Origin of the sequence: Microbulbifer epialgicus (assembly GCF_041447265.1) — a bacterium.
Taxonomy (GTDB): Bacteria; Pseudomonadota; Gammaproteobacteria; order Pseudomonadales; family Cellvibrionaceae; genus Microbulbifer; species Microbulbifer epialgicus.
In genome coordinates this window covers 1-54,603 of record NZ_JBGMEK010000031.1, presented here as the reverse complement: position 1 = coordinate 54,603, position 54,603 = coordinate 1, and the positions used below count along the sequence as shown (strand labels likewise).

At 48.4% G+C, this 54,603-nt stretch carries 57 protein-coding genes and 3 tRNA genes; 13 read left to right on the top strand and 47 right to left on the bottom strand.

The annotated features are described in order from the left end of the window. Positions 1-337: 337 nt before the first annotated feature. From ACCI49_RS14130 to ACCI49_RS14120, 3 genes are read right to left on the bottom strand one after another with little or no spacing between them, the layout of a single operon-like run. Positions 338-1,657, bottom strand: coding sequence for a B12-binding domain-containing radical SAM protein (locus ACCI49_RS14130; protein WP_371839668.1), 1,320 nt, complete (start codon positions 1,655-1,657; stop codon positions 338-340). Continuing rightward, positions 1,654-2,310, bottom strand: coding sequence for a class I SAM-dependent methyltransferase (locus tag ACCI49_RS14125; protein ID WP_371839667.1), 657 nt, complete (start codon positions 2,308-2,310; stop codon positions 1,654-1,656). Before ACCI49_RS14125 ends, ACCI49_RS14130 begins: the two co-directional genes overlap by 4 nt. Next, positions 2,307-3,029 (bottom strand): class I SAM-dependent methyltransferase, encoded by a 723-nt coding sequence (locus ACCI49_RS14120; protein WP_371839666.1) that lies wholly within the window; start codon positions 3,027-3,029, stop codon positions 2,307-2,309. The genes ACCI49_RS14125 and ACCI49_RS14120 overlap by 4 nt, the downstream gene beginning before the upstream one ends. Before the next feature lie 1,437 nt (positions 3,030-4,466). On the opposite strand from ACCI49_RS14120, the gene ACCI49_RS14115 reads away from it, so the two are divergent. Both ACCI49_RS14115 and ACCI49_RS14110 read left to right on the top strand, forming a co-directional pair. Beyond that, complete coding sequence (locus ACCI49_RS14115) at positions 4,467-4,697, top strand: PALP domain-containing protein (protein WP_371839665.1); 231 nt, start codon at positions 4,467-4,469, stop codon at positions 4,695-4,697. A gap of 83 nt (positions 4,698-4,780) precedes the next feature. Beyond that, entirely contained in the window at positions 4,781-5,344 is a 564-nt protein-coding gene (locus ACCI49_RS14110) for a hypothetical protein (protein WP_371839664.1), read from the top strand. Position 5,345: 1 nt separating this feature from the next. On the opposite strand, the gene ACCI49_RS14105 is transcribed toward ACCI49_RS14110, so the two are convergent. Then, a complete protein-coding gene (locus ACCI49_RS14105) occupies positions 5,346-5,480 on the bottom strand; it encodes a hypothetical protein (protein ID WP_371839663.1) in 135 nt (44 codons plus the stop codon). Positions 5,481-5,495: 15 nt separating this feature from the next. On the opposite strand from ACCI49_RS14105, the gene ACCI49_RS14100 reads away from it, so the two are divergent. Next, a complete protein-coding gene (locus ACCI49_RS14100) occupies positions 5,496-5,972 on the top strand; it encodes a hypothetical protein (RefSeq protein ID WP_371839662.1) in 477 nt (158 codons plus the stop codon). A 74-nt stretch (positions 5,973-6,046) separates the two neighbouring features. Here the strand turns inward: ACCI49_RS14100 and ACCI49_RS14095 are convergent, their stop codons facing one another. The 16 genes from ACCI49_RS14095 to ACCI49_RS14020 form a co-directional block, all read right to left on the bottom strand. Further along, on the bottom strand, positions 6,047-8,257 hold the full coding sequence (locus tag ACCI49_RS14095; protein WP_371839661.1) for a hybrid sensor histidine kinase/response regulator: 2,211 nt from the start codon (positions 8,255-8,257) through the stop codon (positions 6,047-6,049). A gap of 45 nt (positions 8,258-8,302) precedes the next feature. Continuing rightward, positions 8,303-8,506: a DUF2788 domain-containing protein gene (locus ACCI49_RS14090; RefSeq protein WP_371839660.1), complete on the bottom strand. Its 204-nt coding sequence runs from the start codon at positions 8,504-8,506 to the stop codon at positions 8,303-8,305. Positions 8,507-8,615: 109 nt separating this feature from the next. Next, positions 8,616-8,888 carry a hypothetical protein gene (locus ACCI49_RS14085; protein ID WP_020412888.1) on the bottom strand — a complete coding sequence of 91 codons (273 nt, stop codon included), beginning with the start codon at positions 8,886-8,888 and terminating at the stop codon, positions 8,616-8,618. A 221-nt stretch (positions 8,889-9,109) separates the two neighbouring features. Continuing rightward, the gene (locus ACCI49_RS14080; protein WP_371839659.1) at positions 9,110-9,595 is read right to left on the bottom strand and encodes a type II secretion system protein M; all 486 of its coding nucleotides are present in this window, start codon (positions 9,593-9,595) and stop codon (positions 9,110-9,112) included. Positions 9,596-9,640: 45 nt separating this feature from the next. Beyond that, a complete protein-coding gene (gene gspL, locus ACCI49_RS14075; RefSeq protein ID WP_371839658.1) occupies positions 9,641-10,975 on the bottom strand; it encodes a type II secretion system protein GspL in 1,335 nt (444 codons plus the stop codon). Positions 10,976-10,988: 13 nt separating this feature from the next. After that, entirely contained in the window at positions 10,989-11,987 is a 999-nt protein-coding gene (gene gspK, locus ACCI49_RS14070) for a type II secretion system minor pseudopilin GspK (protein ID WP_371839657.1), read from the bottom strand. A 3-nt stretch (positions 11,988-11,990) separates the two neighbouring features. Further along, positions 11,991-12,743, bottom strand: a complete 753-nt coding sequence (gspJ, locus tag ACCI49_RS14065; RefSeq protein ID WP_371839655.1) for a type II secretion system minor pseudopilin GspJ — start codon at positions 12,741-12,743, stop codon at positions 11,991-11,993. A gap of 5 nt (positions 12,744-12,748) precedes the next feature. Continuing rightward, positions 12,749-13,132, bottom strand: coding sequence for a type II secretion system minor pseudopilin GspI (gene gspI, locus ACCI49_RS14060; protein ID WP_371839654.1), 384 nt, complete (start codon positions 13,130-13,132; stop codon positions 12,749-12,751). Next, a complete protein-coding gene (gene gspH, locus ACCI49_RS14055; RefSeq protein WP_371839653.1) occupies positions 13,122-13,712 on the bottom strand; it encodes a type II secretion system minor pseudopilin GspH in 591 nt (196 codons plus the stop codon). Before gspH ends, gspI begins: the two co-directional genes overlap by 11 nt. A gap of 18 nt (positions 13,713-13,730) precedes the next feature. Next, positions 13,731-14,159, bottom strand: coding sequence for a type II secretion system major pseudopilin GspG (gspG, locus tag ACCI49_RS14050; protein ID WP_371839652.1), 429 nt, complete (start codon positions 14,157-14,159; stop codon positions 13,731-13,733). A gap of 40 nt (positions 14,160-14,199) precedes the next feature. Further along, positions 14,200-15,417 (bottom strand): type II secretion system inner membrane protein GspF, encoded by a 1,218-nt coding sequence (gene gspF, locus ACCI49_RS14045; protein WP_371839651.1) that lies wholly within the window; start codon positions 15,415-15,417, stop codon positions 14,200-14,202. Positions 15,418-15,419: 2 nt separating this feature from the next. Continuing rightward, positions 15,420-16,916 (bottom strand): type II secretion system ATPase GspE, encoded by a 1,497-nt coding sequence (gene gspE, locus ACCI49_RS14040; RefSeq protein ID WP_371839650.1) that lies wholly within the window; start codon positions 16,914-16,916, stop codon positions 15,420-15,422. Next, complete coding sequence (gene gspD / locus ACCI49_RS14035; protein ID WP_371839649.1) at positions 16,913-18,958, bottom strand: type II secretion system secretin GspD; 2,046 nt, start codon at positions 18,956-18,958, stop codon at positions 16,913-16,915. Before gspD ends, gspE begins: the two co-directional genes overlap by 4 nt. Before the next feature lie 56 nt (positions 18,959-19,014). Beyond that, a complete protein-coding gene (locus ACCI49_RS14030) occupies positions 19,015-19,704 on the bottom strand; it encodes a type II secretion system protein N (protein ID WP_371839648.1) in 690 nt (229 codons plus the stop codon). A gap of 211 nt (positions 19,705-19,915) precedes the next feature. Then, a complete protein-coding gene (locus ACCI49_RS14025; RefSeq protein ID WP_371839647.1) occupies positions 19,916-20,845 on the bottom strand; it encodes an electron transfer flavoprotein subunit alpha/FixB family protein in 930 nt (309 codons plus the stop codon). Further along, positions 20,845-21,594 carry an electron transfer flavoprotein subunit beta/FixA family protein gene (locus tag ACCI49_RS14020; protein ID WP_371839646.1) on the bottom strand — a complete coding sequence of 250 codons (750 nt, stop codon included), beginning with the start codon at positions 21,592-21,594 and terminating at the stop codon, positions 20,845-20,847. The genes ACCI49_RS14025 and ACCI49_RS14020 overlap by 1 nt, the downstream gene beginning before the upstream one ends. A gap of 368 nt (positions 21,595-21,962) precedes the next feature. Here ACCI49_RS14020 and ACCI49_RS14015 point away from each other — a divergent pair, with 368 nt between their 5' ends. Next, positions 21,963-23,585: an electron transfer flavoprotein-ubiquinone oxidoreductase gene (locus ACCI49_RS14015; protein WP_371839671.1), complete on the top strand. Its 1,623-nt coding sequence runs from the start codon at positions 21,963-21,965 to the stop codon at positions 23,583-23,585. A gap of 238 nt (positions 23,586-23,823) precedes the next feature. Here ACCI49_RS14015 and ACCI49_RS14010 read toward each other — a convergent pair whose 3' ends face one another. The 8 genes from ACCI49_RS14010 to ACCI49_RS13975 form a co-directional block, all read right to left on the bottom strand. Then, entirely contained in the window at positions 23,824-24,018 is a 195-nt protein-coding gene (locus tag ACCI49_RS14010; RefSeq protein WP_371839645.1) for a hypothetical protein, read from the bottom strand. Beyond that, positions 23,996-25,162: a TonB-dependent receptor plug domain-containing protein gene (locus ACCI49_RS14005; protein ID WP_371839644.1), complete on the bottom strand. Its 1,167-nt coding sequence runs from the start codon at positions 25,160-25,162 to the stop codon at positions 23,996-23,998. Before ACCI49_RS14005 ends, ACCI49_RS14010 begins: the two co-directional genes overlap by 23 nt. After that, positions 25,159-25,296 carry a hypothetical protein gene (locus ACCI49_RS14000; RefSeq protein ID WP_371839643.1) on the bottom strand — a complete coding sequence of 46 codons (138 nt, stop codon included), beginning with the start codon at positions 25,294-25,296 and terminating at the stop codon, positions 25,159-25,161. Before ACCI49_RS14000 ends, ACCI49_RS14005 begins: the two co-directional genes overlap by 4 nt. 212 nt (positions 25,297-25,508) lie before the next feature. Then, positions 25,509-25,670 (bottom strand): hypothetical protein, encoded by a 162-nt coding sequence (locus tag ACCI49_RS13995; RefSeq protein WP_371839642.1) that lies wholly within the window; start codon positions 25,668-25,670, stop codon positions 25,509-25,511. Positions 25,671-25,785: 115 nt separating this feature from the next. Continuing rightward, positions 25,786-26,718 (bottom strand): beta-helix domain-containing protein, encoded by a 933-nt coding sequence (locus tag ACCI49_RS13990; protein ID WP_371839641.1) that lies wholly within the window; start codon positions 26,716-26,718, stop codon positions 25,786-25,788. Further along, positions 26,709-27,158 (bottom strand): hypothetical protein, encoded by a 450-nt coding sequence (locus tag ACCI49_RS13985; RefSeq protein ID WP_371839640.1) that lies wholly within the window; start codon positions 27,156-27,158, stop codon positions 26,709-26,711. Before ACCI49_RS13985 ends, ACCI49_RS13990 begins: the two co-directional genes overlap by 10 nt. A gap of 460 nt (positions 27,159-27,618) precedes the next feature. Continuing rightward, positions 27,619-28,182, bottom strand: coding sequence for a DUF1285 domain-containing protein (locus ACCI49_RS13980; RefSeq protein WP_371839639.1), 564 nt, complete (start codon positions 28,180-28,182; stop codon positions 27,619-27,621). Next, complete coding sequence (locus ACCI49_RS13975) at positions 28,175-28,855, bottom strand: TetR/AcrR family transcriptional regulator (RefSeq protein ID WP_371839638.1); 681 nt, start codon at positions 28,853-28,855, stop codon at positions 28,175-28,177. Before ACCI49_RS13975 ends, ACCI49_RS13980 begins: the two co-directional genes overlap by 8 nt. A 657-nt stretch (positions 28,856-29,512) precedes the next feature. Between ACCI49_RS13975 and ACCI49_RS13970 the strand changes: the two genes are divergently transcribed. The 6 genes from ACCI49_RS13970 to ACCI49_RS13945 all read left to right on the top strand — a co-directional run bounded on the left by ACCI49_RS13970 (position 29,513) and on the right by ACCI49_RS13945 (position 33,861). Then, positions 29,513-30,361 carry an acyl-CoA thioesterase gene (locus ACCI49_RS13970; protein WP_371839637.1) on the top strand — a complete coding sequence of 283 codons (849 nt, stop codon included), beginning with the start codon at positions 29,513-29,515 and terminating at the stop codon, positions 30,359-30,361. Positions 30,362-30,433: 72 nt separating this feature from the next. Then, positions 30,434-30,510 (top strand) — tRNA-Pro (locus ACCI49_RS13965). 458 nt (positions 30,511-30,968) lie between these two features. After that, complete coding sequence (locus ACCI49_RS13960; RefSeq protein WP_371839636.1) at positions 30,969-31,418, top strand: phosphate-starvation-inducible PsiE family protein; 450 nt, start codon at positions 30,969-30,971, stop codon at positions 31,416-31,418. Between the two features lie 353 nt (positions 31,419-31,771). Then, positions 31,772-32,998, top strand: coding sequence for a hypothetical protein (locus ACCI49_RS13955; RefSeq protein WP_371839635.1), 1,227 nt, complete (start codon positions 31,772-31,774; stop codon positions 32,996-32,998). Between the two features lie 483 nt (positions 32,999-33,481). Then, a tRNA-Cys gene (locus ACCI49_RS13950) sits at positions 33,482-33,555 on the top strand. A 219-nt stretch (positions 33,556-33,774) separates the two neighbouring features. Next, a tRNA-Leu gene (locus tag ACCI49_RS13945) sits at positions 33,775-33,861 on the top strand. On the opposite strand, the gene ACCI49_RS13940 is transcribed toward ACCI49_RS13945, so the two are convergent. The 3 genes from ACCI49_RS13940 to ACCI49_RS13930 form a co-directional block, all read right to left on the bottom strand. Continuing rightward, positions 33,824-34,981 (bottom strand): tyrosine-type recombinase/integrase, encoded by a 1,158-nt coding sequence (locus ACCI49_RS13940; protein WP_371839634.1) that lies wholly within the window; start codon positions 34,979-34,981, stop codon positions 33,824-33,826. The genes ACCI49_RS13945 and ACCI49_RS13940 overlap by 38 nt on opposite strands. Before the next feature lie 72 nt (positions 34,982-35,053). Next, entirely contained in the window at positions 35,054-35,410 is a 357-nt protein-coding gene (locus ACCI49_RS13935) for a hypothetical protein (protein ID WP_371839633.1), read from the bottom strand. Positions 35,411-35,519: 109 nt separating this feature from the next. Further along, the gene (locus ACCI49_RS13930) at positions 35,520-35,810 is read right to left on the bottom strand and encodes a hypothetical protein (RefSeq protein WP_371839632.1); all 291 of its coding nucleotides are present in this window, start codon (positions 35,808-35,810) and stop codon (positions 35,520-35,522) included. A 150-nt stretch (positions 35,811-35,960) separates the two neighbouring features. Here ACCI49_RS13930 and ACCI49_RS13925 point away from each other — a divergent pair, with 150 nt between their 5' ends. Next, positions 35,961-36,431: a helix-turn-helix transcriptional regulator gene (locus tag ACCI49_RS13925; protein ID WP_371839630.1), complete on the top strand. Its 471-nt coding sequence runs from the start codon at positions 35,961-35,963 to the stop codon at positions 36,429-36,431. Here the strand turns inward: ACCI49_RS13925 and ACCI49_RS13920 are convergent. Further along, complete coding sequence (locus ACCI49_RS13920) at positions 36,400-37,278, bottom strand: hypothetical protein (RefSeq protein ID WP_371839629.1); 879 nt, start codon at positions 37,276-37,278, stop codon at positions 36,400-36,402. The two genes, ACCI49_RS13925 and ACCI49_RS13920, sit on opposite strands and share 32 nt — an antisense overlap. A 343-nt stretch (positions 37,279-37,621) precedes the next feature. Continuing rightward, on the bottom strand, positions 37,622-38,173 hold the full coding sequence (locus tag ACCI49_RS13915) for an antirestriction protein ArdA (RefSeq protein WP_371839627.1): 552 nt from the start codon (positions 38,171-38,173) through the stop codon (positions 37,622-37,624). A gap of 245 nt (positions 38,174-38,418) precedes the next feature. Here ACCI49_RS13915 and ACCI49_RS13910 point away from each other — a divergent pair, with 245 nt between their 5' ends. Then, positions 38,419-38,745 carry a hypothetical protein gene (locus ACCI49_RS13910; RefSeq protein ID WP_371839626.1) on the top strand — a complete coding sequence of 109 codons (327 nt, stop codon included), beginning with the start codon at positions 38,419-38,421 and terminating at the stop codon, positions 38,743-38,745. 370 nt (positions 38,746-39,115) lie between these two features. On the opposite strand, the gene ACCI49_RS13905 is transcribed toward ACCI49_RS13910, so the two are convergent. The 5 genes from ACCI49_RS13905 to ACCI49_RS13885 all read right to left on the bottom strand — a co-directional run bounded on the left by ACCI49_RS13905 (position 39,116) and on the right by ACCI49_RS13885 (position 41,996). Beyond that, positions 39,116-39,547, bottom strand: a complete 432-nt coding sequence (locus ACCI49_RS13905) for a hypothetical protein (RefSeq protein ID WP_371839624.1) — start codon at positions 39,545-39,547, stop codon at positions 39,116-39,118. 16 nt (positions 39,548-39,563) lie between these two features. Next, positions 39,564-39,752, bottom strand: a complete 189-nt coding sequence (locus ACCI49_RS13900) for a hypothetical protein (protein ID WP_371839623.1) — start codon at positions 39,750-39,752, stop codon at positions 39,564-39,566. 2 nt (positions 39,753-39,754) lie between these two features. Further along, complete coding sequence (locus tag ACCI49_RS13895) at positions 39,755-40,309, bottom strand: hypothetical protein (RefSeq protein ID WP_371839622.1); 555 nt, start codon at positions 40,307-40,309, stop codon at positions 39,755-39,757. 274 nt (positions 40,310-40,583) lie between these two features. After that, positions 40,584-41,357: a hypothetical protein gene (locus ACCI49_RS13890; RefSeq protein WP_371839621.1), complete on the bottom strand. Its 774-nt coding sequence runs from the start codon at positions 41,355-41,357 to the stop codon at positions 40,584-40,586. A 498-nt stretch (positions 41,358-41,855) separates the two neighbouring features. Further along, positions 41,856-41,996, bottom strand: coding sequence for a hypothetical protein (locus ACCI49_RS13885; protein WP_371839620.1), 141 nt, complete (start codon positions 41,994-41,996; stop codon positions 41,856-41,858). A gap of 408 nt (positions 41,997-42,404) precedes the next feature. Here ACCI49_RS13885 and ACCI49_RS13880 point away from each other — a divergent pair, with 408 nt between their 5' ends. Continuing rightward, complete coding sequence (locus ACCI49_RS13880) at positions 42,405-43,844, top strand: KAP family P-loop NTPase fold protein (RefSeq protein WP_371839619.1); 1,440 nt, start codon at positions 42,405-42,407, stop codon at positions 43,842-43,844. Positions 43,845-43,925: 81 nt separating this feature from the next. Here ACCI49_RS13880 and terL read toward each other — a convergent pair whose 3' ends face one another. The 9 genes from terL to ACCI49_RS13835 all read right to left on the bottom strand — a co-directional run bounded on the left by terL (position 43,926) and on the right by ACCI49_RS13835 (position 54,469). Further along, the gene (gene terL / locus ACCI49_RS13875) at positions 43,926-45,641 is read right to left on the bottom strand and encodes a phage terminase large subunit (RefSeq protein ID WP_371839617.1); all 1,716 of its coding nucleotides are present in this window, start codon (positions 45,639-45,641) and stop codon (positions 43,926-43,928) included. A gap of 7 nt (positions 45,642-45,648) precedes the next feature. Then, positions 45,649-45,867, bottom strand: a complete 219-nt coding sequence (locus tag ACCI49_RS13870) for a DNA packaging protein (RefSeq protein WP_371839616.1) — start codon at positions 45,865-45,867, stop codon at positions 45,649-45,651. After that, positions 45,864-45,995 carry an HNH endonuclease gene (locus ACCI49_RS13865; RefSeq protein WP_371839669.1) on the bottom strand — a complete coding sequence of 44 codons (132 nt, stop codon included), beginning with the start codon at positions 45,993-45,995 and terminating at the stop codon, positions 45,864-45,866. Before ACCI49_RS13865 ends, ACCI49_RS13870 begins: the two co-directional genes overlap by 4 nt. Positions 45,996-46,077: 82 nt before the next feature. Continuing rightward, positions 46,078-46,242, bottom strand: a complete 165-nt coding sequence (locus ACCI49_RS13860) for a hypothetical protein (RefSeq protein WP_371839615.1) — start codon at positions 46,240-46,242, stop codon at positions 46,078-46,080. Next, positions 46,226-46,456 (bottom strand): hypothetical protein, encoded by a 231-nt coding sequence (locus ACCI49_RS13855; protein WP_371839614.1) that lies wholly within the window; start codon positions 46,454-46,456, stop codon positions 46,226-46,228. The genes ACCI49_RS13860 and ACCI49_RS13855 overlap by 17 nt, the downstream gene beginning before the upstream one ends. Before the next feature lie 7 nt (positions 46,457-46,463). Next, positions 46,464-47,528 (bottom strand): hypothetical protein, encoded by a 1,065-nt coding sequence (locus tag ACCI49_RS13850; RefSeq protein ID WP_371839613.1) that lies wholly within the window; start codon positions 47,526-47,528, stop codon positions 46,464-46,466. Beyond that, a complete protein-coding gene (locus tag ACCI49_RS13845) occupies positions 47,525-50,050 on the bottom strand; it encodes a phage tail fiber domain-containing protein (RefSeq protein ID WP_371839612.1) in 2,526 nt (841 codons plus the stop codon). The genes ACCI49_RS13850 and ACCI49_RS13845 overlap by 4 nt, the downstream gene beginning before the upstream one ends. 11 nt (positions 50,051-50,061) lie before the next feature. Beyond that, entirely contained in the window at positions 50,062-53,304 is a 3,243-nt protein-coding gene (locus ACCI49_RS13840) for a hypothetical protein (RefSeq protein ID WP_371839611.1), read from the bottom strand. 1 nt (position 53,305) lies between these two features. After that, the gene (locus tag ACCI49_RS13835; protein ID WP_371839610.1) at positions 53,306-54,469 is read right to left on the bottom strand and encodes a hypothetical protein; all 1,164 of its coding nucleotides are present in this window, start codon (positions 54,467-54,469) and stop codon (positions 53,306-53,308) included. Between the last annotated feature and the right edge of the window lie 134 nt (positions 54,470-54,603).

The following is a 54,603-nucleotide window of genomic DNA, read 5'->3' as shown; positions in this document are numbered from 1 at the left end:
CTTGTGTTTGATGATGCGATCATTAGTATGGATCATGGGGTTTATCCTTGGTTTTGCTTTTAGATTTAGGCACCTTCATCAAAACTGGTAAACCCCTCTTTTTCAAGAGGATGTGTCAGATTTGGTCTGAACTAATCCATCTAAGAAGACTGGCTCAATAGCCCCCTTTTAGGGGGCCGAGGGCAATTCCGCATTCTAAGAATGCGGATTTTTACTAACCGTCAAACCTTAACGCTTTGCCTGTCACAACCCGCTTATCCGGCAGTAACTTGCAGGACGGATGTCACAGAACCATCTAAACCCCCGCAAATTTTACTGAACATCTTTGATGTTTCTTCTAATTAGCGGGCATCCATAAAACCTCTCTTTCTGTTGGTATCTCTTGATCTTCAACTTGGTGCGCAGAGGATAATACGTAATCCCAGTCTCTAAGAATCGCTCGGTAAAACAGGTCTTTAGATATATGTCTTGCTGATTTTTCATCATAAAAGGTTCTTTTATCCCAGCGTCTTAAGTCCAAGGACTCTAATTCGGTGACAGACAAATTCCTAAGGCGGTAAAATGGAGTAAATCCTGTTGGGCGAATCACAACATTATAATCCCTCAATAAAGAAATCATATAGCGAATATCCTTATCTTTCTGACCTGGATACCCAATCATCAGAAAAGCTTCAGGGATAATTTTATTATCCAACATTGCCTTCAGACAACGAATTAAATGCGACTGTTCTCCTTTTGGTCCTAGCTTTCGATTTAATGACATCGTCTCTAAACCAAAGCCTATCATCCAACATCCAGAACCTTTAATGGAATCAATTAAATCTGTAGTCAAGTTGTTTAAAATTGCAATGGATCGCCACTGTGGTGCAGATTTCATTGAGGCGATAGCTTCAGAGAAATCTGACATCCAGCCTGGATCACCCGCAATATCAGGTGTATGCAACTTAACCATACCCGCAAAGTGCTTAGTGCGCTCAATCCAGCTAATTACCTGATCTATACTTCTTCGGCGATCTTTCACCCCTTCTTTCTTAGGCACGGGGCAATAGGTGCAGTTGGTACCACAACCCCTTGATACGGTAAATGATGTCTCGAAGGGTTTATCCTTTTTCTTCTCAGTGTAATATTTTAAATATGCGTCAATAGGTAATTGACTTAGGGCAGGCCATCCCCAATTGTCTGCAGAGACATTTAGCCCGGAAGATTTAGGCGGTTTTCCGAAGGCCATCAATCCCGGATATTGCAACACCTCCTTCCTATGCAACTTAAGTACCCCGTCGACTGCCGATTCGGGGTCTCCCGAAAGATGAACATACTCAATCTCAGACCTAACAAAGAATTGAGGGATAAAAAATGTCGCATCTCCATAAACAAAGACCTCTGTTTTCGGAGAAATAGATTTTAACACACCCGCCAGATAAACTACTTCAGGAGCGTCAGATACCCTGGTATAGAAAATTACCAAGTCCACTTTTTCGCAAAACTTCCCAATAATCTCGAAATTTGTCGCCCCTTCTAAGACAGCATCAAAGTACTCGACTTCAATACCTTCCATACTAGAGAGGTAACCTACCAGCTCCCCAATTTCTGTAAAACGCCGGAAAAGGTTCAACTTGAATTCAGGAGCCCCAGATGGAGATAAAAACAGGATTTTCACTTGATACACCTAAAGTATAAATTGGCCGTTGGTTTGTTTGGATCTCTTTCAGTAATAACGGTCACGTTGCTCCCACCGTATTTTTTCCATATTGCACCCAGAGCACCCTCACTAGCCCCCCTAAACTTACCAGAAATAAGCTTGTCGGCAGTTTCAACATGGAAACTTCTTCCGGCCTTACCTCTTATTTGTTCAAGTATTTTCTTATCCACATCCGATGATAATGCTCGACCTACAAATGATCCTCCTGGTTTTAGTAAAAGCACAACTGTTGCCATCAAGCCTTCAAACTGCTCAATATTGGAAAAAGCATGAAGAGAATTATTCATATAAACGATATCAGAAGAATTCGGTGAGCCTTTCACCCTGTTGACATCTCCCAATATCATATGATCATTTGGATCGCTGAAAAATTTTGACAGGCGACCGTACGCTTTACAAAAGTGCTCAGGATCTTTTTCAACAAAATACAGATTTTTTGGGAAAACAATTCCTTTATCTAGCAAATACCATAAATCGTTACCAACGCCTCCACATAACTCCCAAAAAGTCATCGAAGGGTGAATTTCAGAAATATTAAATACATCTGACGGGTAGCTATCAATGTAAACTCTTGAGCCAAGGTTTGAAAAATATCTTGGTGTTGATTTCACTTCTCTATTACCATCTGCAAACTATCGCGCGACTTACCATTTCTTTTCAAAATAGTCTTCTTGATTCTAATCACTCTGGAGAACCCCGCTTTAATAACTTGCTCTTGTAACTCACCAATCGTAAAATATTTTCTTATTTGCCCTTTGTACTTTGGATCTGTCAAGGTCATTGAGTGCCCCTTAATAACAGAATCAGGTTTACATTCTGCAAGATAGCGCATCTCATTAAGGTTCATGGTTTCACATTCCCTCTGGGCATTACGGTAGACGCAAGGCTCTCTAACTATCCCTTTAACATGCATATTACAACCAAAAGCCCGAGTGGTAATCAAAGCTCGTGACCTTGCTTTAAGTGCGCTATGAATCCCCCTCAAGACATTAAATGCGCCATTTGACTTCATTTGCTGAATCAAACCAAGGCAAACCGCAGCTTTAAACGACTGCGCTCTAATCGGCAAAAGTGTAGCATCGGCTACAATTAATTTAGACGTCGGCTTAATTACCGCCAATGCCCTTAAAACCCCTATTTTTGATAAGTCAACCCCGACTACGCGATATCCATAGTTTTCTATTGTCTTGGCGGAGGCACCATTTCCGCAGCCGACATCTAAAACCATTTCATCTTCATGCAAATAGGAGCACTCGTCCAAGAACTCAATTAACTCTTCTTTAACGGGTACTTTACGGCTACTCCAAATCGAGTCCCAATTTCCCAACATCCCCTCACATCTCCTATCTCTTGACGGGTAAACCTTTCTAACTAAATTCCATTAGCATTAAGTCTATATTGTTTTGCAAATACTCAACGATCAAATTTGTGTCAAATACATGCCTGTAAGAAACTAAAGAAGATCAATAACAAGACCAAGATGATAAAGTGCTCTTCAGCCACCTTATTGACTCTTAAAGGAATAGATCGCGATTCACAACAAGGTACTAAAAATAGGGAAGGGAAGGAAAGAACACACTGCGTTCTGGACCGTATGAGGCATGGATACCGATTTCGAGCTTACAGAGATGTATTCACAGCAAGTCTCGAGTGCAGTGTATTCTTTCCTTCTGAGCCAGTAGTACAGCTCTAGAAGAGCATCAAACAGAAAACACATGTAGACAATGATAAAACGAGACTAAACTTTCAAGCTTTCCGGCTTCACTGAACTGGATGACGCCTACCTTGGTAGTGAGCATACCGAATCTGATCCGGGATACAGATTTTCACTAAATAAATGCTTGCTAGCTTGGCTCGTCTTTCTGAAATCTTGATTTTCGCCGTTGGTAATGAAGGGTAGCCACTACCAGCAACAATAAAAGATTAATCGCGATCATTAGCCAAGGCCTGGAGGCTATGGGAAATATGCGCAGAACGAATGGTATTAAGGGGATAGAGAAACCAACGGTGGCGACTACCGTAAAGAAATAAAAAATAACAAACCCCCACACCCGATATGTCAGCAAGCCAATGGCGCTGAGGGCAGCCAAAACTAACAGTAGAAATGCCAAAGCCGCGGCAACTGGGGATGATTGAACACTGACTACTAGTGAAAAGATTTGCCAATGCTCAATAGAAGTCAGAATAACAAGTCCACCAATAATTCGAGCTATGTCTGCTGGCTGGACTACCATTAAATTCATTTGCCTTTGATATTTGGTTCGGGGGTGCTATTGAATCACAATTATAAGATAAAATTTCAACCTTTGAAACCCTAAGCTAATCCTCAAAAACTCAAGCTGCTCAATATATTATATGTAAACTCAGCATCAATTATTAACCTCGTTAATAACTTCAGGACCCAATGCCCTATTCAGCACCGCAGCTAACCCCAACCCCGCCCTGTTGCAAGTACAACTCCACTGAGCCCCTGCTATACAGAAAGCACTTTTCTCCCAACTGGGTTTCTTTGGTATAAGCCAACTGGTGGGATTCCTGGACCCAATGCTCCTCCCTGGTGGATTGCCACAACAGCCAACCAGCCTCAGCGCCGTGCTGGGAGCAGATTTTATTTTTACCGAAACAGATGGCAGCTACTAAAAAGCGGGAAGGAAAGAACACACTGCGCTAGGGACCGTATGAGGCATGGATGCCGATTACGAGCTTACAGGGATGTATTCACAGCGCGTTTCGAGTGCAGTGTTCTTTCCTTCTGACCCAGTAGTATGTGGGAGAAAGTTACGGGGTTGTTGAAGAGAAGGAAGTTGAAGCGATCAAACTCACCGCACAGCTTGAAAGTATTTTGCTCGATCCGGTCTATACCGGCAGAGGGATGGCAGTCCTTATCGATATGATTTGTAAGGGTGTTATAACGGCCGAGGATACTGCGCTGCTTTGGCACACAGGCGGCACTCCTTCCCTGTTTGTTCATGCGGATGATTTGGCAGATACAGGTTAGTAAAAAAACACATTAGCTAAGTTGAATATATCAAAACCTCTTCTAAGCTCATTTCAACAAAAATAAAATCCCAGGAGTGGTCTATGTTTCAATATCGGTATGCAGTGCGGACAATTTTTTTTCTGTTATTCAATCTCATGTTGGCAGGCTCAGCCCATGCATCCATAAGTCTTGTATGGGTTGCAAGGAGCGAGCCGGAAACCAATGATTTTCCGGTGGATGATCTTCCCAAGGAGTGGCAAGCCTGGTGTGGCAGTCAAGAGTGTGATGCCGTCGCCAAGCTGCAGCTTAGAAGTGCCGTGACTGAGCGTGTTATTGGTGAAGTGTATTCCTGGAGCAAGTCTCTACGAATCGGTACTCAATCGCTTTGTTTTGATGAGTTTCTGATCTTCCGTTTTTCCTTGGGTGATCTTTATACGGTAAGCAATGAACAAGGCGCTTGCGGCGGGTTTATGGATGCGGATTTATACCCGCCACTTAACGATAACGGTCTAGTTCTTGGTGGTGGTTCAGATGGCAGCATTGTCGGTGGGACCGGCTTTTTCGGATTGGCAGAAGGGAATTACACCTCACGACTTTTCCTGGAATATATCGAACAGGACCCGGCATTCTACAACGAACTCCTGTTCCGCGTTTCCATTTACTGATCTAATAAAAGATGTAGTGCATAAGGGCAGACCAATTGTACTGTTCATCAGAGCGGATACGGTCCGCCCAGACTGTAGACTCAGCCAAGTGAGGTTCCCCTACTTTTTTTAGCAGGGTTTCTACCTCGGTGGCCACTTGTGGATTTAGGTAGTGCCAAGCGATTTCTCCGGCTACATTTTTGGGGATGGTAGCAGGGGGCGAGGTCTCCTCTATGTGCCTGCAGGCCTAGACGATGCAAATGTCGTTTTCAGTGATGACTTCGATACCGACACCCTCTTCGCCTGGGTGGATTCCGAAGACCTGGATAGCGGCACCATGGAGCGTAACGCTCTCGCCAGTGATTGGTGGACCAAGTTTGATTTGCGCATAGATCAGGAACTACCCGGCTGGAGGGCAGAAGACAAGGTCAACGCCTACTTAGTTATCGAAAACCTGGGCAATCTGCTAAATGACGATTGGGGCGTAATGTACGAAGGCGCCTTCCCTCGCTATCAGGCTGCAGTGGATGCAAGCATCGATGATCAAGGCCGCTATGTCTTTAACGAATTTAACGACCCGCCTGGTCAAACTCGAGTTAGCGACGCTTCCCGGTGGAGTCCACGTATGGGTATCCGTTACGAATTCTAACCATCAAAAAAGCCGCGGCAAATGCTGCGGCTTCTCTATACCCTTCTCAGCTATACCAACACTGAAATTGAGATTTATGAACTACCGAGCCAACGGGCCAAGGTCTCACGGAGCAGATCCTTGCTTAAAGGTTTGGTCAGATAATCATCCATCCCTGCCGCCAAGCAACGCCCCTCAAACTGCTCTTCAGTAGTACTGGTGAGCGCAACGATAGGCAGGCGATCATCAGGTAGATGCTCCGTCTCCCAGCGACGCAATCTCTCAATAATCTCAGCACTGTGATCCGTATTTTGCTGGCAATCCACCAGAACCAGATCGTAGTGTCCCTCGGAGAGACGCAATAGCGCCTCATCTCCATTACCGGCGATATCTACCTTGTAGCCAAGTGCCTGTAGCATTTCCTCGGTTACCCACTGGTGCGGTCGGGACTCCTCCACTAGCAGTAAGGTGTACTGACGTGGTTGGTCCGCACCACCGGTAATAACACGGCGAGTGCTCTTTTTGGCTCCCCCAAAGAGTCGTTCCACTATGACATCATGCAACTCCTTGCGCGTTACCGGACGGCCCAAATATAGAGCGGAAGGAACTGCATTGTGCAATTGGGTAAATTGGGACTTCTGACCAAATCCGCCCAAACAAATCACGGGGCACTCCCTGCCTTCAGTATGAGCCTTATACAAATAAGGAGATATGGAATTAAAAAGGGTTTCATCCCCCATAGCAGGCACCAGGATCACCAACTGGTTGCGTTCTAACGCCTGTTTTAGCAGCTTCTGGACTTCACATTCGCAGCCTTCGCACCAGCGCAGGGATTTAACATCCATGCCAAATGAGCGCAGCACCTGGACCAGCCCGGAGATAAACAAACCTTTTTGGTGAATCATTAGGACTTCACTGTCCTGCAGGCGCCGATCGGGGGAGAGATAAGTACGCTGGTTAGGCTCCATACTGAACTTGATCACCACCTGATAGCGATTGCCATCGGGAGTGGAGTGCAACTGCAGATAGCCACCCATTGCTTCCGCCAAGCCTTTGGCGATAGAGAGTCCAAGACCGGTTGTTACTTGAGTGGTATCCATCCGCGAGAAAGCGCCGAACAGCTCGCTCTCATCAGGGAGAATCTCGCCACGCCCATCATCCATCAGGGTAATATTCAGCTGTCCTTCCACTGAGGTGATTGGCGTAAAACCCACCTCCCCCCAAAGTTCACCGCGTTGGGCAATACCCGTTGCTGAATCCACTAAGTTACGGATAAGCTGAGCGACTTTGCGGTTGTCCCCAGTAACCATCACCGGCAGGGTGTCATCAATCTGAAAATTAAATTCAAGGTCCTGGCCGTGGGCCGCACGTGCGGCAAATTTAAAGGACTTTTCAATAGTTTTAACCAGGTTAAATGGCCCCTGACGTAAACGAATGTCCTTGCGTGCCACACGGGTAAACAGTCCTACATTGTCTACCAGCTTGAGTTGTTGGCTGCCAGCAGTCTTGGCCAATTCCACCCACTCACGCTGGCGCTCGCTTAAAGGCTCCGCCTCCAGGAGAGAGAGCGCGCCAAGGGCATCAGACAGCTGGCTGCGAAATTCCTGGCCAATATTGACGATAAACTCATTAGTCAATTCAACGGCAGCTTCAGAATGCTTACGTGCCGCTGCAAGGCTGCTGGCGCGCTGTTGCAACTCTTGCATTGCCGACAATCGCTCCCAGTAATTTTCCGATTCACGCCGCCCCTGGTGTGCAGTCAACCAGATAAATGCCAAAGTCAGGGTGCCGTAAATTGTACCGAGGATCATTCCTGAAAAGAGTGCCATTAACGCCGCGGGCAACAGAGAGGTAGCAGTAAACCAAGTGAGGAAGCGATGATATGGGGAAAATACTGTGGTGACGCTGGAACAAAAAATCACCGAGTAAATCCACAGAAAATGCGTCTCCGGTGCAAACCCCATCAGATAGACAAAGTAGAATAGGGTCACGCCCCACCAGATAGAGCCAAGAATGGAGACGAAGAAATAATGATCTCGCCAGCGGTTCGGTCCTGCACTATAGAGCGAGTCAAAGCGGAATACGTAGTACCCTCTAAGCAGGGTAAGCACTACCAATCCACCCCCCAGAATCAGTAGCAAGCGCGGTGCCTCAAGACGCATATCGCCAATCGTGGCGGCAATCAAAAAAGCACACAGGGAGAGCAGCATGCCGCGCCGACTGTACTTGGCGATACGCATATCGGTGGCGCGACAGATACGTCTGTCTTTCTGCACCTTCAGTTCAGGGCGATCAAATAGTGGCATTTCGATCTTCCCTGGAACACTGAGTATTCGGTGACATAAAGCCCCCTAGCCTATCCCAAGTACTTCAACGAGTACCGTTTTTATAATAAATCCGAGCAACCCCAGGCCCAGAGCAAGAAACAGGATAAAGGTCCCGAACCTCCCCGCCTTAGACTCCTTAGCCAGATTCCAAACAATAAACACCATAAACAGGATAAGTGCGCCAATGCCCAACCATAGGGAGTACTCTTCAAACTGCTCGAACGTCATGCGGCTCTTCGCTCAAAAATTTGGCGCGCATTGTACAGTGCTTATGGGCCGTAGGTAAGGCTTGGCAAAATACAGTCGAACAGCGTACCATTTGCGTATGACTGCCCATTCATGCCCCCTGATAGTAGTCTCCATCCTCTTGGGCATGAGTGCCGCAACGCAGGCGGCGCACCTCTTTCTCCCGGTAGCGACTATCATGCCAGCACCGTGGGAGTGGCTCACCGGACAGGAAGCAAAGATCTGTTTTGTCAAAAACTTCAGGATCCTGGATCTCTTCACCCCACAGATAGCGGCCAACCACTGTTAACTCATAAGGATTGGAAAGCGTAACAACATCGGCCACTTCGACCAAATGCTTGGTGGTTACGTCTTTAAAAAGCATAGTGGCACCCTTTTCCTCTTTCTGATTTTAGTATAGGGCTTTTGGCGGCATTTCCTACGGAATCTGTGAATAGACGCGGTGATACCCAAGGGCATCTCATATTGGAGGACGGGGTCGATGTGTACTGTTTCACCCTTGGCAAGCTGTGTAGAGCAGGTTAAAGGGAAGCTGCGCCCCTAGGAGCCGTTGGCAACCGGCTATTTTTAGGGGCGGCTATAGGATCAACCTTCAATTGTCAGGCGTGCGGAGACCATACCCTGCTCTGGCAGAGCATCCAGGTTAATAGTGCGCACACCAAGCTGCTCTTTTATCAGTTGGTTTAGCCAAGGTTGCAGATCCTGGTAGCGAACTTCCTCAATCCAGAGGCGAATTCGGTTATCCCCCTCGGGTTCAAAGCGTTTAATGGCGATCTGGTTACTCTTTGCCGCAGTGGTCACCCTTTGCAAGAGAGTTCCGGATGCCTTGCCAGGTCCACTGTTGGGCTTGATACGCGCCAATACCGGACGCTGGGACTCCATCCACTGAACCAGCTCACTTGCCTCCTCAGCGCGAATACGGGACTCATCAAAGAACCCCTTTGCCGGGCTATACAAGCCATAGACTATGAATAGCCCGCCGACAAACAAACCCAGGAGTAAAAGCGCACGCTGGTCACTAGAAGACAGCGCTTGCCACTTTTGCTTCCACTGTTCGATTTGCTCTTTCATGCTTCAATAACTTCCAAACTTTTTATACTTTTAAGCATGTCGCCATCAGCGCACACGAACCCGCCCCGATACACCTTTTTTTAACTCATTTGCACCGAGCAAATCTGCACGCAAACCATTACCGGATAATTTACTCACAAAGGTATCCAGTTCGGACAGGTTGGAAGCCTGCAGCTGCAGGACCATTTCGCCACGCTGCCCATCAAAGCGCAGGGATTGTAACTTGAGCTCCTTACCTCTCTGCTCTGTCCAGACCTTACTCAATTGCTGCATCTGCGTAGTAAAAGCACCGCCTTGATTACCCGCATTTTTAAGAAAACCATCGAGCTGTCGGCGCAACTGCGCCGAGGGGCGGGTATTGGGGAACAATTCCGTAAACATAATACGAGCCTGTTCTTCGGCCTGCTCCGCCTGCCATTGGAAATAGGCCCCAGCGCCGACAAAGAACAGCAGTTGAGCGGCAAAGCAAAATGCAGCGACTTTTGCCGGTTTCAGCCACCAGACACCCTCTCCTTCTCCACCGGAGAGTTGGTAATCGCCACTCAGTAAATTACTCAGCTTGCCCGGCTTGTAGCGCTCCAGGAACACCTCTTCCGGAGCCCGCTGGTTGCGCTGCAAGTGCTCGCCGAATAGCGTCTCGAGTTCACCGACGATCAACCCATCATTTTCACCTGCACCTAGCAGCAGAAGTTCTTTTTCCTCAGGTTCTTCGCCATCCCCTTCCGACTCCTCCACCGGCTCACTGCCACCCATTAATGAACTGAGCATTGACTGGAGGTATTCACGGCGAACAGAGAGCCCCTGCCCGCTCTCCTGCCAGATATGGGCCTGCTGCCCATCTAGCCAAAGGGATAAGTCGCTCTCAAACATCCCCAGCAACTGGTATTCCGCAACAGCGGCAACCAACGGCCAATTTAATCGTTCTACCTGGCTATGCAGGGCCGACATTTTCTCCCTGGCAATCGCATAAACACTACAGAGGTCACCTTCCTTCGGAGTACAGATAAAGTGCAGGTCCTCAACGTCTTCCGCCAGGTGCTCTTCCACCATGTAACCGATGGCGTTAGTCTGGCGTCGTGCCGCCTTAGGAATGGCTTCGACCCCACTCCAAACCCAGTTACCCGGCAATAGAAGCAGGGCCTTAGCGTCTTCGGCAAAAGTTAGGACCGGAGCTTCACCAGAGGTAGCTGTTGTTTCATGTTTGGGGTTGAAGGCTGAAATAAACTCATCATCCAGCGCCACCAGCTGCCATAAACCGTCCAGCCACTGGTGTAGAGTCAGCGCTTTATCAGCACTCTCTGTGAGTCTAAGTAGCACCAGCGAGGGCTTTGGTGGAGCCGCAGGCATGCCGATTTCATTCAGGCTTTTCTTTTTAAACATACGATCTTATTGACTACCTACTATCTTCACTTTCTTCTGCGGTGCCGTCATAGTCGAGTAGCTCCTGCATCATTGCACCGGAGAAAGTACGGCGCTGGCGCTGTACCACTTTCACTGCTCCATCACCACTTTCGTCGAGCCACAGTGAAGTTTCCCAGTACTGGCGATAGTCGAGGCCATCCCCCAATTGGACAGCAATGCGCGCCAAAAAGTGCTGGCTATGGAAATCAAAGTGGGTTGTCTTGGTGATGTTGTACGACGATAGATCTCCTGAATCGCTCAGGATACCTCCGGATTCACGGAACTGCTCCAGCTTGGCGACACTCGCCGAAGGGTCTACTGCCTCAATTAGCTCCTGAGAAGCGAAATTGATGTTAATTTTCGTATCACTTTCTGGCAATGCGCAGAGGAAAGGGGCAAGTTTCTGCCAATCCTCTACTTCGATTCCCTGCACTGAAGACAGTTCGGAAATATCAGTAATCAGGGTATCGGGGGTACGGTGAGCAACCTCTCCGCCCAGATAACCGTCATCCTCTGTTGCCGAAGAGCGCGGAGTATCGTTGTCATCAACCCAATCGGCGATAGTCACCGCCAAGTCTGATTTTCCGGTGACATTACCCACCAGCCTACGAAATATTTCCAACTGATCATTAGCAGAGCTATCAACGAGATTATTCACATTAAAACATGAATGTAAGTCTTTGATATTTATTCGGATTTTTCCATTATCCGGATTGAACTGCAGTGCCGGCGAGGCCCAGGCTTCCAGCATGTGGTCCGCTGGCTCTGTCGCCTCCTTATCTTCCTCATAATCTTTGAGTAGAGCCAACCTGCTCCAGGCCTCAGCACCCTCGACAAACTCAGCCAACTGAGTGTTGGCTAGTAGTGCGCCACTGCGATTAATTGCAATTTGATCCCGCGTAATGGCATGGGAGACCAGGGCAATGGCTATTACCATTACCAACAATACCGTAATCAGTGCGACACCCTGTTGATGGCCAAGAGTTTTCACGGCTTATCTCCGCTCATCATCTTCGTCATCGGGGCTGCCGCCAGGGTCGTTCGGCCCACCTGGGGTGCTTGGGGTAGAAGTGAATTCAGCCGTGGGGAATGGGAATACTCTACGGATTTCACCATACTGCCGAGTGAGCAGTATGAACTCAATGGCCTTCGGTAGCCGGTTATCGGCACTATTGGATGATGCTGTAGTACCGACTGGAGGCCACTGGATAACCCAGGCTTCGGTTTCCGGGTCGAAGTAGCGCAGAGAGAGGCTCTCGACCCCCGTCATCAAAGGCTCAACAGTGGGCTCCGAGTCGGGCCCACGATCCAGGACCTGCCAGCGACTACGCAGAAGCAACGCACCTGAGTCCTCTTCCTGAGCGAAAGAGTCACGCTCATCTGTTTCCGGGTAGCCGATGCTATATCCGAGCCGTTGCAGTTCACCTCGAGGCTCATTGGTTAAATTGGCGGCACCCAGACGAGTAAATTCAAATTCATCCTCATCACCGCGCAACGCCGCTTCATAACCGCTATAGGCATTTTTGATGGGCCTCGCCGTCAGCTGGCGCAGGTCATCTTCCAAGCGGTATAGGGCCATTGAGAAACGGCGCAATTCCTCAGCGCGCTGCTCCACGGCATGGTCAGTGCCCCTAAAAACATCCAGCAGGGAAAAAGAGCCAACACTGATAATGGCTACCAGCACCAGCACAACCAGTACTTCGACAAGAGTAAAGCCAGACTGGCGATCTAATTGGTGGGTCGTCATTCCAGTTACTCCTGCGCCGCCCAAGCATCCAATGTCAGGGTCGGATTTTCAGCTTCGGGATAGCCCACCTCGATAACAATATGCCGCAGGCGCTCTTCACTGGTCGCTTCCACTCGAGCGGTTACTTCCCACTCCCGTTGAGCAAAACTGACCTCTTCCTTTTTCTCACCCAGCGGAGGCCAGGGAGTCTGCAGGCGCACTTGGGATAGTATTTGCTGTGCCACCCAGTTGGCGGCGAGTCGCTCTTCCATAATCCGCTGCTGGCGGACACTGCGCTGCATGGCCTGCAATACACTAGCGGCAATGACCCCAAAGATCACCAGCGCAACCAGCACCTCCACCAAGGTGAATCCACCCTGGGAAGTGAAGCGCTTGTGATTAAAATTCATCGGCCTGCCACTCTAGTTGCAGGCCGTATAGGCTGTTATAGGAAATCGTAGCGCCCCGAGCAAAATCGCCATCCTCAACCAGATAAACAGCTAACTCCACCGGAAGGACTTCCCCACTGGAAAGCGCGACAAATTGAGGTTTGGCGCTCTCTTCAATTGAGTTCTCCTCTTCAGCAAACTCAGTGGATTCCGTCGAGGGCAGTTCCGCTTCGGCAATAACTTCAAGGCGCACATTGGGCGGAAACTCGTGGGCCGCAAAACGCTGGCCGCGATTACCGACTGCTGCAGCATCAGGCTCCTGCCAAGTCAAAGTGGTAGGATCGAAACGCACTACGGTATAAGACTCTGGCTCCAGCACCACTCCGTAGTGAGCCTTATCAATCAGAGCGCGATCGGCGACCAGTTGCAATAGTGCGGAAAGGCGCTGTACCTCCCCTTCCCAAACTCGCGCACCGGAACTGCCCAGGGACATAATGGCCATCCCGGCGAGCGTGGCAATAATCACAATCACCACCAGGATCTCAACCAGGGTGAAACCGCGATTGCGCGTGAGTCTCTTTTGCGTAAGTCGCCTGTACATCAGGTGCTTTTACCGGGGTTACAGATCAGCAGCAAAAATATCTGCGGCTTCACCTTCGCCACCGGGCTTGCCATCGGAGCCCAGGGAGAAGAGGTCAAAGGCACCGGTGCTACCGGGGCTGATGTACTGGTATTCATTGCCCCAAGGGTCCTTCGGCGCTTTCTTCAGGTAGGGCTCGGTCCAGTTCTTAGCTTCAGGGAAGCCCGAGGGGCGGCTCACCAATGCAGTCAAACCCTGGTCTGAACTCGGGTAAACGAAGTTATCCATACGATACATATCAAGTGCAGTCTCGATCGCACGCAGGTCTACTTGAGCCGCCTTCATGCGCGCCTCACCGGTTCTACCTAGTACATTGGGTACCACCAGGGCACCGAGTACACCGAGAATCACGATCACCACCATGATTTCGATCAGCGTAAAACCACCGCTTCTACGTAAACTTTTCATTTTCATCTCCTCTTTACCCGAGTTGAGAGTTTTTTAATATTTACACGACCAGTTCATTCATGCTCAGGATCGGCATCATAATGGCCATTACGATAAATAGTACGATAGCGGCCATGACCAGCAACATAAGTGGTTCGAACAAGCTCACAAAAGCGGTAACCGCACCCTGCAAATCCTGCTCCTGGGATTCCGCCGCCCTTTGCAACATCTCATCCAGAGTCCCGGAAGACTCACCACTGGCAATCATGTAGATCATCATTGGTGGGAAATAGCCAACATCCTCTAGCGCCTTGTGCAGGCTACCACCTTCACGCACTGACTTCTGTGCAGCTTCCAGGCGATCCTTAAGGAAGTCATTGGTCATTACCCCGCCGGCAATCCCCATGGCCTGCACCAAAGGCACACTACTGCCAGTAAGAATCGCCAGGGTACCCACATAGCGGGCACTCTGAGCACCACGCACCATCCAGCCGATGATTGGCAGCTCCAACAGGCGGTGATGAAAGCGAAAACGCACAGCCGGACGTCGCAGCATAAAGATAACGCCCGCAATAATCGCACCTAAGGCGGGCGGTACCAGCCAACCCCAAGCGGAAATGAAGTCACTTAACGAGACCAGGATCCGGGTGGCAAGCGGCAATACTTGGCCAGTGCCAGTGAATACTTCGATCACATCGGGTACCACGTACACCATCAATCCTGTGACCACCAGAATACAGATAAATACCAACACTACCGGGTAGATCAAAGCCAACTGTACTTTCTGTCGAAATTGCTGCTGGCCTTCTGTGTAGTCTCCAAGGCGCTCCAATACTGAATCCAGGTGGCCGGAGTGCTCACCTGCCTCCACTGTAGCGCGGTAGAGCTTCGGAAAAGCACGAGGAAAGCTGCCCAGGGCCAGTGCGAAACTGTGCCCCTCCAGAATTTTACCCCGTACAGCCAGCACTACCCGACGAATTTTCTGATTGCGGGTCTGGTTGGCGATAGCCCCCAGAGTTTCCTCCAGAGGGATACCGGCGCGCAACAGGGTCGCAATCTGCCGTGTCAGCAGGGCCAGGTTTTTAATGCTGAGGCCGGGACTGCCGGACATAATTCCGCCAGCACTCTTTTCAGTCTGTTCAGCGGCGGGAGCCACGTCCAGGGGCACCATACCTTTTGCACGTAATTGTTGGCGCGCGGAGCGAGCGCTGTCGGCCTCCAGGGTCCCCTTACTCTTTCGACCGGATGCCGCCAGAGCCGTATATTCAAATGCTGCCACGATCAGGACTCCTGGGTAACTCGCATCACTTCCTCAAGGGAAGTCCTGCCTGCCAAAATCTTGGCAATACCATCATCGCGGATACTCGGGCCCAGCTTGCGCGCTTCCGCTACAAGTTTGTTTTCAGACGCGCGGTCGTGGATCAATTGCCGTATAACCTCATTCAACGGAACCAATTCGTAGATACCGATCCGCCCCACATAACCACTGTGGTTACATTCCTCACAGCCATTAGGGCGGTAGATAATAGTTTCCGCTTCGGGATCAACGCCGAGCACTTCCCTCTCGCCCTGATCGGCGACATGCGGTTGCTTACAGGCAGGACAGAGAACTCGCACCAAGCGCTGGGCCAGCACGCCAATCAAACTCGACGACAGCAGGAAGGGTTCGATACCCATATCGACCAGTCGAGTTACCGCACCCAAAGCGGTATTTGTGTGCAGCGTGGAGAGAACCAAATGCCCCGTCAAACTCGCCTGAATGGCGATCTGCATGGTTTCCAAGTCCCGGATTTCGCCCACCATCACCACATCCGGGTCCTGACGCAAAATAGCGCGCAGGCCGCGGGCAAAGGTCATATCTGCCTTGGTATTAACCTGGGTCTGGCCCACGCCTTCCAGGTTGTATTCCACCGGGTCTTCTACGGTAAGGATATTTTTCTCACGGCTGTTGATACTGCCAAGGCCCGCATACAAGGTGGTGGTTTTACCGGAACCCGTCGGGCCAGTGACCAAAATAATACCGTGCGGATGGCCAAGCAGGTCTGTCATAACACGGAGGTCACGCTCCGCCATGCCCAACTTACCCAGATCCATATTGCCCGCCTGCTTGTCGAGCAAGCGCATTACCACCCGCTCCCCGGCCGAGGACGGCATGGTGGAAACTCGGACATCCACTTCGCGCCCAGCCATGAGCAGAGAAATACGGCCATCTTGGGGAACGCGCTTTTCCGCGATATCCAGTTTGGCCATTACCTTGATCCTCGAAACCAGCAGCGGTGCCAGAGCACGGCGTGGCTGTAATACCTCACGCAAAACACCATCAACCCTGAAGCGTACAACCAAGCGCTTCTCAAAGGTCTCAATATGAATATCCGACGCACCTTGTTTAAGTGATTCTGCAAAAATTGCATTGATCAGCTTAACGATGGGTGCATCATCTTCCTGCTCCAATAGATCTTCGGTTTCCGGTAGTGAATCTGCAACCGCAGCGAGATCCAGATCTTCACCAAGCCCCTCCACCTCCGAAAGGTTGCCGCCCTCACGGTTTTCGTACAGGCGCTGCAATGCTATCTGAAAAGCCCCTTCCTCAACGGCTTCCAGGCTTACTGTACTACCATTAATCCGCTGCACCTCGGCAATGGCCGAGGGGCTCAACGGAGCAACATACTGACATATCGGCTGACCTTCCTGCTCCACCAACAGGACTCTATGACGCTTGGCGAAAGCGTACGGAAGGCGGCGAATAGTTGGAGTCCCTGTTCCTAGTTCGGCCGTCATTTAGCTTCTTCAACCTCCAGCACCTCAACTTCCACCTCACCGGGCACCCCTTCCTCAACTGGCATCCCTTCCAGTGCCTCTTCCAGGTTATCAACGGCATTGATAGAGCCATCTACCGGGGCGGGGCTTTCGTTATAGGTACCAGTGGGCGGCATCATGTCAGGCAGAGCATCGCCACGGTGCCAATCCCAAAGGAGGCTGGTTCTGTCTTTGATATATATTTGCTTCTGTTGAAGATCCATATAGCGCTTGCGAGTTTCCTCATAACCGGCTACCTGAGTGCTCAGGATCTTAGGCTTCAGGAACACCATTAGATTTGTTTTTGTAACTTTCTTTGTATTATTCCTGAACAGACGACCTATTCCAGGGATATCTCCCAGAAGGGGCACCTTTTGCACAGAGTCTGTAACATTATCCTCAATCAACCCACCCAGTACCAAAATGGCGCCGTCGTCGATCAACACCTTGGTGCGAATCTCACGTTTACTGGTAATGATATCCGAGGCCCCAGCGGCCTCTTCGACTGCCGCCGAAACAAGGTTTTCTACCTTCTGCTCAATTTCCAGAGTTACGGAATTGTTGTTATTTACCCTAGGAGTCACCTTGAGGGTAGTACCGATATCTTCACGCTGAATAGTGGTAAACGGGTCGTTATTACTACCGGACAACAACTGTTCACCCGTAACAAATGGCACGTTCTGGCCAACCAGGATCTCAGCTTCTTCATTATCCAGAGCCATAATCGTCGGGGTTGACAAGATATTCGTGTTGCCAGCCGTAGCGAGCGCACTGACCGCAACTCGCAGGTCAGTGCCGCTTAGATACCCGAGGTGCAGCGCGTTGGCCCCAGTAATATCCTTAATTGGCAGTGAGAATGGATTAATTTCACCTTCGGTAACAGGATCCAGGGTGTTATTCCACCCCGCAACAACATTATCATCTGCCCCAGCGATCCAGCTAATACCTAGCTCATTATTGGTTTTCTCATTAACCTCAACGATAATTGCCTCAATCAGCACCTGCGCCCGACGCACATCCAATCGCGCGATAACGCCTTTCATAGTTTCCAGCAGAGCCGGCGGCGCAGTCAGCACCAGTGCATTAAGGGATTCATTGACCTGAATACTGACTTCAACATCTGCAGCCTGTTGGTCTTTTTCCGTATTTTGAATACTGCCACTCATGCCTTCGAGAATCGGCTTTAAATCTGCAGCATTGGCATATTGCACATACACCACCGCAGTATTACCTTCCCCATCGAGCGGCTGATCGAGGCGACTGATCACCGTCTTAATCTGCTGGCGGGTCACAGGATCGCCGGTCAGGAGAATACTGTTAGAGCGCTCATCCACAGAAATACGCAGCGGCTGCACCTCTTTGCCTGCCCCCTTACCACCACCAGACTGCAGTAAGTCAGTCAGAACCTGCTTAACCTCTTTCGCGGAGGCAAACATCAAAGGCACTACCTCAATATCAATAGCGCCAGCGCGATCCAACTGTTTTACCAAGCGCACGATCTGATCAATATTTGCCGCACGATCGGCGATAATCAGAGTATTGGTATCGGCGTAAGCAGCGAGGTGACCAGTTTGTGGAATGAGCGGGCGCAGCATAGCAATCAGCTGGGATGCTGAAATATTTTCAACCCGCACTGTGCGCACAACCAGAGATTCAGCTGGTGCACGGGTATTTTCGTCAGCCACCGGAATCGCCTGTTGTTTAGCGAGCGCGTCGGGCACCACTTTCCAGGTGTCCCCCTGCTCCACTAAACTAAAGCCATTCACCTGCAGCACCGACATAAACACATCAAAAGCTTCCTGGTGTGTCATGGGATCACCGGCTACGACGGTGACTTTTCCCTTGACATTGGGATGGACAATAATATTTTTCCCAGTGAAATCCGCAGCCCAGTTAATCAGGTCACGAACATCGGCATTGTCGAGTGATATGGTAACTGTCTCGGGGCTTTGAGCCAGCGTTGCAGTAGACACAAAAAAACTAAATCCGACCGCAATCAGCCGTCGATAAAACATCTTCATCATTATTTATCTGGCTCTAGTAAATGTTTAAAAACTCAAAACAATCTAGGTAAACAGTTTTATTGGGGTTGACGCTGAGCACGGCGCTCACGGGCCATTTCACGAAGCTTTTCCATTCGCTCCCGGATGCTCTGCTGATTTTCTCCACGCTGGCCCGCACTTCTCGTGCTAATTTGGCTGGCCTTGCGGGCAAGGCTGGAGTAATTCTTAAGCGGAACATTCGGGCGACCATCCACTTCCGGGTAGGTCAATTTTTCCATCTTGCCATTACGACGAAGAACTACATGGTCTACCTCAACAGAATAGAGTTCCGCGCCACCCGGCAGAGAGTCACCTACGTACAAACGCTTCGCAGGTTTTCCTTTTTCGGCCACAAGTGCACTGGCTTTACTCTTGTCACTACTGTCTAACACACCAGACAAGACAATATTCAGCTGGGTAATAGGGAGATTGGAGAGATCAACTTCGGGGATATCTTCTTTTTTCTTGGCATCCGCATAGCCAAAGAAAGGCGTATTCGGTATTGAGGCGGCTTGTGGCGCGCTCACCCTTTGGTCATTGCGCTCAGCCAGCAAGGTCTCTTCTGGCGCACTGGGAACCAGCAGGGAGCCATAGGCAAACAGGTTGCCAGAGACCCATAGCAGACCCACTGCGGATGCCGCCATAGTGCCTCGGGATAGAACTCTACCCGACTCACCCTGGCCAAAACCGGTGCCAACTGAGCCAACTGCTCGTTTTAATGGGGACATGAATATACCCACATACACGTTCAACTTTTTTGAGGTTATTGGTTTTTGACGCCTATTTTGTTGTCTCAGCTCGAGAAAGGCAATGTTCCTGCCCAGTTAAACACTACAAACATACATTTCGTCCCCTGAATTGCTCACTAGTTCCGCCACAAAAATAGAAAAGGCGGCTTATTGCCGCCTTTTCAACACTGGTCAGTATAGTAATCAGGAATTACAGTTTTGCTTCAAACTCAGGAACCGCTTCAAACAAGTCTGCAACCAAGCCGTAGTCAGCAACAGAGAAGATAGGCGCTTCTTCATCCTTGTTGATGGCCACAATAACCTTTGAATCCTTCATACCCGCCAGATGCTGGATGGCGCCGGAAATACCAACGGCGATATACAAATCGGGAGCGACAATCTTACCGGTCTGGCCAACCTGCATATCATTGGGGACAAAACCAGCATCGACTGCGGCGCGTGAGGCACCAACCGCTGCACCCAGCTTGTCAGCCAACTTGTACAGCATTTCGAAGTTGTCGCCATTTTGCATTCCGCGTCCACCAGAGATGACCACGCTTGCGGCAGTAAGTTCCGGACGATCGGATTTGGCGAGTTCTTCGCCGACAAAAGAGGAAACACCAGCGTCATCAGCAATATCGATTGACTCAACTGCCGCACTCCCACCCTCAGCAGCAACTGCATCAAAAGCGGTGGTACGCACAGAGATTACCTTGATGGCATCTGAACTCTGAACAGTTGCGATTACATTACCGGCGTAAATCGGTCGCTTGAACGTATCAACGCTCTCTACTGCGACAATGTCGGAAATAGGCTGGACATCCAGCAGCGCTGCCGCGCGCGGCAGCATGTTTTTACCTGTGGTAGTTGCTGGCGCAAGGATATGACCGTAGTCCTTACCCAGATCTGCAACCAGCTTGGCAACATTTTCGGCCAGCTGATGCTCGTAAGCTGTGTTATCAGCCAGAAGTACCTTGTTCACGCCATCAACTTTTGCAGCAGCTTCTGCAACAGCAGCACAGCCTGAGCCGGCAACCAGGACGTCAATATTGCCACCAATTGCCTTGGCAGCAGCGACAGTGTTGAGCGTAGCGCCCTTCAGCTCGGCGTTGTCGTGTTCAGCAATAACCAGGATGCTCATCAGATTACCTTCGCCTCGTTTTTCAGTTTTTCTACCAATTCCGCAACGTCGGCAACTTTGACGCCTGCCTGACGCTCAGCCGGCGGCTCAACTTTCAGGGTCTTAGTGCGAGGAGCGATATCTATGCCCAGCTCATCTGGGGTGGTGGTATCGAGAGGCTTCTTCTTGGCCTTCATGATATTCGGCAGCGAAGCGTAGCGAGGCTCATTCAAGCGCAGATCAGTGGTAATAATGGCCGGCAGCTTGAGTTCAACGGTTTGCAGGCCACCGTCGATCTCACGGGTAACTTTAACGGTACCGCCTTCCACAGATACTTCAGAGGCAAAAGTGCCCTGCCCCATTCCCGTCAACGCGCCCAGCATCTGGCCAGTCTGGTTATTATCGCCATCAATGGACTGTTTACCCAGAATCACCATTTGCGGCTCTTCTTTTTCAACAATCGCTTTCAGGCACTTGGCTACGGCCAAAGGCTGCAGCTCGGCATCGGTCTCCACCAGGATACCGCGGTCAGCGCCCAGAGCCAGAGCGGTGCGGATTTGCTCCTGGCACTGCTTGGACCCCATGGAAACGGCGACTATCTCGCTGACAACGCCTTTTTCCTTCAAGCGCACCGCTTCTTCAACTGCAATTTCGCAGAAGGGGTTGATAGACATTTTGACGTTGGCTGTATCAACGTCAGTGCCGTCCGCCTTGGGGCGAACTTTGACGTTGTAGTCAACAACGCGTTTCACAGCTACAAGAACTTTCATGGAAATCCCGTCTCAAATATGCTTTTTAACAGCCGCAACTGACGATTCACATCGCGAGCGGATACGGTGTTCTGGTCAAACAAGTGTTTGAACGGCGTGTATGGTGGCGGTTCTATACAGCAAAATCAATAGCCAAATAGAGGTCATCACCGCCACTCACTATATCTATTTCCAACCATAGTGGCGGCCTATCCCTTCTTCCTAAGCTGTTGAAATACAGCACATTTGCCATAGCAAATGATTAGTCATGCAATTGGTAGGGTTGATTAAACGCCTATATAATCGGCCACCAATATAAATGATAAGGCCAGATTGGCCGCATAAAGTTGAATACAACTGCTGAGGAGAGTGCCGTGGAACGCGAATCAATGGAATACGATGTAGTGATCGTGGGTGCCGGTCCCGCCGGATTGGCAGCGGCCTGCCGTATTCGCCAGCTCAATGAAGACATCTCAGTATGTGTCGTGGAGAAGGGCTCTGAGGTCGGCGCCCACATCCTGTCAGGCGCAGTCTTTGAACCTACCGCCTTGAATGAACTTTTTCCCGACTGGAAAGAGCGCGGCGCCCCGCTGAATACCGAAGTAAAGGGAGATGACATCTACGTCCTGCGTAGCGATGAAAACTCCATCAAGGTACCCAACTTATTTGTGCCCAGTACCATGCACAACGAGGGTAACTACATCATCAGCCTCGGTAACCTGTGCCGCTGGTTGGCAGAACAAGCGGAAAACCTGGGGGTGGAAATCTTCCCAGGCTTCGCTGCAGCCGAAGTGCTCTACAACGAGGACGGCACTGTAAAAGGTATCGCCACTGGCGATATGGGCGTTGGCATGAATGGCGAGCAAAAAGACTCCTATATGCCAGGCATGGAGCTGCACGCAAAATATACCCTGTTTGCCGAAGGTTGCCGCGGCCACTTGGGCAAGCAATTGATCGAGCGCTTCAAGCTGGATGCGGACACCGATCCACAGCACTACGGTATTGGCGTCAAAGAAATCTGGAAGGTACCCACAGACAAGCACCAGCAGGGCCTGGTGGTGCATACGGCCGGCTGGCCCCTGGACCAGAGTGGCACCCATGGTGGCGGCTTTCTCTACCACCTGGAAGACAATCAGGTTGTGGTTGGCCTGATTACTGACCTCGCTTACAGTAACCCGCACGTGAGCCCATTCGACGAATTCCAACGCTACAAGCATCACCCGGTGATCAAACAGTACTTGGAAGGCGGGGAGCGTGTTGCCTACGGTGCTCGCGCCATTGTTAAGGGCGGCCTGCAGTCCCAGCCGAAGATGACCTTCCCCGGTGGCCTGCTGATCGGCGACAACGCCGGCACCCTGAACTTTGCCAAGATCAAGGGCAACCACACCGCAATGAAGTCAGGCATGATTGCCGCGGAATCAGTGGTGGAAGCCCTTGCTGCTGATCGCAGCAATGAAGAGCTGACCGACTACACCACCAAGTACCGCGATAGCTGGGCCTGGAAAGAATTACACCTGCAGCGCAACTTCGGCCCGGCTCAGCACAAGTGGGGCAACATCTTTGGCTCTGCCTATGCATTTGTGGATATCAACCTTTTTAAAGGCAAGCTGCCCTGGACCCTGCGCGACACCAAAGCAGATCACGCCCAGCTCAAGCCGGCAGCAGATTGCGCAAAGATCGACTACCCAAAACCCGATGGCGTTCTCAGCTTTGACAAGTTATCTTCCGTATTTATTTCCAACACAAACCACGAGGAAGACCAGCCCTGTCACCTGGTCCTGAAAGATCCTGAGATCCCACTGAACCACAACCTGCCGATCTACGACGAGCCCGCACAGCTTTACTGCCCTGCTGGGGTCTATGAAGTGGTTGAAGATGCCAACGGTAAGCGCTTCCAAATTAACGCGCAGAACTGTGTGCACTGCAAGACTTGTGACATTAAAGACCCCACCCAGAATATTGTTTGGGTAACACCGGAAGGTGGCGGCGGCCCCAACTACCCGAACATGTAAGTTTGTCGATTTCAATGGCGCCTTCGGGCGCCATTTTTGTTTTTTAATTTTATTACTCAAGCTTCTCTAGGAGATGCATAACCGGAGCAAATTCCTGCTGCCGAAAGTTAGCAGCAGGAATTAGAGAGATTAAAAATTAAAACTTGTATTGAGCACTCAACGCAAAGGTCTGTCCCGGCTTCTCCTCAAAGACGAGAACACCATCACGCCCTATCTCAATAGATTCATCCAAAAGATTTTACATCTTGGCTTTTATTGTTACCTCCTCAGTGGGGCACCAAGAATAAGTTAGGTCCAGCAAGTGGAAAGGTTGTTCGTAAGCGTCAGGATCTAAATTGCGGCCAGCCACATACAAGCGCTCACCAAATACGTTATACCCCAATGTTGCAGTGTGGTCGCCATCTGGACTATCAAAGCCCAGCAGCATGTTCACAACATATTCGGATGCTCCCATCATCCTGATTCGGGATATCAGTGGTCGCGGTTGCATCAGAAAAGAACCAATCGAAAACCAACTCTTCCGGTACCCAGTTGAAAAATTCAAGAGGGAGAAGTGTTCTGGTTTCAGGACCCAGGGAGTGACTGCCCTGCACTTGATTCAGAGCTAATTCCCGCTCCTCATACTTCAGCAAATACTCGCGGTAGCCAGAACCATCTGATACCTGTCTATTTTCGTTAAAGTAATCTGTGATAGAGGTTTCATCATCGGTATTGCACAAGAACAGGCTCGTACTTTCAATGGCATGTTCATCGGCAAAACGCAATCCCAAATTAAAGTTGCCGCTGATATCCACTGAATATGTAGACTTCCTGCGGTAATTCACTTGCTCGTCGGGGGCGCCAAAGTTTCGCTGTGTTCTCTCCGCCTCTCTCCACTGACTCTTATAAGAAGCCCCAGCCAAAAAACCCAACTCCCAATTCTCATCAAGGTAAAAACGGTTACCCACACTCGCTTTTACATCGCCATCGGGATCCGTTGAGCCCTCTTCTATGGAAATATTACGATTGAGATTTAAAGCCAGTTTACGATTTAATGCCTGGGCGCCAACATCAGCCTCCTGCTCACTAGCATACTGATTCCCTTCCTCAATAAGAACTTTTCTGATATCTGAAGTACTCAAGCCACCCCTGAAGCGCTTTAGAGCAGCAGATATTTCATCTGGGAGCGCCCTAGTACCTTCATCGGTTCCAAAGACGCCATCATCCCCACCCTGGTAACTAAGAGCCTCACTATCGGTTTCTGTATAAGTCCCTGTACCCAATTCGACTGAATATGTCAGGTCATCAGGAATTCCCTTTGTTCGAATATCCACATTACCCCCACCAAAGCTCGCGGCCTGATCAGCAGAGTAACTCTTTTGCACTGCCAGGGAATCCACGATAGAGGTAGGAAATAGATCAAGAGGGATCACGTTTCGTGTCAGATCCGGTGATGGCACGGTGGCGCCATTCAGCGTAGTACTGGAATAACGCTCTCCTAACCCCCGCACATAGACGAACTTGCTGCTCACTAGAGACAATCCAGATACCCGCCTTAGTGCCGCTGCAACAGTTGAATCCCCTACCCGACCAATCATCTCGGCACCGAGGATATCGGTAACAACCTCTTCTTCCAGGCGCTCACTACCAGGGCTTCCGCCGAATCCCTCAAGCGCCCGTGAGCCATCACCTCTTCTATGCCCTGCGCCGCATCAGCTTGCGCTTCAAGCAATTCTGCATCTTGGGCAAATACGCCACAGAGACTGCAGTAACAGCTATTACCAGCGGCGCTCTTTGAAACTTTTCATATTTAGCCATTACACAGGCCTCTGTTATTTACTTCCCACTATTTGGGTGTCAAAACCAAACAGGGCGCCGCCTCCATCAGCGAAGGCGGCGCCCTGCAAGTTCAGGAGAACTTATCCTAACCGCTTCCCAAGCTAACTATTCAAACCAGAGAGGCTGTGCACGGCTGCCCTGATGCAACCCATAAGTCCAACCTTGAGTCCAGTCAGTGCCGTTTATATCGAGGGCGCACAGGTATGCGCGATTAAATGCAGTAACGGTGGGTTCGAAACCATCAATACGTTGCTGGTCAGCGGGCACAGTAAATATTGCAGGGTACCATCCAATAAAATGAAATTGGTATCGATACTAATCGTTGGGCTGGCTGCGCCGGAAATTGGGGCAAACTGATTGCCACTATCTACTGCCCAGCTCTCTAGATCGAAGGTATCCTCATCAGTTTTGTGCGATCTTCACAAGCGAAAATATTGGAAGTCAGCACTGCCTCAGTACCCGAGGTGGCTTCGCTGCGGGTTTGCGCACTCTCCATACGCAGGCAATAGTTGTTACCGTCATCTGCAGTTTCATCAGCTGCAAATGACGCAATGATGATGGAATTAGTAATCATCGGGTAGATACCTTCGCGCAAGCGCCAGCCAGCACCAGGATCATGGGTACTCCCCTCTTGAGCAGAGACGATACAAGTTAAACCATCTATCATTGGGCGGCTGTTGAGCCCCTGGCTGATTAAAGCAGTGTAATCAATCGTATCTTTATAAGAGCCAATACCGTCCGCTTCAATACAGTGGTTCCCATCATTTTTACTCTGGATTACTAGAGCATTGTTGATGCTTCCTCGATACCCTTCATCGATATCAATTGAATCATCACGCACATACAATGCAACATAGTTGTTAATATCTACCGCACCGCCAAAAAATTCGATTCCATCATCGAAGGTGGAGTAAATTTGTAGGTTATTTACCACAGTGCCATTACCAACTGCATCAAATGAAATGCCATTCAGCTCGTCGCCACTAGCGACTAACGCTCCGGTATGCTTAACAACTACATAGGAAAGCTCACCTGAGCTATCCGCACTATTGTCTCCCCCATAATGTGAGGTGTTATCGCCTGTGGAGCCCTCGGCTGCAACATGACATTCACCTTTTAAAGCAAAATTATCATCCCCTATTGAGCCTTCATATTGACACTTGTTGGTCACACCAAAGCCATTGATTACCATACCTCCCCATTGGGAAACGACATCAGCAGCTACCGTACCGCGCGCATCAGTTTCAGAGGTAAAAGTGATTGGAGCAGACTCAGTTCCGCGGACAAAAATTTGCGAACCGCGATTCACAACCATAAAGCTGAATTATCTTTGAAAGCAATGGTCGCACCAGCTTGGATTTCCAGCTTCACACTATCGCCACCTTTTGCGATACCTGCAGCCTGTAAATTGACGTCGCTGGAATGATTTTCACCAACAAAAAGAATTCCTTCAAAAATATGAGCACCACCTTCTACAAGCGTAGGAAGGTACAAGTCTTCGGTTAAAGGGTTAGACGCGGAAACAAAGTCGGCTCCATATCGGCAGTCTCCACTTTCATAGACACCCTGCACCCCAGTCCTTTCAATAGTTGCACATGGATTCTCACCTGTTGATCCACCGTCGGGGTTATCGACAGAGTTGTCGACCGAATTATCTACGATCTTTGACTCAACACTTACACCACCACCATCACAACCGGCCAAAAGTGCTGTAATAGCAGCTGCCAGTAAAAGTCTTTTCTGTACGCGCTTCATATTTCCCCCTACAGGAATCTTGTCCCTAAATTTGGACAGCTAATAAGCACAGAGAGGACTGAAAGACACAGCCATCAAATCAAACAATGTACTTTTTGGTTGTCCGAAAATTGTAATTAATTTATTCGCGTAGCGATTTTGACGCGGAGGAGTGTAGAAACGCCGTATTGCGAAATTGTTAATTTTTTAGTAATTTTTGTAATAAAACGTCAGCTTTACAAATTTATTGATTTTTTATTGCTTTCAAGTTTCATCGGGCTTTCAGAAAAATGATTGCTTTATGGGCATCTAGCAAATTAGTTGCGATTGAGGAGTACCTGCGCCCATATCGTAAAAAAAATTGAATGAAAGGTGGAAATCAAGTTCGACGTTTTTCTACCATATGGCGAACAAGATAAAGAATTGATAAAAAGTCAAAGCCAGCAGAATGCTGGCATAATTATATGAACTGCGCAGAATATCAATTATAAGTACCTAACAGAAAGCCCTTGCCAGCGCTTCGTATGAATAGTTTTCCCGTGGCACTGGAACCGCCTTCATGGTCCTCAGCCCAATCTATTAGTTGGTAGAACACATCCCGGGAAACCCTCGTTTGAAGGCCACCCCGAATTTCCAGGTAAGGGATTGGTTGCGGAGGGGTACCGAACTCCTGTAAGCGCCAATCACAATCCTCATCCAGTGGGATAACGTCACCCACATTGGTGGTGAATAGCAACGTTTGCGTATCATCTTTCGGGTTGCGCGCCACCTGTGTCGCCACAAAAGGCACGTCCTCTACCTGTATGCGCAATTTCTCTACAGGCGTTACCAAGAAGTACTCATCGCCTTCCCGCTTGAGAATACTGGCAAACAACTTAACCAGCGTATGGCGCTTGATCTCGGTGCCTTCGTGAATCCAGCGACCATCGCGCTTAATCACCATATCCATGTCACCACAGAAATCCGGGTTCCACTTCTCAACCGGAGGATATCCATGGAACTCTGACTGCAATTTCTGCAATTGCTGGAAAAGTGGCTCAGCCAAAGGAAGGCCCCGCAGTATGGCCGGTGGAGTGACTGCTCTCAGGCGGCTTACGGGAAGATATATCACCGATATGGACTCCCACATCCATAATAAACTCCATCAGCCCCTCTCTATCTTCGATCACATCGGCGAATGATTTGGAGTGATAGAGTTCGACTGCGCCTTGCACCAGCGCCCAGTAAGTTGAGTAGTAGTAGTAGGCAGGCACCTTTTTCAGCATGCCTTGCTCCATCCTCCGTTCAAACACCCGATTTAGGGCGGAAGCATTGGAGTTGCGGATGGCGTGCAGCTCAGAAATCATTTCCGGAGCCAAATTCAGGGCGATGATCTTCTCTTCGAGGCGCTGAAAGAGCCTATCCTTGCCAGGATCTGCCATACGGGACTCAAAGTAAGCGCGGGCCGGTGCAGTGATATCGCCCTTCTCAGCATTCTCTACAGCACCCTTAAGGCGCTCAGCGAGGGACCTCTCATAGTCCATCAGCAAACGCATGTAGATTTCTGTTTTTGAAATGAAGTGCTTGTAGATGGTGCCTTTGCCGATATCTACACGCTCGGCAATCTGCTCGACTGTGACCTTTTCTTCACCGTGCTCCAGCAGAAGCTCCAGAGCTGCATCCAGGATGCGCTGCTCTCGTGCGCGAAACCTCTGAACCTTCTCTTTTGCCTTATCCATACTTCCGACCTTCTCTGCCCGTAAAAATGGGGACTGAAATTGACTATTCATTCATGAATGATAGGCAATTCAACTCGGTTGGAAAAGTGAATCGAGGAATTAGACACCCGAATATTGAAAATATTAGTCTATTTTGCTCGTTTTTTATGCTAAAAGCCCCTGCGCAACAAGTTGAGCCCAACGCCAACCCCCAAAATTTGATAGTAACCGAGTCCCAAATCAGCATTGAAAGAAGTTGGGAGAGTAAATGGCAGTGCAGCAATCCAACCATAGGCATAGCGCATAACTTCTCAATTGAGCCCAAATTATGTACAGCCAGGCAAGCCCGACCGCCGGGAAAAGTCTCTGCTTAATTGAATTCCAGCAATGGGGCAGCGACATTATTGTCCTGAGTGCAAATTCGCAGCATCCTTTTCCCTATAGTGCTAGACGACAATCGCATTTTTCAGCCCAGAGTCATGCGGTTTAAGCCGTTTCCTAACCGAAGCTATGGAGTAATAGGCAACTACAGTCTCAAACGTGACCAATACCATTTGTTCATTCAAAATGTCCGTGGAGATAGCGACTTGGGCTGTTATTATCGTCCACCTGGCCAGTGCCTAGATGCCCGTCCAGACAATTCCGACTATCACTAATAGGTAACAGGTAGAGTCGTCCATGTTGGAAAAGCTGAGCAAACTACTCGACGTCGAAGAGCTGGATCGCAATCTCTTTCGCAGTCGCCATCACGTCGAAAATTATCGCAAAGTTCTCTTTGGGGGGCAGGTACTTGGGCAAGCTCTAATGGCCGCCACCCGTACTGTCGAAGACCGTTTGCCGCACTCTCTGCACTCTTATTTCCTCCGCCCTGGTTCCAGTGAGCTACCGGTAATTTATGAGGTAGACCCCATTCGCGATGGCGGTAGCTTCACCACCCGTCGCGTAGTCGCCAAACAGCGCGGTCGAGCCATCTTTAATATGTCCGCATCATTCCAGATCAAGGAACCGGGCTTTGACCATCAGGTGGATATGCCCTGCGAAGAAATTCCGGCCCCTGAGAATCTGAAAAACACCCAGCAGCTCGCCTTGGAAGCAGGTTTTGTCAGTCCGCAGTACGACCAGCGCCGCTACATGATCGACTTTCGCCCAGTAGATCCGAAGAGCTATTTTGGTGCCGAGACCAGTGAGCCCAAGTGCATGTTCTGGCTAAGAGCCACGGGCGAGATGTCTGACGATCCCATGGAGCACCGCGCTGCTCTCTGCTATGCATCAGACATGGGCCTGCTTGGCACATCACTTCAGCCCCACGATATCTCCCTGTTCGACCCTCACTTGATGCCTGCGAGTGTCGATCATGCCATGTGGTTTCATCGGGACTTCCGCCTGGATCAGTGGCTCCTTTATGTTACCGATAGCCCCTCTGCCACAGGCGCGCGCGGCTTCGCCCGCGGCCAGATTTTCACCCGCAATGGCGTACTGATCGCCTCCACCGCTCAAGAGGGGCTCATTCGACAAATTAAAAGTTAAATCAATAGTTTACAGTGAAAATATCGCTGTTATAATGCCGCCCAATTCGCTGATGGAGCGAAACTAATAAGTCGGTGAGTAGCGCAGCCTGGTAGCGCACTTCGTTCGGGACGAAGGGGTCGGAGGTTCGAATCCTCTCTCACCGACCAAATTCAAAAACCCGCTTTTAGCGGGTTTTTTGTGTCTGTATTTCATCCAGTTTTGCATCGTGCAGGCTATTTAATGTCTTTCTTCCAACAAAAAACCTTCCATTATTAGCCCCCAGTGTAGCCTCGGCCCTTCTTATCATTGAAGTGGGTTAGCTTTCATAGCTGACTCAGTGGTTTTCGCATATATTCAAGCTAAGGTGCCTGTGAATAATTCCATATATCTCTGCGGAATTTAAAGGCTACAGATACTGGGCACAGTTCGTAGCGAATGGCCTTGGCCCTTTGCAAGAGTTGCAACACAACGGCTGTAATCCGCAATTCCCGCTGGGCGGGGCTTGCGGGCATTTCACACAAAGCCGCGCCTTGATTGTGTATCGCCCTGAAAACCAGAAAACATTACGGAATTACTCAGAGGCCCCCTAAAGCGGTATCAGGCCATCATGGAAGGAACCAGGCCCATGAAATACGAAGAAATTCATGAGGATCACGCTGATCCCTTGATTAACCAGTTACATCGCGCCATCAAAGCCGCAGTAAGGTTTCTTGCAATTCTTATGGTATTGGTGATTTTTTGGACCATTGCCGATGTCGTGTATGTACTCTACGAAAAGCTCAGCTCTCCACCGTTTCTATTATTGGATATGGAGGACATTCTGGAGACCTTTGGCGCCTTTCTTGCAGTTCTGATCGCCATCGAAATTTTCACTAATATCCGCTTGTATTTAGGCACCAATGTCATTCCTGTCCAACTGGTGCTGGCTACCGCCCTGATGGCTGTAGCACGTAAGGTGATCGTTCTCGATCTCGGGGTAGTGAGCTCCGAGCAAATTATTGGTATAGCCCTGGTTACCATTGCATTGGGGATCTCCTATTGGTTAGTACAGGAAAAAACCAAGCAACTTAGATGAATACCACCCGATCCACCCGTTGCCTGATGCACTACCTCAGATTTGCAGCTTCCCTTCAAGCAGATCTGTGCCTGTATCGCAAACCCCTAACATCAACGGCATTACTGGGTATACAGAAGACCTGTTCTAGTGAACCGATTTAGGGGATTTTTCTAGAAGTTCAGTTAGGGCTTCATTGATAACGACCTTATAAGTGTATTCTTTTTTCCTTGATCTTATAATGGAGTTTGCATCTGCAAATAGTGAGCGATGCCGACTACCACCTATCACTAATTTGCTTGAAGGCGACACTCGGGCACCTGTAGGCTTGGGGGCTGTCCAAACTGCAACTTGTTGGATTTCCTGCCTAAAAGATGATGTTTATAAGATTACTCACCCTCTTTGTACTCTTCGCCGCCTTTGTTCCAGCCACTTGGGCCTATGAGCTCTTGTATACTGCGGAGATCGACCCAGACGCCAAGCTCGCACGGGTGGAAATGTCACTAAGTGGGAAGGATATTCCCAGCAAGCTCACGATCAATTTAAGTTCGGGGCGGTATAAAGATCTGAAAAGTAAGGACCCTCTGGAGATTAAGGGCGCAAAGGCCATTTGGCACCCCAAGGGCCGCAAGGCAAAGCTCAGCTATAGCTTTGTGATAGATAACCAAAGGAGTAATGGCGGTTATGATTCCAGAATTACGCAAGACTGGGCCATCCTCCGTAGCGACAAGTTAATAGCCCCAATCTCTGCGACCAGCCGTGGGCGCTCTAATGCACGCTTGAAGCTGGACATGCCCGAAGGCTGGTCTTCCGCCCTGCCCTACCCGAAGATTGAAAACAATTTCTATCAGCTATCCGACCCCAAGCGCCGCTTTGTAAGGCCCAAGGGCTGGATGATTGTGGGTAAAATCGGCAGCCGCCAAGATTTGATTGCAGGCACGGAAACCAGGATTTCTGGGCCCAAGGATCAGAATATTCGCCGCCAGGATGTCCTCGCCTTCCTCAACTGGAACTTGCCAGAGCTGAAGAAAATTTTTCCACTTTTTCCCGACCATTTATTGATCGTTACAGCGGATGACCCAATGTGGCGTGGCGGCTTATCTGGCACCCGCTCACTATTTATGCATGCCGACCGACCACTGATCAGTGGAAACCGTACCAGTAGTATGATTCATGAACTAGTACATGTCGGCACAGGTATCCATGGTGACGATGAGAGCGATTGGATTGTTGAAGGCCTGGCTGAATTTTACTCGCTTGAAATCCTACGTCGCACTGGCGGAATTAGTGAAATCCGTTATCAAGAGGCAATGGAAAAACTTGCACAATGGGGTGAGAAAGCCCCTTCCCTTTTAGTGAAACGCTCTTCAGGCCCAATCACTGCCCGTGCTACCGGGGTCATGCTGGAACTGGATAAAGAAATCCGCAATGCCAGTGGCGGAAAAGCCAGTATTGATGATGTAGCGCGGGAGCTGGCAAGCACCCGTGGCGAGGTAACTTTGAAACATTTCCGGGCGCTGTCTGAAAAAGCTGCAGGCCGACCTGTAAAAGCCCTGGCCACTGAAAATCTTACCGAAAAGGATACTCAGAGCGCCAAATAGCAGGCAAAAAAAAAGCCCTGACGACGGGGGGGGAGAGCGTCAGGGCCAAGACCATTAGGAGTGAAACTTGGAGGATTTCATCCTTGCTACACAGCAGGCAAGTACCGTTTCGGTGTGCCCTACCGGCGCTACTAAACACGTTTTGGGGGAGACGTGTTAGCCAGATAAAGACAGTATCGAACACCCGTGACAGATTGCCAGCAGCCCCGCTCATAAATTTAGAACAAATGGAAATAGGTTCATTGACAGCAGTGCTAAAAGTTATTACGCCTTCTGCCTTAACGATCCACAGGAACTTTTTCGACTTTTTCGCGCTTCTTTTTCACATTGATGAAATCAACGCTTGACTAATCTTTGAGAGTCCATAGAATAGCGGCCTCTTACGCAGCCAAGTGCACGTAAGTATAAGAAAACGCTAGGATTTTTCAGATTTATCAGATAGAATTCGCAGCGTTCAATTTCGCAGTAGAAGCGGAATAAAAAGGCTAGGTGGCAGAGTGGTCATGCAGCGGACTGCAACTCCGTGTACGCCGGTTCGATTCCGACCCTAGCCTCCATTTTCCTTTCCATCACAAAATCCTGTGAATTGTGGTGGAAGTGAGGACCCAGGACAAAGCAAAGTGCTACAGTCCCCCTCGCAAAGGACCTGCCCGGGTGGTGGAATTGGTAGACACAGGAGACTTAAAATCTATAACAAGTCATTCTAAATCAATGACATAGATTTTTGGTACAAGGATTCGGTACGGAATCACCCGGCAGTTAAGGAAAGCTACTCAGCCCGAGTGGTGAAATTGGTATACACAAGGGATTTAAAATCCCTCGGCCTCACGGCCATGCCGGTTCAAGTCCGGCCTCGGGCACCACTCCCCTCCCCTCTAAATTCCCTTTAAAAACTTCATTACCACTAATTTTTGCATCCACCTCATCAAACATTTCTGGTGAAAAATGCACATAGTTCATCGTGGTCTGAATTGAGCTATGTCCCATCCAGTTCATCACCGTGACAAGATTTACTCCTCGCTTAATCAAGCGCGTGCAACATGTGTGGCGAAGCGTGTAGGTAACGCTCTCATCAGAAATTCCCATCATTTTTTTGATGGTGTTGAAAGCATCGGCTCTTGAGCGTTCATGTCGTAAGCCAGTGATAAATGAATCATCCAAGCTCGCGCCACTTTCTAAGCGCTCTTTAATGTACGCTTCCCAAACAGGCTTAAGCTGGCTGACAACAGGTAGCCGGGTTTCTACTTTCTTACCTCTTTTCTTTTTACGCAAAAAAGTGACGCGCCAGGACTTAGTGTCAATACTGCCTATTTTTAAGCTGTTCATCTCAGCAGGCCGCATCCCAGTGTGTAGCAGTCCCAGGAAAAGAGCTTGCCAGTCCAGTGATACGTGCTTCATTACTTTTTCAAAGCGCGTAACAGTTTCATCATCCCAGGCGAAGCGGGTTTTTGTAGCATCCTCATTCACAGTGCCCTGCATCGTCACAGGAAAAACAACTTCTGTCTCTGTGAAGAAGCGGAGTAAAACACCCACTTTAAAAAGCCCGTTAAGGTAAGCCAGCTTGTGATTAATAGTGTTCTGGGAATTACCCTGCTTTTCACATTTATCAATGAAGTCCAGATAATCCTCAGCTGTCAGCTCAAAGGGCGACTTGTCCCACCAGCCCATCATTTCTAGGGATCGCTCAGTAGTATTGCGGCTTACGTTGGTAGAGTTGTGTTTCCAAACCTTAGGATGCTGCTCAGCACGCTTGAAGAGGTCACGCATAGTCAGCTTTTCACGCTGCTTCTCAGCCTCTTTTACCTTTCCAAGGTCTTTCCCTGAATCAATATCGTTCACCCGCTTCAGGTACACCTCGCGGCACTCCTGCTCACTATCACAGGTTGCTTTGATGCGTTCACCTTTGTAGGTTTTATTGAGCTTGTATACCACCTTCCCGCTCTTCAGCCGCTCACGCGTTATCCCTTTACCAAGTTCAATCATTAGTAGCTCTCCATATCGTACTTGTCAGCCCTATTAAATGCGACCTGAAAACAAAAGGAAGGCGCTAATCGCCTACCCTGCAAGCCTCTTCACTTGCTTATAAATTCGCTTGCCCTTTTCAGTCAGAAGGAAATAGCCATAGGCTCCTTCAATCGCGCTCCTATCGTCTATCCACTGAATGAGGTCGTACCCGTAGCGGATTTCACCATCAGCTCCAGTGTCCTCAATCCGCCGAAGTCGTTTGGTTAGTTTAGAAATAGACCCCTTTGGTAACGCATCGCCGAAGAAGTCCATAATAGTTTGCTGAGTCAATCCTTCATTACCAGCCTCAGCTGTCATCAAAAATACGATGACATGCCTAGCGGTTACTCTTGGGTTCGTTTCATTAACAACGACCTCAATTGCCCTTGAAAGGTTGTGGAGACTCATCTGTTGGTTTTCCTTAAGTGATTAGAGCATCCCGCTCAGTTACACCGCCCAGGTAGCAGTCAGTAAAAATTTGCGTGGATGATACGCACCCAACAATCGCTAAGCAAGGCTATTTTATGCGACCTGCGTGCTGTTTATCTTCAGAGGCGACTGCTTCCACCTCCCCCTTGTCGTACTCATCCAGGCCAAGCAATTCATCCAGCTCAGCACAGTCATTAAAGTACGTTACCCCCCACTGTACATGGGCATATGCAAAGCCACTGGAAATTAAATCCTCAGCGGTCTGCCTACCCTCAGTGGTGGCTTGATTAACAGGGAACCAACGCCCACTAGCAATAAGTGTTTCTGACTGCTCAGCTGTTCCCTCATAAGCACCAAATGATGTAATTCCATTATCCATTGGTAGAAACATCGTGTCCTCGCTCCAGACAGGTTGTTATTTATTCAGTTTCCGTCAGATGGTTGTACTATAACTACTACTTTTGGACTATTTCCGTACAAAAAGGGGCTAGAATGTAAAGGAAATATGGTCAATTTATAATTTTGTTGTATGAGTAGTAGTTTAAAAATCGATTATGAACGTCTCCCAGGAATACTCAGGGAGATCCGCACAAAAATCTTTGGGCTGTCACAAGAGCAGCTTTCAAAGAAAATTGGCATTAGCCGACAAACATACGTAAAGCTTGAAGGCGGGAGTAAAACAGACATTTCCTTTGACCTGCTAATTGCTTTCAGCACCGCACACCCAGACTATTTCATTCCCTCCTATGTATTTTGTAAGCCTTTTTCTGAACGCCGTATTAACACCGCTTCAATCCAGCTCCTGGCGGCCATGCAGAGAGTGGCTGCCGAGGGAAACCCTGAAATTGTTGAGCGGTCAGCACTCGCCGGTTTAATGTCCTTGGAATATGTTGCTGCTCCTTGTCAGCAGAAGTACAAAAGCATTTTGAAAGCTAGCTCCACCGGGCTGATGTTTAATGTTCAGGCCATCATTGCAAACTCTCGCCACACCCACTCGTAAGCGTGTTGTTAGCTGTTGTAAGCCTGGTGTAAAACACTCTGCCGGACCTCTTCTCGCTACCTATCTTTCCTGCTTCTACTAGCGCATCAAGTAAGTCCTTGGCTTCTTCATACTGGCACTGAAAGAGCGCCATGGTTCCCCTTACTGTTGGATTCCATCCGCTATCTAACCGCTCAGCAAGTATCCTCAAGGGGCGTCGCCTATCGTTGATTTGTGGGGGTGTTGTACGGGCTTCTGGTGCGTGTCCTGCCCTACCCTTGAAGAATTCACTATCACGTTTTGACTGTCTGTCAGTGGCATCTAACACCAACATCAAAAGCGCTACAACATCCAGCAACACACCAACCAAAATAGAAACCTGAGAGAGATACGCTGGCCTATCCCTCACGTCACTCAGTCTCTCCAGCGTCTTCTCTATGCTTTCGTTGAGGTCCGGCAGCTCCTCGCCTCTTTGCTGCTTCGCCTTGCTTACGCGGTCTAGCTCAATCAGCCGCGCACTACCTGCTAATGCCTGCCGCTGCTGTTCTAGTTGCTGCTGAACATGTTGTTTTAGTAGCGGGCTTGTATGGTCACTGTATGCGCCTTGTATGTACTGAACAGTGGCAAAGACAGAGACAACAACCAAGGCAGTCACACAAGCCAGAACAACACACAACCGCTTAAAGTTTCGCTTCTGCCAGTACTCCACAGAACGCACTGCTAACAGGTTCTTAGCTGCTTCAAGTGATATTGCGGTAACAACAGAGAACAACACAGCAACAGCACCAAAAGGAACCGAGACAGAACCCAACCAATAAGCCGTGCAAACAGCACTTACAACAGCCAGGACAACACCTAGAAAGCGCATCCCTAAACCCTCCCTGTGAGGACTGAAGCCAGCCCAACAAAGCAACCAAAGGCAACAAGCGCAGCAACAACAAGCCAAAACAACGGCGCTACTTCCTGCCAATTAACAACCGCTTGCCAGACCATGAAAAGCAGGACTAGCGCGGGCACTAGATAACTAACTATCACGCAACACCTCCAACCAAATACAAGCGAGAGCGTCGGACAGCACAGCAGACAGCGCCCAATGCCCGCGATAAGTAACAATGAACAAGGGGCCACAACGGCGAATAACCATAGGTAAGCCCTCAAAAGGGGTTTAAAGCCGCACTCAAGCGGCCTTTATGTCGCACTTAGTAGACCTGCTAGACGCTAAAAACATGTCCTTTCACTACACACCATCCACTGCAATTCAGGTCACGGCCTACGGAATCCCAGTCAATATAACCCTCCAAGTGGTCAGGGATTTCACCCAGGTGGTCATTCTGATAGGCCCATTCTCCCAGGGTTTCAGCATCGTCATTTTTCTCTTCAACGTGCCCTTCGTAATAGTCCTCTAAGCTTCCAAGCTCGTAGCCAATAGACAAAGCAGCATCCACAACCTCCGCGCCGTGCTCTTCTACGGCTTCTCTGTATTCCCAATACTCAGAATCTAAGGAATATTCACCAACATACTTATCGGGCACATCCTCAGAGTCAGCTACCCGATACTCCTCAAAGGTGTAATAACCCCCTTGGTATTCAATATCCGCGTGTGGGAACTCGCCTGCTATGACTTTCTCTTTCAGCGCTTGCAGGCAGTCCTGCACTGCATCGTTGAACTCTTCCTCACTACTGAGTTCATCAAGGTCAATCGTGAAAGGAAGCAAAAGGCCGTTGTTGTACGTGCTCAACTCGTAAAAAGTGATGTTAGCCATGTTGTAAATCTCTGTTGTTGTCTGTTGATGCGACAACTCTAGGTCGCACTTAGTAGACCTGTCAAGCGATACTTAGAAATAATTTTAAAAGTTTGTGAATGTTTGGGAAGCATTAGGAAGGGAGCGGATAGAGTGAGCTTGTGAGGGGCTGGTGAGGGACTAGGAAGGAGTGCCGAAAATAGCCCCCCCACCCATAATCAGGTAAGATTGGTTTTAATCAGAAGTAATAGATTTTTGGGGAAATAATGAGACTTACTAAAATATTGATTGCCGGGGTGTTTTGTCTTACCTCATTTTCTGCTAACGCAGAATGGACCGGGGCTAAAAAAATAACATACTTGAAGGCTGAAGATAGTGGTATCCACTTCAAACTAGAGGGTTTTGTAAACAACTACGAGGTCACCGCGAGCTGTACCGATAATTTTTATATGAATAAGAACACTACAGACAATTACGAAGCAAAGGTTTCTTTTTTGTTATCAGCTTACATGTCAGATAAACAGGTGAATATCAGCTTTGGTAATTGCGACCCAAGTGGTCATATAGCAGCGTCTTCTGTAGCGTTTAACTAAGCTAGAATCACATTGTTGCTACCTATGCATAGCCCTCAATGAATATATTTGATTCATGTATTGCTTACGATTATGAAGGAGTACAGAGGGCTTGTAGTAATGTGAATAGCCGCGTTACAGATGAATTAGAAATGAAAGGACATTCTGGCCACGAATAAGGATGGATATAGCCATATTGGCCACAATAACAGTCAAATCAGGGTGAAAGAAGATTATAGATCTCTTGAAAACCCTTATGAATCAATAGGTTAGAAGGTTTGGTACAGGCTTTCGGTACAGGTAGCAGTCAGGAAGGCCCCCACGGGGGGTAACGCGCGGTCCTTATTATCAATCTCCCCACTCAGATTTTTTCAACAAAATATCCAGGTGCTTAGAAGTGCTCTTCAACGTACTTCTGAATCTTCTTCTGAGTGGCTTCATCAGTCTCATAGAAAGACCCTGGCAAAACTCTAATCGGATACTTCAGCTCCTGGGCAGCCAGTGTCTCCTGCATCTGGTGGTAGTAACGCATATCCTTTGGAGAGGTCAGTAGCAGATAGACAAGAGGCTTTTTCTGAGTCTGGTTGGAGTAGTGCATCACATGCCCTATTGAGTCTTTCCACTTGCTGGCAAACTCAACTTCAACCACATACTCATCACCTAAGCAGTCAGCTCTTGTGCCGTCTCCTAAGCGGACTTCAATAGCGCTTTCAGGGAGCTTCAGATGCTCATGGCAAACGTAATGCTGAAGCTCCTTTTCAGAGAAAGCGAAAGCTTGGCCTCCCAACAGGAGAAGAAGTTCTACTGTGACATGCTTCGTCATGACACCCTACAACCACTCAGGATGATTGTTTAGAGTTTGTGTCATCACTGTCTGACTCATCTTCCTCAAAGACCTTGGAGGGGTCGCCTGTATACTGGGGCTCATCAAAGTCAGGACCATCCTTAAAAATTTCTTCAGACCGCTTTTTAAGCTTGTCTTGGATGTCTTTCATTTTCTCTGTGTGAGACTTCTCAGCCGAACTCATGATTAAAGCCTCTTATAGAGATAGTGGGGATTGCGTTCATGGGCATCATCAAAATCCATGGTGCCTTTGACATACTTATAGCCATGACGGGCGTAGTAATTCACAAGCTCTTGGTTAGATGGGTGCATTATCCGCATCTCATTAGCACCAATTCGCAGCGCGTAAGACTCCGCAGCAAGTAAATTAATCTGCATCACTTGCCCCCGTAACGGGCAGTTGTCAGGTGCGCGCTCAGTGAAATCCAGTCGGAGACGTGAGCCATTGTAAGAGGGTCTACCTATAGACAGGCCACATAGAATGTCGTCTTTCCAGATAGCAAGTTCAAAGCGCTTAGGGTAACGGAGGCTGTAGACCTCGTAGCCTTTAGTCCAATTCCAGTCTACTTCACGTCTCTCACTTGCTTCCCAAGCCTTTGCTCTGGCAAGGGAGCGAGGGTCAATGCCTTTCAGGCTAACAGCACCTTTATACTTTTGAGGAAGTGCGGCCTGGGCATATTGCCTAGATTCAGACCTGTAAAGTTCATAACGCCTCTCAGCATCTAAATGAGTTGCCTGCATTGCATTCCCTTATCGCAATTTCCCTGAGCGGTCCTCAATAGAGATTTACTGAGACCGTTGTATGTCCTGACTCTTATCCAACTAAAGTAGATTAAAATTTAGTCGGCAATCAGTTTACCACGCATAAATACAACGACCTACATCTCTAGGTAAGAACGCTCAAGGAAATTGCTGTTGAGGCCGTCTATCAGCCTCTCTCAGCGTGATTAAGTATGCCTTAGCAGGATTGCCTTAGTAGACCTGAAAGGGTGTTTTAAATCGCTCCTGGCCGCTTTCAAACCTCCCACTCTGAATCAAGAGAAACCAGACTGTCCTTAGGTGCCTTATCGCGAAGGCTCTGCGGGAGCTTAGCCACAACAGCATCTTCATCGTCATCACAAAGGAAGTCCCAATCACCCTGCCACTGACCAGTTTTCGCACGGTATGTGGGCAGGTCTTTATACTTATGCCAGTTATCGCAATCATCCTTTGCTATGTACTTCTGACCCACAAAGAGATGAGCTCCAAGAATTTCTCTGAGCGTTTTCTTTACAGGCGCTGGCTTGGGGGTGCTTTCAGTTAAGGTGTTAAGATCAATTAACTTACGGTCCAGACTTATCAAGCTAGTCCTGGACAGACGCCGCTTAAGTATCTCTGGCAGGCGTTCAACGGAATCGCTATTCAGCCTAACGAAGCTTGAGCGACCATGCCAACGACCGTGCCGAGGAAGCCAACGAGGAACTTCCAAGTAAGCGAACCAGTAACCATTAAAGTCCTTTGCAATCCAGCGGTAAGGCTTTGGTAGAAATCCTTCTAAAAGATCTCTAAGAGTTTCCGGCTCCTTTTCTTTGGGCTCATCTGTAGGCAGCTCTATACGACTCCATTTCATGTTGGCTGGATTCAACGCTAACCGGCTAACCCAGATTGAGCCGTCCTGAGCAGCGCAAATTGCAGATGGAAAACCATCCACTTGCATGGGCGTCAAGGAGACTATGTTGCTGTTTACAGGGAGCTTAATAGAGGGGAGTGTAAGTTCTTGTTGCGGTGTTGCGGTTTGTATATTTGGCATTGGTATCACCATTTGAAATTGTCAGCGTCCAGGTACACTTGCGAGTGTCTTCTAAGACATTTCTCGCCGTGCCTGATGTGCGGGTGGATTAAGGCGGGAGTTAAGCGGATAAGCAGCCTCCATTGGTGCTCTTCACTTTTCACTCCGCGATGACTGTCAAACTGAGTAAATTCAGTCCACTCCCCTGCTCTTACTTCCCGTCCATCTGCAAACTCCGTGAAAGGCGGACCAGACAACCAAAGAAACATCTTCTGTGTCGGATCGCGGTCTTCTAAGACCATTTGGCCAGCCTCATTGCGAGGTACATGGTCAAAGTGCCAGTTCGGTATGCAGGGATATTGGCCGGGCATTAACATGTGAACCTTAGCGTCCACAATGTAATCACTATGAGGGATTGGAGAGGCTTTAATGATGGGAATTATCTTCCTCATGTATAACCATGAATCCGATATGGTGGCCCCCATCAAGCCATTGTGCATCATCTTCAACTCTTCCTGACTAGGGACCATCGTTAAAGCCCTCCAAGTCAGTAGCAGTGTCGTGCTGGCTGCTTCTGGATTTACTTGAGCCTAGTTTGCTTACTCCATACTCAAGAAGAACACCCAGCACGACACAACCAATATGAGACAGTATCAGCATTAGAATTACCTTTTTAATTCATAGAAAAACCCTCCCTTCCAGGGATACCCTTTCAGAGCTTTAAATATTCTTTCTTTAGGTTGTTGGTAGTGGTGGTTACTAAAAGACCCTTATAAGCCCTTATAAGCCCTTATAAGCCCTTTAAAGTGCCCCCTATAACCTTAAAAAACAAAACCCCGAAGAATCGGCGAAAAGAAAAAAATATTGCCTTAGGGCAACAAAACTCCAAACCTAGTAACCATGCGGGTTTCAGAGCATTTAGAGTGGGGGGTGCGAGGAGTGGAATTGGCGTGGGAATAAACACACAAGAGGCTTATACGATCTAACCGGCAGCTTGACGCTATCGTCCTCTAGGAACAGAATCCCTCTCCATACGAATAAGGACATTGTTAAGTAAGAAGGATCTCTATGAGCGAAACTGACGTGGTTGAACAAGAAACGAGCAGCTTCCCTTTCCGTATAAAGGAATTAGATATAGCTAATGAAGAGTGGCGCCCTGATAGTGACCGGCTTAAGCGGTGCGAGGAAGTAGAAAACCTAACCCCGCTTCTGGAGACTGTTGAAGCACCTCTTGTTTTTGCGATTGATAGCCCATGGGGTGGAGGAAAAACAACATTTATTGAGCTATGGCAGAAATATTTAAAAGAAAAAACAAAGTCTAAAGCCTGCTTACATCTAAATGCTTGGGAGAATGATTTTGCGGAAGATCCCCTTCTACCATTGTTGTCATGTTTTGATGACTGGCTGTCCGACAAGAACAATAGTTTCAGCAGTAAGGTCAAAGATGCGTGGAAGAAGGTGAAAGCATTTTCTCCTGCGCTAATTAAGAGTGGCGTTTCTATTGCCTCTAGACTTGCGACACTTAATACCCTTGACCTTGGTAAAGAATATGAAAAAGTGATTGCTGATGCAGTTGGAAATAGTGCTGAAACTGTAGTAGATGAATATCAGTCAAAAAAGACCTCCTTAGACCTCTTCACTCAGAACCTAAATGAAGTTGTTTCCGCTTTGCCGAAGGGACAGCAAAACCTAATTATCTTCATAGATGAACTAGATCGCTGTAGACCAACATTTGCCATTGAGTTACTAGAGAGAATAAAGCACTTATTTAATTTAAAGCGTGTAGTGTTTGTCATTGCGGTAAATCGTGAACAGCTTGGCAAGAGTATTAAAGGTGTTTATGGAAATGATTTTGACGGACATTCTTATCTAGGTAGATTCTTTGATATTGAGTATCAGCTTGCTGAGCCCAATTGCTCTCAATATATTGAGGCAGCTACCATCAAATCAGGATTAAATGATTTTTACAGTAAACTACCCGCAAGAGCTGACCTTGGTTATGTAGAGGTTATCCTAGAATGGCTGTGCGAGCGTTTCTCCTACTCTCTTAGAGATATAAATAAAACTGTTAGCCGCTTAACACTTATCATTAAGGCATCCAGTCTCTATAATCACTCAGAGATTGAACTGCTTATAGTTATGCTTTTCCTTAGGCAACAGAATGAGAATCTATATAAGCGATATTTAAATGGCACCTGTACACCAAATGAGATAGCTGAGTATCTCTTAGGTGATTCAATTGAATCCATATATAAGATGAGTTCGCCTCATTCAATCGCAACTACTATTGGCACTTTAATAAATTTTGAAGAGAATGCAGATACATATAAAGAATGCATATCTTTTTGGGAAAAGCAGCACGTTGAAACTGATATTATTGAGATGAAAGGTATAATAGGCATAATACTTGATCACGCGGGAAGTTTAAGGCATGGAAGGCATAACCCTAGATTAAAGGAAACAATTGCTAAGAGGGTGGCATTAATTCAAAAATTGCGAATGAATTAATCCAAATTAATCCTTATAATGAAAAATGCCTGCAAAGCCCCTCACAGGCTCTACAGGCACCTTCAACTTATCTTAAGCGGCTTACTGGACGTATCCAGTCGGACGGCTGACAGTGACTCCTGAGGCGTCCACTGTGGACACAACGGTACTACCAGCACTCATAAACTTCTCTACATTATTCAGCAGGTCATCAATAGCCTGCTCTCTGTGCTCCCTACTCACCTTTGCAGTGTCAACTGCCATACGGTCTGTAAAGAACTTGACCCCCATTGCGAGAGGGTCAATAAGGTCATCATGTACGAGGCTTCCCTTCTCATACGTGATTCTGGTCATCTGATAAAACAGACTATAGCGAATCTCACTCTTGTTGTTCTCGTAGTCCCTCTCAATCACTGAAGGTGTTACTACAAGCCTGTGCTGCATCATTACAGGCTCCAGGCAATCAATGATTCGCCTTTCTTTCTGCCCTTGTGATTTTGTCTCTTCCACACCACATGCGTAGCTGTCGTACAGGACTGGCCTCAGAAGCTCGGTGAACATCCCATCACCAAAGTTATCTTCCACAAGCACTGTATGGACTCCATGACGCTTAGCCATCTGAGCAATAGACCTGAGCGTTGGCTTTGCATAGCCCTCTTTAAATCCCCTTGCTTCGGCTAGGAAGATGTATCCCCTGAGGAAATAAAGCACCACAACCCCTGTCAAGTCCTTACCACGGCCTGAAGGGTCAATTACAAGTAATTTATACTCATAATCCAGGCGCTCATCACTAACCCAGTCTGGGTGGTAATAGTAATCACCTGTCAAAGCGACATTAGGTACATCAACAATCCTGTCGCCATGCCGCATCAAGCTGAATTCTACAGGAGCCTTGACTGGCATAATGTCAGACACGATTAAGTCAGCCACCTTGAGCGGATACTTCTCAGCATCACTCAAAGTTGTGTCAAGCATGAATTGAAGGGCGAAACCGGCCTTACCATAGGATGCCAAACGCTCATCCAGGTCCATTTTGGTGAACCGCTGAGGGTCTGTTGGCTGGTCTACAAGGCTTGGGTCCCGCTCTAAGTCATCAACAATGAGCTTTGCCAGAGCCCCTTTGTATCTCTCCAGATTCTTTGGATACAAAGCAGGCCAAATCTTAGTCTTATAGCCACGTTCAGGTAGCTTGCTATACAGGCTCATCTCATGCTGAGGCGTTCCTAGGAATAGGATCTTAGGCTCAAACTCCATCAAGGCCGAGTCATACGGCTTGAGAATCGCATCAAACTCCTTCACCAACTCACTTAGTTTGTCTTGAGCGGTCTGGGTTGCGGAGTTGTTCAGTACCTCAACGTCATCTGCAATGATTATGTCGGCGCGGGAACCAGTCAGCTGGCCGGTGATACCAACAGACTTAACGGATGGTGAGTGGTCAACCCTTGCAGGCCCCACATCAAAAGCAATTAGCGAGTCCCTTTGATTGGTCTTTGCTCGCAAATGTTGGAGCCAGGGAACCTCACCTATAAGACGTTTTGTAAACTGCGAGAATGCGTCTGCCCTTTCCTTAGATGCAGACACAACCATGATTTTAAGTTGAGGGTCGCGGTAGAGCATCCATACAACAAAAGCTGAAGTAATGAATGATTTACCACACCCTCGGAAAGCTTGAATGATAAGGCGCTTAGGGGAATTACTCAGCGCCCTCGCAATATCATTCTGTAGTCTTGTTGGATTGGGTAGATTTAGATGTTTCCAAATCAGGTAGAGAAAGAATAGAAAATCGTCTCGTAGCCGCTTCTCTACTTCATGTGCCATCTAACTCCTAATTTATTGTGTTACCGGCTTGGTAGTTCTCCAAGTCCTTTGAAATCTCATCCAGAATACTTCCAGGTTTGGAATCACACTGGATGCCATTGTGCTTCAGCAGGTTAATTGCCTGTGCAATTTCAGCAGCTGTTGCCTTGCCGCCTTTAAGCCGCTCTAACAGAGTCTTAGCGGCCTCACCGTGAAGCTGCTCTAGCAGCTCCTGTAATGCGCTCACTTATTACGTCCCCTATTCTCTTTCTTAGACTGGATGCGGAGATTGCTTGGAGCCCTATTAGCAGGGTTTCTATCTTTATGGTCTACATCTTTACCCTGCACGGCTTTCTTCCCTTTCAATTTAATCATCAGCCTACGCGACTTGTTCCGCTCCGACCTGCGACGTACTTGCTCAGGTTTTGAATGGTAACGAGCGTATTCTTCTTTGTAATCACGCTCCTTTGACATTCAGGGTCTCAGCCATGTCCTCAACAACTTTGTCATCAATATCAGTTTCAGTGCGCTTAGCAAGCTCACGTAAAGCGCGGATAATCAACCGTTTTAGAATCTTCTCTGACATAAAGGCAAAGAAGGTATCTTTAATTACTTTCGTCATTACACTCATAGTTATTACTTTTATTCCTCTTAAACACCCCTTTAATTTTCGGGTAATATATTTTCAAAATCGTGGGGATAATAATTAATAGGTTTAATACACCCGTTAATATTCCAAGCATAAGTGCCCAATCAGCAACTTTAACGCCCAGAACAATAGCCCCACCTACCCCCACTGTCGTAGCAGAGGTGGTGGCTTGGAAAAACTCTTTCATTTATTCGTTAGGGTTTATGGACTCCGTTATGGTTTACATAACCACCGGCAATATAGGTATCAGTTTCCTCAACATCCAGCATCAATACTTCCAAGGGCTCTTTAACTAGCCGGATGTGTATCAGAGAATCCCATGTTAGATCGTCTTTTAGAAGCTTATCACCAGCCTTCAAATACAGAGCACGGCAGAACCCGTATAATCCATTTCGCTCAATAAAAAATGGGTGGGATAGAGAGCACTTAGCTGCATTAACCTCCATGTGCATACGCTCTTCAGTGATTTCTAAATGCTTTACAACAGACCACGAAAGATCACCAGACAATTCAGACGCCTGCCATTCTTCCCAGCGTCTTTGAGAGGATTCATCAGGCAGACCATGAATAATATAAGATTTGACTACATCACCAATAACAAGGTCTTTTAGTTTTTTGAAACCACTTTTGGTTTCAATTTCATAACCAGTCCATAAGCAGCCTGGATCAGGATCAACGTCAGAGGATCTAATTGCCGTGGTATTCAAAGTAAAGGTTGCGGTATCCTTGATAGAGTTATCCCCCCGCCACCGCAGCTCAACTTTGAACTTACTCTCTCCTGTCGTACTACCGTTTGTAGTTCTGGAAACATAATGCTCAAAATACCTCTGGGCATCCAACCTATACCATGTGTTAGCGGCTATCCCATTGGAAAACTCACTACCAGTACCATTGGATGTTACATTTACCCGAATATCAAAGTCATTTCCGGGTGTTCCTGTTTGAGACACCCAGCGGGAGGAACCGGAATTCAAGGTTCCATTGGTTGTAATAGTCCCATCAGTATTGAAATATATCCTATGGTAAGCATTGGCAGTGCCTCCAAAATATGTGTGTGAACGGCGGGAAGCCCAGTCCGTCATTGCCGTTGTGTACGCATACCAAGACTTTCCCCGGCAGTCACCAAGCCCAATTTGGCCTGAAGACTTACCAGCCAAAATACGCACAGAACTGTCATTAAGTGAGCGTTGTGAAGTGGATGCTGCTCCTATCTCCACACTCAAATGCGAGAATCCTATTTGCCCAGAGGGTGTAGTCATTTAAACAGCCTCCTAACCCACTGCCACACCTTCACATACCAGGGGCGGGACAATTCCTGAACCTGTTTATCAAGCTCTTGCAGGGCCGCAACCAGGACCGCTGAAACTCTCGGATAGTCGAGGGTCTTATAGTCGTTACCACTGATTGACTTCTGTTTTTCTGAATCCCAATCAAAAGGTGCTGGATGGATTAGCTCCGGATTTGTTATCTGTACACTCTGAGCGCTCAGACCTATCTCCAACCTATCGGACTTGATAGCCCCATTGGAGAGGCGTTCACCATCCTTGCTACCGTAGTAAGTAATAGGCTTCCACTGCCTGATTGCGGATAGACCCTCAACACCCCCAACCACATCTTTTAGACGTTCATCAGAGTAATAACCAATAACATTACCATCAGCCCTAAATTCACCTGAATCTAAAAATTCAAAACGAAGTGATCCAGCATCATTCAAAAACCCTAGAGCAGAATTCGCACTTGTGGATGTTAGGTATATCCTCCAGTCAAGGGAGTCTGTGTCTGTATCACTCGCACTATGGAAATCAAGGTATCTTCCAATTGAGGTGACACCATTAGTCTGGGTCCATACGACAACACCATAATTATTACCGCTTGTCCATAAGGGTAATCCAGCCAATTTACTGGAATCAGCAGCCCTAGCAGTCTTCCCCAGGTAATTGCTAGGATTGAAATTTCCTGAGTGCCAAACTGTACTGCCCTTGTAAGTAAAGGCACTTGAGTTACAGTTGAACGTGGCGCCCCCACTTCCAATTTGAAGGGCTCCATCAGTACGCAGAAGACTCATACCGCAGTAAATACCTGAAGTAAAAGCGCCTGCTGGATTCAACCGTAGCCAAGAGTCATTACCCTGTAGGGCGTGTTTGTTATCAGAACCGGTATAGAGGCTGCCAGCAGCGGTGAGTAGATTGTTGCGTGCCGTAACATCGTAACCACTAATGTTGTATGAGTCGTTTGTGCTAAGGCCGCCGGCAACACTCACAGGGCCTGTAAAGGCAGCGCCGGATAACAGCGCGTATGATGAGCTAGACTTCCCGCCGAGCTTATCGGCATCAAGACCACTACCAGCACCATCATTTCCTGAATGCCATACCTTATGTGTCTCAGTACCATCCTGAAAGTCAACTGCGCTTCCTTGCAACGTCATACGCGCTGCTGTTACTCCAACCAATACAGAGTCGGTTGAGCGCATCCCCAGAATGTTATGGCTAGTACCCGAGCTATCTTCAGCTTGTAGGTACCTAGCATTGCCGAGCTTAATTGCACCCCCATCACCTACCGTTAAAACCGCATGTAGAGTGGAGTTAGTACTTGAAGAGAGTCCTCTCAAGCCTCCTATCGTAATATCTACATCACCATCCTGACCATTGATACTACGAACTCGCGCACCTCTTGGGACTCTATACCAAGTTTGGTCCCCAACACTCCAATAAATTTCATCACCGGCATTGTATGTAACGCCATCAATGTCACCGTCAATGGTCACATGATAAAACCAGGACTTATCTGTATCGTCAGGGACTGAGGGGATATCTGTGGAAGACCACTCTCCCAGTGGAATTGGGTCATTAGTCAGCGCAAACTGCATTTGGCTGACATTTTCCTCCATCACAGCTACGCGGTTCTCAGCAGCATCTACTGCATTCTTAGCAGATTCGGCTGCGCTTTTAGCTGCATTAGCATCGTCCTTAAACCCTTCTACAGCCCCAACTTGCTGGTCAACATGGGCCCGGTCAGAAGCTACCGCAGAGCGGTCAGAAGCAACTTGCCCGCTTAGAGAGTCAGCATCATCTTTAATTTGCTCAATGTCTGCTTTGTAACCCGCAACAGCCTGCTTATCGCTTGCAGCTTGCGCAGCAGCATTAACCGTATCTTGCTTCTTGCTAGTTACATCACTCTGAATAGACAACAAATCAGTCTCAATAGACTGTATATTGCTATGAATTGCATCTATCGCGGTTTTTACATCTGCCACATACGCAGTATCAGACTCCACTGTGTCATACCACGTATTGATAGTGTCGTACTTATCTCGTATCTCGCCTAGGTATTGCTGGAAGAGTAAATCCTTAGCATCCAATTGAGCTTTGTTTACTGCGTCACCGGGATTAACACCATCCGAGAGGTTGTATATGTAGCGCCCCAACATATCAATGGAGCGGTCTGAGGTGAGGGAAACAATATCATGCGTAAGGTCAATTGCTTCCTGCGCAACATGGAATACCTGTAAGGCAGATGTATCCAGGTCATTCTCAGTAAGAATTGTGGCGTTCTCAAAATCAACAATACGGTTCTGTACTGGAGTAATACGCCGCACCATTACAAACGCATTTTGGACAGCATCATCCAGCTCTACTGTGGTGCTGCTGAGCCATGAAAATGGAACTTGAACGCCATCTACTTCACAGAAGATATGCTCTCGGTCTAGGTAATCAAATGAGATACTGAGAGGCCCCTTACCTGTAAAGTTAGGGTACTCATTACGTGCATAAAATTGGTTCATTGATTCCTTTTTTATTCATCAGGAAGAGGTGTGTTATCAACTAGATTCCTCAACATCCCATCAATGAATGGAGCATTCTGCATAATCATTAACCTCTTCAATGTCATTAAATCTTTTTCCGAAATCTCCTTATCTTCACTTACTGCCGCCTCACCAATTGAGCTTGCAAGCTTTACAGCATTAGTCGCCCAAGCACCTGCTGGTGACTGCATAGGGTTTAGCAAGGAGTTTTCCAGTCCGGTATAACGCTGGTTAAATAGAGGATCGCCAAAGAAGTCTGCACCAGTATCAGCAAAGGCTGGCAACAGCGCTGCCCAACTAGCTCTGGCGAAACCAGCTTTAATTATCTCTTCATTGGAGAGCTTTTCTTTTAGGTAGTCCTCTCTATCTGGCCTACCAACAGCAGCTGTATGGGTCCGGGCTATATAACCCAGTGAGGCAAATAAAGAGCCGTACAACATCTTTGTAACGCCAAACCCTATATCACCGTCTCTTAACTGGTTGGCGGTGTTTAGCAGCTGCTTTGAGTGGGCTGAGATAACAAAGGTACGGAACTGGAGAAGAATCTTGGAAAGGGGCGAATCAAATGGGAGTAAGTCTCCTATGTCATTGACTTGGACAGAACGCTCGCCCCACTTTCGTAACAGCGTTGCAAAGCTTTCTGCTACTTCCGGCTCCCAACTCTCCCAGTTCAGCTTATGGACATTCTCGGCACCCTTGGCATGTCTCTTCATCTCATGCTTGATCGCATCAAAGTCTTCTGGGGTTATACCGTATTCCCTTAACTGCCGTTCAGACAGAGCCAGTTTATTACCGTGAATCTCTTTCCAGACCCTATCCACCTGCCCCTTAACAACCAGCCGCTGGCTAAATGTGGTAATCAGGTTCATCCCTGAGACAGTAGCTACCCCGCGATTAGCCTTGTCCAGACCTCTCTCAACCTTGCCTAACCAACCGTCGCCAATGGAATCCATTATTTCTGGGTCGTAGTTAGTAGCCCTAGTAAGGAAGGCTTGTGAACCATAACCGCCGGTAAACTCCTCCAGTTCAGCCGCAAGGTCATTATCTAGCTCACCATTACGGGCTCTGAGCAGAATGCTTTTCCATTCTGGTATCGACTTGAAGAAGCCTTTAAAGCCCATGGTAGCTACCACGTTGCCAATCTCAGCTATCTGAGCAAATCCAACCATCCCCATCACATTACCAAAGGCCATTTTTCGCCCTAGTCGTGATGTGGTTGCTAAGAGGCTTTGGCCATCGTGATTGGGTATTCCTAAGATGTGGTTCAGGGATTTTTGAAAGGCATCCATCTCGGCTTTCATGCGCCAATCAGTACGCTTACCAGTGGCTCCTACCGCGTGGTACTGTTCTTCCAATCTTTTGCGGAGAGCTGCTACCTCTGAGTCCCCAACAAGACCATGCCTTGCCAGTGCCACTTTACCCAGCTGACGGTTCATATAGGAGCGGAGTAAAACATCTGCATTACGCTGGAAAAGCTCAGTAATCGCTGTGCCGTCATCCAGGCGCGCATTCATATCCAAGGCTATCCGCTGCTTCCAGGCTGAGTCTTTTCCGCCCTTACCTTCCTTCCTGTTTGCGCTTAACTCCAGGTCTTTAGCCAACTCATCAATGGTCCTGCCATCAATACCAGCCTCTTCCAAGTGGTATCGGAAGTCCTCCGCATCCATTTCAAACCACTTCCTCCAATCCTGCCCAGCAGTTTGGTATCGTCTGGAGGTAATAATCTTCACTACATTCTTTGCGATACGCTGAGCAACATCTTCACTGACACCAACAATCCCTTTTGCCAGTAGCTCCTGAGCCTTTCCTCTGCCCATACGCTCAATCCGCATATCGTCATAAACATGAGGAAGGTATTTCGCATTAACCTCAAAGTTCTCTGCCCCACGTACAGCTGCACCACGACCACCCTCACGTTTCAAGGGGTTCTGTTGAAGCTCTCCAAGCTCTCTATAAATCCGGGCATGAACATCCCCCACGGCTTTAACAGCTGGGTGATAGTCACCTCCCACGCCTTCAATGTAATCAGAAACATCCCGGTAGAATTTATTGCGGGCTTGGGTCTCCTTCATAGCGCCAAAGCCATGTTCCTTCTTCCAGGCGTTGAAGTGGGTGTGTTCAGCCTTGGCTATCTGTAACTCAAAGCTACTTTGCTGATGCCTCTTCCAACCGCTGGCAGACCTTGCTGAAGTCGTTCCCCGCTTTGCCCAACCGGTTGATATATCTACCAACTTGCTTGACCAGTGGCGTAGCAGTGAATTATCAGAACCAGCCATTAGCGAACCAATCGTGTAGTTCACTTTTGTGCCGAATGCCTTATCACTGTACTCATGCCCGTTAGAGGCCAAATCAACCCTCTCTGAAGCGGCGATTTCGGTGGGAGTCGTAGCAGCTGTCGTTGAGTCATGTCCGGGGTTATCTAAATCCAGGGGTTGCTCAACATCTTCAAACCTTCTCCTACCTTCTTGAGTAAAGTCACCGGCTTCTTTTAACTGTTTTGCCTCCACTTCCCTGGCAACTTTTGCATAGGCAGTAGAGAGGTCTGGAGAAACCCTCCCAAGGGAACCTATAAGTCCTCCAAAGCTGCCTGCTGTAGCTGTAGCGAGAAGAACATCCTCATCATCCATTAAAGGGTCTACTGCATTCACTAGGCCCTCTACAGTCGCTACTTCACCAGCAGTTATCGCGCCAGCAGTAACCGCTCTCTTAACCCTACCTACACGGGAGCCCCACATTGCAGCAGCGCCGACGCCCCCAGTGAGCGTCCCGGCTACTAATGAAGTGGGGTCAATGAGATTTGCAAGGATTCTTGCTGACAGGGCGTTGTCGCTCTGTATTAAGATATGCTCTAGCTTTTGAGCAGCTAGTAATTCTTCACGCATAGACTCAGCATGTTGCAGACTAGTCGCCTCTACCAAACTAGCCTTATGCTCATCTTGTAGGCCCTCTCCGAGCCTATGAAAATCGTCTTGGGAGAGTGTGAAATCACTCCTCTCCTCATACCCCTCTAACTCACCCCAGCGCGCTAGTCTGTTGTGTGTCCAATCCAGCTCAGCTGCCGTACCAAAAGCCTCAAAAAAGCCCACTGAATTTTGCTCAGCGGGCTTAGATGCTTCAAGGGACTGCTCTTGCTCTGGGGTAAGTAAGGTAGGGCTTTGGTTAATACTTAACGAATCTTTCTGTCTCTGCTTCGCGATTGCATCAGAGACTATCTCATGTCCTACCAACTCCACTTTAAGTCTCTTCTAATTTTCGTTGCAGCTCTTGTAGTTCGCGCTTCTTCCGCTCAACTACAGCTGCATCCACATTCATCCTAATATCACTTTCAATTTCGGCCTGCTTTGCAGCGATACTATGGGAGAGTCCTGACTTCTTAATCCCACCGGTAACAGTATTTATCACCGGCTTCACAGCTCCTCCCAGAGCACCAGCAACTGCCTTTGTAGGTTTAACAAAGCTCTCATTGAAAGCTATGGCTGCCCGCCTTCCCGCCCCACCGGCATCATGCTCGGCGAGCGCTCGGGTGTATTCATGCTCATTCATCTGGGCCGCTACTTCTGGTTTCCCGAAGTCGTAGAGGTTTGCAATCGGCACATCACCAGCTATAAGAGGCCGAGCAATCATTGCAGTCTTTCGGTTTATAGCGAGGATGTTGTTATCAGTCGGGTTATAGAAGAGAGCAATATCCTCTGGCCCCACCTCTACCCCATCAGTTTGCATCTGTTTGGCATAACTCTCCCGCAGGAACTGAAAAGCAACTTCAGGGGCTCTGCCTGTTTCCTGCTGGAAGCGAATAACCTCATCTTTACGAATGGCTACCCCGCCTACCTGCGTGAATTCATTGTCAATTTTGTTATAAGCCATCTCTAAAGCGCGGTCTTGAGACACCCCCATCTGCATGAGATAAGAGGTTTCACGCTCAATCAGGCCAATCACAGGCTTACTATTGAAATCCCCATCCAGGTCTTTGGACCAGCTGAACCAACCTTCACCAAATTTCTTCCCTAAGAACTCATCTCGGTCAGCGATGGCATCTTTTCCCCACATTACTTTTGGAGCGGGTTGGGTGAGGTCTGTGCTATTGATTCGCTGGAGAGCTTGGAGAGGTGTTTCATCAAGAAGCTGATGCTCATTAAAAGCAAGGACTTTGCGCCTAGTGTCATCAGGCAACATCCCTACATAGCCGGTTTCCATGGCCATTGGTAAAACCTGGAGCATCTGCTTAGTGATAGGAGCCAGCTCTTCAGAGTTGCTTGTATTCTCATCAAATGCTGCGAACCCACCTGAGAAGACTTGGTCCAGGGGCTTGTAGCGCTCGCCATTCTTTTTCAAGGCATTGAAGAAAGTCTTCATGCCCACATCACCCTGTCTTAGGAAGTGGTTGTAAGCGAGTCTCAAGGTATCTCCCTTAAGTGTCCCCTCGCCCTTATCCCACTGCTGAGCTGCAACGAGTTATTGTCAATTCTGGTGTTTAGCCAGTCTGATCAAGCAGCGCTCTGATCGGTGGTTGTCGCTTCCTCTCCATCCGTGAA

Excerpts from the sequence above, each read along its gene's own strand:
- ACCI49_RS14120 (WP_371839666.1), bottom strand. The coding sequence starts at position 3,029 with ATGTTGGGAAATTGGGACTCGATTTGGAGTAGCCGTAAAGTACCCGTT.
- ACCI49_RS14110 (WP_371839664.1), top strand. The coding sequence starts at position 4,781 with ATGTTTCAATATCGGTATGCAGTGCGGACAATTTTTTTTCTGTTATTC.
- ACCI49_RS14095 (WP_371839661.1), bottom strand. The coding sequence starts at position 8,257 with ATGCCACTATTTGATCGCCCTGAACTGAAGGTGCAGAAAGACAGACGT.
- ACCI49_RS14090 (WP_371839660.1), bottom strand. The coding sequence starts at position 8,506 with ATGACGTTCGAGCAGTTTGAAGAGTACTCCCTATGGTTGGGCATTGGC.
- ACCI49_RS14085 (WP_020412888.1), bottom strand. The coding sequence starts at position 8,888 with ATGCTTTTTAAAGACGTAACCACCAAGCATTTGGTCGAAGTGGCCGAT.
- ACCI49_RS14080 (WP_371839659.1), bottom strand. The coding sequence starts at position 9,595 with ATGAAAGAGCAAATCGAACAGTGGAAGCAAAAGTGGCAAGCGCTGTCT.
- gspL (WP_371839658.1), bottom strand. The coding sequence starts at position 10,975 with ATGTTTAAAAAGAAAAGCCTGAATGAAATCGGCATGCCTGCGGCTCCA.
- gspJ (WP_371839655.1), bottom strand. The coding sequence starts at position 12,743 with ATGACGACCCACCAATTAGATCGCCAGTCTGGCTTTACTCTTGTCGAA.
- gspI (WP_371839654.1), bottom strand. The coding sequence starts at position 13,132 with ATGAATTTTAATCACAAGCGCTTCACTTCCCAGGGTGGATTCACCTTG.
- gspH (WP_371839653.1), bottom strand. The coding sequence starts at position 13,712 with ATGTACAGGCGACTTACGCAAAAGAGACTCACGCGCAATCGCGGTTTC.
- gspG (WP_371839652.1), bottom strand. The coding sequence starts at position 14,159 with ATGAAAAGTTTACGTAGAAGCGGTGGTTTTACGCTGATCGAAATCATG.
- gspE (WP_371839650.1), bottom strand. The coding sequence starts at position 16,916 with ATGACGGCCGAACTAGGAACAGGGACTCCAACTATTCGCCGCCTTCCG.
- gspD (WP_371839649.1), bottom strand. The coding sequence starts at position 18,958 with ATGATGAAGATGTTTTATCGACGGCTGATTGCGGTCGGATTTAGTTTT.
- ACCI49_RS14030 (WP_371839648.1), bottom strand. The coding sequence starts at position 19,704 with ATGTCCCCATTAAAACGAGCAGTTGGCTCAGTTGGCACCGGTTTTGGC.
- ACCI49_RS14025 (WP_371839647.1), bottom strand. The coding sequence starts at position 20,845 with ATGAGCATCCTGGTTATTGCTGAACACGACAACGCCGAGCTGAAGGGC.
- ACCI49_RS14020 (WP_371839646.1), bottom strand. The coding sequence starts at position 21,594 with ATGAAAGTTCTTGTAGCTGTGAAACGCGTTGTTGACTACAACGTCAAA.
- ACCI49_RS14015 (WP_371839671.1), top strand. The coding sequence starts at position 21,963 with ATGGAATACGATGTAGTGATCGTGGGTGCCGGTCCCGCCGGATTGGCA.
- ACCI49_RS14005 (WP_371839644.1), bottom strand. The coding sequence starts at position 25,162 with ATGATTGGTCGGGTAGGGGATTCAACTGTTGCAGCGGCACTAAGGCGG.
- ACCI49_RS13990 (WP_371839641.1), bottom strand. The coding sequence starts at position 26,718 with ATGGTTGTGAATCGCGGTTCGCAAATTTTTGTCCGCGGAACTGAGTCT.
- ACCI49_RS13985 (WP_371839640.1), bottom strand. The coding sequence starts at position 27,158 with ATGAAGCGCGTACAGAAAAGACTTTTACTGGCAGCTGCTATTACAGCA.
- ACCI49_RS13975 (WP_371839638.1), bottom strand. The coding sequence starts at position 28,855 with ATGGATAAGGCAAAAGAGAAGGTTCAGAGGTTTCGCGCACGAGAGCAG.
- ACCI49_RS13970 (WP_371839637.1), top strand. The coding sequence starts at position 29,513 with ATGTTGGAAAAGCTGAGCAAACTACTCGACGTCGAAGAGCTGGATCGC.
- ACCI49_RS13960 (WP_371839636.1), top strand. The coding sequence starts at position 30,969 with ATGAAATACGAAGAAATTCATGAGGATCACGCTGATCCCTTGATTAAC.
- ACCI49_RS13955 (WP_371839635.1), top strand. The coding sequence starts at position 31,772 with ATGATGTTTATAAGATTACTCACCCTCTTTGTACTCTTCGCCGCCTTT.
- ACCI49_RS13940 (WP_371839634.1), bottom strand. The coding sequence starts at position 34,981 with ATGATTGAACTTGGTAAAGGGATAACGCGTGAGCGGCTGAAGAGCGGG.
- ACCI49_RS13935 (WP_371839633.1), bottom strand. The coding sequence starts at position 35,410 with ATGAGTCTCCACAACCTTTCAAGGGCAATTGAGGTCGTTGTTAATGAA.
- ACCI49_RS13930 (WP_371839632.1), bottom strand. The coding sequence starts at position 35,810 with ATGGATAATGGAATTACATCATTTGGTGCTTATGAGGGAACAGCTGAG.
- ACCI49_RS13925 (WP_371839630.1), top strand. The coding sequence starts at position 35,961 with ATGAGTAGTAGTTTAAAAATCGATTATGAACGTCTCCCAGGAATACTC.
- ACCI49_RS13920 (WP_371839629.1), bottom strand. The coding sequence starts at position 37,278 with ATGCGCTTTCTAGGTGTTGTCCTGGCTGTTGTAAGTGCTGTTTGCACG.
- ACCI49_RS13915 (WP_371839627.1), bottom strand. The coding sequence starts at position 38,173 with ATGGCTAACATCACTTTTTACGAGTTGAGCACGTACAACAACGGCCTT.
- ACCI49_RS13910 (WP_371839626.1), top strand. The coding sequence starts at position 38,419 with ATGAGACTTACTAAAATATTGATTGCCGGGGTGTTTTGTCTTACCTCA.
- ACCI49_RS13905 (WP_371839624.1), bottom strand. The coding sequence starts at position 39,547 with ATGACGAAGCATGTCACAGTAGAACTTCTTCTCCTGTTGGGAGGCCAA.
- ACCI49_RS13900 (WP_371839623.1), bottom strand. The coding sequence starts at position 39,752 with ATGAGTTCGGCTGAGAAGTCTCACACAGAGAAAATGAAAGACATCCAA.
- ACCI49_RS13895 (WP_371839622.1), bottom strand. The coding sequence starts at position 40,309 with ATGCAGGCAACTCATTTAGATGCTGAGAGGCGTTATGAACTTTACAGG.
- ACCI49_RS13890 (WP_371839621.1), bottom strand. The coding sequence starts at position 41,357 with ATGCCAAATATACAAACCGCAACACCGCAACAAGAACTTACACTCCCC.
- ACCI49_RS13885 (WP_371839620.1), bottom strand. The coding sequence starts at position 41,996 with ATGCTGATACTGTCTCATATTGGTTGTGTCGTGCTGGGTGTTCTTCTT.
- ACCI49_RS13880 (WP_371839619.1), top strand. The coding sequence starts at position 42,405 with ATGAGCGAAACTGACGTGGTTGAACAAGAAACGAGCAGCTTCCCTTTC.
- terL (WP_371839617.1), bottom strand. The coding sequence starts at position 45,641 with ATGGCACATGAAGTAGAGAAGCGGCTACGAGACGATTTTCTATTCTTT.
- ACCI49_RS13865 (WP_371839669.1), bottom strand. The coding sequence starts at position 45,995 with ATGATTAAATTGAAAGGGAAGAAAGCCGTGCAGGGTAAAGATGTAGAC.
- ACCI49_RS13860 (WP_371839615.1), bottom strand. The coding sequence starts at position 46,242 with ATGACGAAAGTAATTAAAGATACCTTCTTTGCCTTTATGTCAGAGAAG.
- ACCI49_RS13855 (WP_371839614.1), bottom strand. The coding sequence starts at position 46,456 with ATGAAAGAGTTTTTCCAAGCCACCACCTCTGCTACGACAGTGGGGGTA.
- ACCI49_RS13850 (WP_371839613.1), bottom strand. The coding sequence starts at position 47,528 with ATGACTACACCCTCTGGGCAAATAGGATTCTCGCATTTGAGTGTGGAG.
- ACCI49_RS13845 (WP_371839612.1), bottom strand. The coding sequence starts at position 50,050 with ATGAACCAATTTTATGCACGTAATGAGTACCCTAACTTTACAGGTAAG.